This is a genomic window from Citrobacter sp. TBCS-15, from assembly GCF_005280815.1.
GTDB lineage: Bacteria > Pseudomonadota > Gammaproteobacteria > Enterobacterales > Enterobacteriaceae > Citrobacter > Citrobacter werkmanii.
In genome coordinates this window covers 57,672-115,342 of sequence record NZ_SZWK01000102.1, presented here as the reverse complement: position 1 = coordinate 115,342, position 57,671 = coordinate 57,672, and the positions used below count along the sequence as shown (strand labels likewise).

Sequence of the window (57,671 nt, the reverse complement as noted above, 5' to 3'; positions counted from 1 at the left end):
TCTCAATAGGATCGGGCAACGGTCCGGAATTACCTATACAGGTAGTACAGCCATAACCCACGAGGTTAAAGCCCAACTCATCGAGATACGGTGTGAACCCGGCCTGAGCCAGATAGTCAGAAACGACTTTAGAGCCAGGCGCCAGTGAAGCTTTAACCCAGCGTTGACGTTTCAGACCGAGCGTAACCGCTTTCTTCGCCAGCAGCCCCGCCGCCATCAATACGCTTGGGTTAGATGTGTTGGTACAGGAGGTGATCGCCGCAATCACCACCGCACCATCCGGCAACTGGTATTGATGCCCGTTCATTGTATAGTCCACTGGCTGACGATCTTTTAGCGAGCTATTCACTTCAAGCTCGTTACTCGCCGAGAACGCTTTCGGGACATCAGCGAGCGCAACCCGATCCTGCGGACGTTTCGGCCCGGCAAGGCTCGCCTCCACACTCCCCATATCCAGCTCCAGCGAGCTGGTAAATACGGGTTCATCGCCTGGGTTACGCCACATCCCCTGCGCTTTAGCATAAGCGCCGACCAGCTCGACCTGCTCCTCACTGCGTCCGCTCAGGCGCATATATTCAAGAGTGATGTCATCAATCGGGAAGAAACCACAGGTTGCGCCATATTCCGGCGACATGTTCGCAATGGTTGCCCGATCGGCCAGAGGTAAGGTGTCCAGACCATCGCCATAGAATTCAACAAATTTCCCAACCACACCGTGCTTACGCAGCATTTGGGTGACGGTCAGCACCAGATCGGTTGCGGTGATACCTTCCCGCAGTTTACCTACCAGCTTGAAGCCCACCACGTCAGGGATAAGCATTGAGACCGGCTGGCCCAGCATCGCGGCTTCGGCTTCAATGCCCCCGACGCCCCAGCCCAGCACACCGAGACCATTTATCATCGTAGTATGGGAATCGGTACCGACCAGCGTATCCGGATAAGCCACCCATTCACCGTTTTGTAATTCGCTCCAGACGGCTTTACCCAAATATTCAAGGTTAACCTGGTGACAAATCCCCGTTCCCGGCGGCACAACGCTGAAGCGACTGAATGCTTGCTGTCCCCATTTCAGAAACACATAGCGCTCATGGTTACGTTCCATTTCCAGACGGACGTTCTCTTCGAAAGCGTCATCATCACCAAAACGATCCACCGTTACGGAGTGGTCTATCACAAGATCCACTGGCGAAAGCGGATTCACTTTTGCCGTATCCCCGCCCAAACGTTTTACCGCTTCGCGCATAGCGGCCAGATCGACCACTGCGGGTACGCCGGTAAAGTCCTGCATCAAAACGCGAGCGGGTCGATAGGCAATCTCACGATCGGCATGCGCGGTTTCCAGCCAACGCGCCAGGGCATGAATATCGTCTTCGGTAACGGTATTTTCGTCCTGCCAGCGAAGCAGGTTCTCCAGCAAAACTTTTAACGATTTAGGCAGGCGGGTGATATCACCCAGTGTTTGTGCGGCCAGAGGCAAGCTGTAGTAACGGTAGGTTTTATCATTAACCTGCAATGTGTCCTTACTGGCTTCGCGTAGGGTCGACGACATAGCTCCTCCTTAAATGACAGGGTTGGATCCCCTGATTTTCTTCAGGGTTAGTATTAAAGATAACACAAACAAAATGTAACGCTTTGATAACAACTCAAATTGATAAAAGTGGAGAACATAGGAAAAGCGGAGTGTGGCGTAAATTACGAGGAGAAGGTTCGAGAGCGAAGGCTATGAGGCTTAATGTGTAACAGGTATGTATGCAATCGATAATATGCTGATTAGCGGGGACATCGCGATTGCATGTAATAAGTCATACGAAGTATCAGACAGAGGGCGAATAATAATGACAATAAAATTCGTATTAATTACTGTTTCTGTTCATCATCAGTAAACAGATCAATAAACGCGCGTTGTTCCGGGGAAAGCGTCCAGGAGGTGGGGATTTCCGGCCCATTCTCTGCGCCGCTCTTGCTCTCTTGTTCATTTTCATGAGGAGATGGCGTTACGGTGGCGTGTTGTTCCGGTGCGGACATGACCTACCCCCACACTTGCCAGACCACGAGCGCGACGACAATCCAGAACACAGCGGAGCCGAGAAAAACAGCAAACCAGGCTTTACGTTTCATCGCGGGATCCCTGCGTGCAGGCTGGTTTCCTGAAGGCATCGCTAACCTCATACTATCGAAATCACTTATCATTTAGGCACCAAACAATCGGTACAATTAATCATCAGATAGGAGAAATCCTAATAAAAAAGGCGAAAAAAAGCCAGTTAATTTTCTGACTCGTCCTGATAAATAAATCGATTGTTTGATCGGTTATAAATATTTGAAAGGAATTTTTGGCAAGCTGACTAATTTGAAACTACTTTAGAGAACCTTTTCCATAAACTATATATGGTTAATTTATTCACTGTAAATTATCAATTAGTTCAGTGTTTCCCGTCGGTATCGCTTTATGCCGGAGGATACCGACGAGGTAACAGCTGGTATTATTTCTCAGGCAATTTAATATCTTTAAACATGGCTTCGATATCATCATTAGAACGCAGCGCCACCGCAGTATCCACCACATCTCGCGTCAGATGTGGCGCGAAACGTTGAATAAAATCATACATGTAACTGCGTAAAAACGTGCTGCGACGAAAACCAATTTTGGTGGTGCTATGACTGAAGATATCGTGCGCGTCAACACGTACAAGATCAGGGTCGGAGACGGGATCAACCGCCATGCTGGCAATCACCCCCACGCCGAGGCCCAGACGCACATAGGTTTTAATGACATCGGCATCGGTAGCGGTAAAAACTATCCGCGGCTCCAGACCCGCACGATTAAACGCGGTATCCAGTTCCGAACGCCCGGTAAAACCGAAGGTGTAGGTGACCAGCGGATACTGCGCTAACTCTTCAATAGAAACGGACGCTTTTCCCGCCAGCGGATGATCCGGCGTCACGACGATCGAGCGGTTCCAGTGATAGCAAGGCAGCATCACCAAATCGTCATACAGATGCAGGGCTTCTGTCGCAATGGCAAAGTCTGCATTCCCTTTCGAAACGGCTTCGGCGATTTGCGTCGGCGATCCCTGGTGCATGTGCAAAGAGACGCGAGGGTATCGCTCAATAAAACCTTTAATCACGTTTGGCAGTGCGTAACGTGCTTGTGTGTGGGTCGTCGCGATGTATAACGAGCCTTTGTCCGGCCAGGTATGTTCGCCGGCAACGGACTTAATGGCATCCACCTTCGACAGTACCTCACGCGCAATACGGATGACTTCCTGCCCCGCTGGCGTAACCTGCGTCAGGTGCTTACCGCTACGGGCAAAAATCTGGATGCCAAGTTCATCTTCAAGCATACGAACTTGCTTACTGATGCCTGGCTGGGAGGTATAAAGCCCTTCCGCCGTTGAGGAGACATTAAGGTTGTGGTTCACCACCTCAACAATGTAGCGAAGCTGCTGTAATTTCATGTTAAGCCATCCCGATTTATGCCATCAGATCATCGTTTCAAAGCAGGCTCGTTAGCGCTGCTAATACGATTTAATAATAAAAAACGTGTTAACTATAACCACTATATCATTTCTATGTAAGCTGTATAGGCATGACAAAAAATAATACGCCAGAAACAAAAAGGGTCGCATACGCGACCCTTTAAGGAGAAATTCAGGCGGAATGCCGTTATTTCTTCCCTTCAACCCATTTACCGTCAACAAAAAACGCGGACCAGCCGGTCGCCTTACCGTCTTTCTCAGCGGCAACGTATTGCTGCTTGGTTTTACGGCTGAAACGGACCATGGACTTGTTGCCGTCCGGGTCCGTCTGCGGCGCGTCTGCCAGATAACGCAGTTTTTCCGGCAGACGATCGCGGAAGCGGTACAGCTCTTCCACTAACGGCGCGCGGGTCTCACGTGATTTCGGGAACGTATTTGCCGCCAGGAAGATACCTGCAGCGCCATCACGTAACACAAAATACGCGTCAGATTTTTCACACGGCAGTTCCGGCAGCGGAACCGGATCTTCTTTCGGCGGAGCGACTTCACCGTTACGCAGGATCTTACGGGTGTTTTTGCACTCATCGTTGGTACACGCCATGTACTTACCGAAACGCCCCATTTTCAGGTGCATTTCAGAGCCACATTTTTCGCACTCAACGATAGGACCGTCATAACCCTTGATGCGGAATTCACCCTCTTCGATCTCATAGCCGTCGCAGGTAGGGTTATTACCACATACATGCAGCTTACGCTTAGGATCGATAAGATAGCTGTCCATCGCCGTGCCGCACTTCTGGCAGCGACGTTTGGCGCGCAGAGCGTTCGTTTCCGCGTCGTCGCCTTCCAGCACGTTCAGCACTTCGTTTTCCGGCACCAGGTTAATGGTGGTTTTGCAGCGTTCTTTCGGCGACAGCGCATAGCCGGAACAGCCGAGGAAAACGCCGGTGCTGGCGGTACGAATACCCATCTTGCGTCCGCAGGTCGGGCAATCAATGCTGGTCAGCACCATCTGATTCGGACGCATACCGCCCTCCTCAGGATCTTTCTCGGCTTTATCCAGTTGCTGAGTAAAATCGGTGAAGAAGTTGTCGAGTACGCCTTTCCATTCGGCTTCGTGATTTGCCACCTGGTCGAGGCTGTCTTCCATCTGCGCGGTAAAATCGTAGTTCATCAGTTCGCGGAAGTTTTCTTCCAGACGATCGGTGACAATTTCACCCATTTTTTCAGCATAGAAGCGACGGTTCTCAACGCGAACATAGCCGCGATCCTGAATCGTGGAAATAATCGACGCATACGTTGATGGACGACCAATACCACGCTTTTCAAGCTCTTTAACCAGCGAGGCTTCACTGAAACGCGCAGGCGGTTTGGTAAAGTGTTGCGCTGGCGTCAGTTCGACAAGCGTCAAGGTATCGCCTTTATCCACCGCCGGTAAGATACGGTCTTCATCGCCCTTACGCAGCGCAGGCATCACTTTGGTCCAGCCATCGAAACGCAGAATACGACCACGCGCTTTCAGGCGGAAATCACCCGCGCCAACGGTTAAGGTGGTGGAATCGTATTTCGCCGGCGTCATCTGGCAGGCAACAAACTGACGCCAGATCAACTGGTACAGTTTCTGCGCATCAGCTTCCATGTCTTTCAGTGATTCCGCCTGTACGGCGACATCGGAGGGACGGATAGCTTCGTGCGCTTCCTGAGAGTTCTCTTTGCTGGCGTACTGGTTCGCGCTCTCCGGCAGATATTTTTTACCAAAATTATCGCTGATGTAATCGCGAACCATGGTGACGGCGTCCTGACTCAGGTTTGTTGAGTCCGTACGCATATAGGTGATGTAACCCGCTTCGTACAAGCGCTGTGCCATCATCATGGTTTTCTTCACGCCAAAGCCCAGACGCGTGCTCGCAGCCTGCTGTAGCGTGGAGGTAATAAACGGCGCGCCCGGCTTGCTGCTGGTCGGTTTATCTTCACGTTCCAGAACGCTATAGCGCGCTTTTTCCAACAGGCTAACAGCGGCAAGCGTTTGTTCCCGGTTGACCGGGCGGAACGGTTTATCATTCTGATGCGTCACCTCAAGCGGCAAAGCATCGCCACCAGGCGTGGTCGTGTCAGCACCAATTTCCCAGAACTCTTCTGGGACAAATGCTTTGATTTCACGTTCGCGCTCAACCACCAGACGTACGGCAACCGACTGTACGCGGCCTGCAGACAAACCACGCGCAATTTTTTTCCACAGCAGCGGCGACACCATATAGCCCACCACGCGGTCCATAAAGCGGCGCGCCTGTTGCGCGTTAACCCGGTCGATGTTCAGTTCGCCCGGTTTTTCGAACGCCTGACGAATAGCGTTCTTGGTAATTTCGTTAAACACCACGCGGCTGTAGCGGGTGTCATCGCCGCCGATCACTTCCCGCAGGTGCCATGCAATGGCTTCCCCTTCGCGGTCAAGGTCGGTTGCGAGATAGATGTGGTCGGCTTTTTCAGCCAGTTGCTTCAGTTCAGAAACAACTTTCTCTTTACCAGGCAGCACTTCATAGCGCGCATCCCAGTTGTGCCACGGGTCAACACCCATGCGGTTGACGAGAGCGCCACGTTCATCCTTTTTGGGCTTTTTAGCCGTTTTGGTGGAGGTTGAGTCGGCGCTCTTTTTAGTTGCTGAGCCACTGGTCGGCAAATCACGGATATGACCGACGCTGGATTTCACCACGTAGTCATTACCCAGATACTTGTTGATCGTTTTGGCTTTTGCCGGGGACTCAACGATGACAAGAGCTTTACCCATATTCACCTTTACCTAATTTGATTCTTCCAGAATGCGTCGCACGTTGATTCACCTTCCACTGGCGACGAGACATCGATATGGTCTCTGCGTCGGTGGATATCAACCCCTTAAACTGATTCGCGCTTGTAATGTAACTCTCATGTAACTGAGTTGACAGGCTTTTTTGCTCACAAACGCTATAGCACGACGAAGTATTGGTCGAATGTCAAGCAAATCTGTTGCCAGATTGACGAAAGCGTCACACTGTACCTGATAAAATGCGTTACGCAACTTTATTAGCATGCAAAAACAAATCTCGCCAGTTGCAACCCTGACGTAAGACCTTAATTTATGTCAGGGAATATTTGCCCATAAGCCGGGCTCGGCGTAGACTAATGTCCTTGTTTAAGGAGTAAATAATGCATAAAGACACGCAACCTATCGATCGCGAAACGCTGCTGATTGAAGCCAACAAAATCATTCGTGAGCATGAGGACACGCTGGCGGGGATTGTCGCCACCGGCGTTACGCAGCGAAATGGCGTGCTGGTTTTCAGCGGCGATTACTTTTTAGACGAGCAAGGGCTTCCGACGCCCAAAAGTACGGCAGTGTTTAATATGTTTAAGCACCTGGCGCACGTACTTTCTGAAAAGTATCACTTGATCGATTAATACAAGAAATGATTTGCCGGATGGCGGCTCTGCCATATCCGGCCCAGGATGTTGTCATCCTGTGGGCCGGGTAAGATGCTTTAGCATCACCATCCGGCAATGACAATTTTACATTAGCGGTTTCTGTCCCCGCTGCCACCAGCGCAGCAGCAAACGATCGGCGCTCTCGGCCGCACTCCCGGTAAAGCGATCCATCAGTTTTTTGCGCTGCATATAGCGAACGCTCAACACTTCGCGCCCTTCCATTAGCCCGAGGATCACTTCATCACTGGTATTGATTTCATCCACCAGCCCGTTCGCCAGCGCCTGTTGCCCAAACCAGTGTTCGCCGGTGGCAACCTGCTCAATGTCCAGAGTCGGACGCATGCGCTGCACAAAATCCTTAAACAGGTGATGGGTTTCATTCAGATCTTCGCGGAATTTCTGCCGCCCTTCTTCCGTGTTTTCACCCAGCAGCGTCAGCGTACGCTTGTACTGTCCGGCGGTGTGCAGTTCGATATCAATATCCTTCCCTTTCAGAAAGCGGTTAAAGTTCGGGATCTGCGCCACGACGCCAATCGACCCGACGATAGCAAACGGCGCCGAGACAATTTTATCGGCTACGCAGGCCATCATATACCCACCGCTCGCGGCGACTTTATCCACCGTTACGGTCAATGGGATCTGCTTATCGCGCAGACGCTGTAACTGCGATGCAGCCAGGCCATAACCATGAACCACACCGCCCGGGCTTTCCAGGCGAACCACCACTTGATCCTGCGGTTTAACCACTGCCAGCACCGCCGTCACTTCCTCACGTAACGCGCTGACCTCATGGGCGTCCATGCTGCCTTTAAAATCCAGCACCCATACACGTGGTTTATCAGATGACGTACTCTCTCCCAGTTTCGCTTTTGCCTTGGCTGCCTTCGCTTCCAGTTTCTGTTTCTTTTTCTGCGCCTTATGCCAGAATTTTTGCTGATGCCCGTCCAGTAATGCCAGCGACAGATCATCCTTCATCTCTTTATATTGCTCGCTGAGGTTAACAACCCGCAGCTCCCCGCGCTGACGCTTGCGTTGTGTCGCGTTCACAATCAGCATCACAATTACCGCAATAGCCACCACGACAGTGACAATTTTTGCCAAAAACAGCCCATATTCAGACAACAATTCCACGAGACCCACCTTGGTTAAACAACGCTATTCCCGCTCAGTGTACAACAGGCTGCTTAACCCGTCTTGCTTCATCCATCCTGGTGCTGAATCAGCAAAAAGCATGACAAAGCGTTCATTTTGCGGTGTTATTGCCTTTGGCTGATTGAAAAAGAACAGGGTTTAAGGCATAAAGCCCAAAAGTTATTGCGAACGAGATGGCCAGGGCGTCGCCGAGGAGTAGCCGTGCATTACCAACCTAAACAAGACCTTTTACAGGACCGCATTATTCTGGTTACCGGTGCCAGTGATGGTATCGGACGTGAAGCTGCACAGACCTATGTGCGTTACGGCGCGACCGTTATTCTGCTTGGGCGTAACGAAGAAAAACTGCGCCAGGTTGCCCGCACTATTGCCGATGAAAACGGTACGCAGCCACACTGGTTCACGCTGGATCTGCTCACTTGTACGTCTGAAGAATGCCACCAGCTCGCACAGCGCATTGCCGCACATTTTCCACGTCTGGATGGCGTACTACATAATGCCGGATTACTGGGTGATATTTGTCCAATGAGTGAGCAAAATCCGCAGATCTGGCAAGATGTCATGCAGGTAAATGTGAATGCCACCTTTATGCTGACCCAGGCATTGCTGCCGCTATTGCTGAAATCCGATGCCGGATCGCTGGTCTTTACCTCTTCCAGCGTCGGTCGCCAGGGACGCGCCAATTGGGGCGCATATGCTACCTCCAAATTCGCTACCGAAGGCATGATGCAGGTTCTGGCAGATGAATATCAGAACCGTCACCTGCGCGTAAACTGTATCAATCCAGGCGGTACGCGTACCGGAATGCGAGCCAGTGCATTTCCAACTGAAGATCCGCAAAAATTGAAAACCCCCGCCGATATTATGCCGCTCTACCTGTGGCTGATGGGCGATGACAGCCGCCGTAAAACCGGTATGACTTTCGATGCCCAGCCGGGCCGTAAACCAGGAATAGCTCAATGAGTGAAGAACGCTACCAGCAGCGCCAGCAGCGCGTTAAAGAGCGGGTTGATGCCCGCGTTGCCGCTGCAAAGGATGAACGCGGGATCATTATCGTATTCACCGGAAACGGTAAGGGTAAAACCACCGCTGCGTTCGGGACCGCCACGCGCGCGGTGGGCCATGGTAAAAAAGTCGGCGTGGTGCAGTTTATTAAAGGTACCTGGCCAAACGGTGAACGAAACTTACTCGAACCCCATGGCGTAGAGTTTCAGGTTATGGCGACAGGATTTACCTGGGACACGCAAAACCGCGAGTCGGATACCGCAGCCTGTATGGCCGTATGGGAACATGGAAAGCGAATGCTGGCTGATGCTGAACTGGATATGGTTATCCTGGACGAACTGACCTATATGGTTGCGTACGACTATCTGCCGCTTGAAGAGGTTATCAATGCCTTAAATACGCGTCCTGCCCATCAGACGGTGATTATCACCGGTCGGGGATGTCATCGCGATATTCTGGAGTTAGCAGATACGGTGAGCGAACTGCGCCCGGTTAAGCACGCGTTTGAAGCAGGCGTGAAGGCTCAGATGGGAATTGATTACTGACACCAGGCCGGATAAGGCGCTTTTGCCGCATCCGGCTCCACGCTAACGCCTGATGGCGCTTTGCTTATCAGGCCTGGTCATGATTAACCGTTGTTGCTGCGACCACCCGGACGACGGCTGCTGCCGACCTGTGAGTGGCGCTTCACCGCACGACGGATCTGGTTCGCCTTCATACGACGACGATCTTTCTCGACGGCAACTTTAGAGGTCGTTTCCGGCTTCAGCTCCACCAGTTCACGTAAATAGTTGGTCTGCGCAAGATCAAGCTCCGTCCAGCCGCCACGCGGCAGGCCTTTCGGCAGCGGGATATCGCCGTAACGGACACGGATAAGACGACTTACCTGCACGCCTACAGCTTCCCACAGGCGACGTACTTCACGGTTACGTCCTTCAGTCAGCGTGACGTTGTACCACTGGTTGATCCCTTCACCACCGCTGAACTTGATTGTTTTAAACGCCGCCGGACCATCTTCCAGCTGTACGCCACGACTCAGATCACGCAGTTTCGCGTCATCAACCTGACCAAACACACGCACCGCATATTCACGCTCAACTTCACGGCTTGGATGCATCAGACGGTTTGCCAGTTCACCGTCGGTAGTGAACAACAATAAACCGCAGGTATTCACATCCAGACGTCCCACGGCAATCCAGCGCGCATCGCGCAGTTTTGGCAGACGATCAAATACGGTCGGACGACCTTCCGGGTCGTTACGGGTACACAGTTCACCCTCTGGTTTGTAATAGGCCAGAACGCGACAGATTTGTTCCGCAGACTCTTTAACTGAAATCAGATGACCGTCGATACGGATTTTCAGACCCGGCGTCACTTCAACGCGATCGCCGAGCGTGGCAATTTTGCCATCAACGCTCACACGGCCCGCGGCAATAATGGTTTCAATTTCACGGCGAGAACCGTGGCCGGCGCGCGCCAGCACTTTTTGTAACTTTTCGCTCATAGAGCTTCCTTTAGATGTCGCCTTCACAGGCGTCGAACAGGAGAATCAACGGCGCCAGTCAGCGCCATTTTAAGGCCGCGTAGTATAGCGGTTCGCGCCCTTATAAGAAAGGTTTAACGTCGCCGACGCCTTCACGCAAGACCACCGGGGAATCGTCAGTTAAATCGATGACCGTGGTCGGCTGCTGGCCGAGATAGCCGCCGTGGATAATCAGCTCCACCTGCTTCTCCAGACGATCCTTAATCTCTTCCGGGTCAGACTCGGTAAATTCACTGCCCGGCAGCATCAGCGATGTAGAGAGCATCGGCTCGCCCAGCGCTTCCAGCAACGCCAGCGCAATGGGATTCGACGGCACACGCAGGCCGATGGTCTTACGTTTTTCCTGCAACAAACGGCGCGGCACTTCTTTCGTCCCTTTCAGGATGAAGGTGTAGTTGCCCGGCGTGTTGTTTTTAATTAAACGAAAGGCCACGTTGTCGACAAACGAATAGGTCGACAGTTCGGACAGGTCACGACACATCAGCGTAAAGTTGTGCCCATCCGGCAGGTGACGAATGCGACAAATGCGCTCCATCGCGCCTTTATCTTCAATTTTGCAGCCCAACGCATAGCCGGAATCGGTTGGATAGACGATCACCCCGCCCTTACGCACGATTTCAACGGCCTGATTGATCAGCCGCGGCTGCGGGTTTTCGGGATGAATATAAAAAAACTGGCTCATACTTTCCTCTCTGTAATCTCAGGCTGTTCCCAAAGTTGCCAGACGCCTTCTACGCCCGCGGGCAACCAGAGTTTACGACCCAGTTCAATCCACGGGCAGGGCTGATGAAAATCAGATCCCTGCGATGCCCACAATTGATGCTGGCGCGCAAGCGTCGCCAGATGGGTGCGTTCATTGGGAGACTGTTGGCACTGTGCCACTTCCATCCCGTCACCATGATGTTCGGCGAAGTGTGCAACCAGTCTTTTCAGCCACTTAGCGCTAAGATCGTACCGCCCAGGATGAGCCAGAACTGCCTTACCGCCAGAATGATGAATGACATCAATAGCTTGTTCTATTGTACACCACTGCGGCGGAACGTAACCGGTTTTCCCACGGGCAAGGTATTTTTTAAAAACATCCGCGATTGTCGTGGCTTTTCCGCACTCCACCAGAAAACGCGCAAAATGACCCCGAGTGACCGCCCCGCCATCAGCCAGACGCAACGCGCCTTCCCATGCGCCGGGAATATGCGCTTTATCGAGTCGTTCAGCAATCAGGCGCGCGCGCTGCTGACGACGTTCCGTTTGTTGCGCCAAAAACTCGCACATCAGTGGATGAGAAATATCAATATTCAGACCCACAATATGGATCTCATGATTTTCCCACACCGTAGAAATCTCAACACCTGAGATCAGATTTAACGCTAAACCCGAACGTGAAATTTCTTCTCTTGCCGCCGCAATACCAGCCGTGGTGTCATGATCGGTGATCGCCAGTGTACCGACTCGCATCTCTACCGCACGGTGTACTAAGGCTTCAGGGGTTAATCGCCCATCAGAGGCTGTAGTATGACTGTGCAGGTCATAAATCACTGCGTAATTCGTGTCGCTCAAGGCGGCTCCCGTTTAAATAAATGTCGTAACGCGCCCATCATAGCGGTTTCGACAAATTTACTGAAATCAGGTGTTGACTTTACTCCATCGAACTAGTTAACTAGTACGCAAGTTCACATGAAGAAGGTATCTGAGATGAAAGCAACATTTGTCCTGCACGGTTGGTGGCGCACTTCCTGATTTCGGGCAGTGTCTTACGTCTGCAATATGCAACCAGATACCCGGCCCGCCAACTGAGCGGGCTTTTTTTTGAACAAAATTAATGAGAACAACGATGCAAACACAAAAACCGACACTCGAACTGCTTACCTGCGATGCCGCCTACCGTGAGAATCCAACAGCGCTGTTTCATCAGGTGTGTGGCGCGCGTCCAGCGACGCTGCTGCTTGAATCCGCAGATATTAATAGCAAAGATGATCTGAAGAGCTTGTTGCTGGTCGACAGCGCGTTGCGCATCACCGCTCTGGGTGACACTGTCACTATCAAGGCCCTATCCGCGAACGGCGCATCGCTGCTACCCCTGCTGGATGCTGCGCTGCCTGCTGGCGTTGAAAACGAACAACAGCCGAACATTCGCCATTTGAAATTTCCCAATGTAAGCCCGTTGCTGGATGAGGACGCCCGCTTATGTTCCCTTTCCGTATTTGACGCTTTTCGTTTATTACAGGAACTGATCAATGTCCCTGCGCAAGAACGTGAAGCGATGTTCTTCGGCGGTCTGTTTTCCTATGACCTGGTTGCCGGTTTTGAGGATTTACCTCAGCTTGAGGCGGGCAATCGTTGCCCGGACTACTGCTTTTATCTGGCAGAGACGCTGATGGTCATCGACCACCAGAAGAAAAGTACCCGCATTCAGGCCAGCGTGTTTACCCCCAGCGATGGCGAAAAACAGCGTCTGAACGCTCGTCTGGCGCAACTGAGTCAGCAGCTTACCGAGCCTGCACCGCCGCTGCCCGTGACAGAAATTCCGCAGATGCGCTGCGAATGTAACCAGAGCGATGAAGAATTTGGCGCTGTGGTGCGCGGGATGCAAAAAGCCATTCGCGCAGGCGAGATTTTCCAGGTAGTTCCGTCCCGCCGTTTCTCATTGCCCTGCCCGTCACCGCTGGCGGCCTACTATGTGCTGAAGAAAAGTAATCCCAGCCCGTATATGTTTTTCATGCAGGACAACGATTTCACGCTGTTCGGCGCCTCTCCGGAAAGCTCGCTGAAATATGATGCCACCAGCCGGCAGATTGAGATCTACCCGATTGCCGGAACGCGTCCGCGCGGTCGCCGGGCGGATGGCTCGCTGGACCGCGATCTCGACAGCCGTATCGAGCTGGAGATGCGTACCGATCATAAAGAACTTTCCGAGCACCTGATGCTGGTTGACCTTGCGCGTAACGACCTGGCGCGCATCTGCACGCCGGGTAGCCGCTACGTTGCAGACCTCACCAAAGTGGATCGGTACTCCTTCGTGATGCACCTGGTTTCCCGCGTAGTCGGCGAACTGCGTAGCGATCTGGATGTGCTGCATGCGTACCGCGCCTGTATGAATATGGGCACGCTAAGCGGTGCGCCGAAAGTTCGCGCCATGCAGCTTATCGCCGAGGCCGAAGGTCGTCGCCGTGGCAGCTATGGCGGCGCGGTAGGCTACTTTACCGCCCATGGCGATCTGGATACCTGTATTGTGATTCGTTCCGCCCTCGTGGAAGACGGTATTGCCACCGTACAAGCCGGTGCCGGGATTGTTCTGGATTCTGTTCCGCAGTCTGAAGCCGATGAAACCCGTAATAAAGCGCGTGCGGTTTTGCGTGCTATCGCCACCGCGCACCACGCACAGGAGACTTTCTAATGGCTGACATTCTGCTGCTCGATAACATCGACTCATTTACCTATAACCTGGCGGATCAGCTGCGTACTAACGGTCATAACGTGGTGATTTACCGCAACCATATTCCGGCCCAGACGTTAATTGACCGCTTAGCAACCATGAAAAACCCGGTGCTGATGCTCTCGCCGGGGCCCGGTGCGCCAAGCGAAGCGGGCTGCATGCCGGAGCTGTTAACCCGCCTGCGCGGCAAGCTGCCGATTATCGGTATTTGTCTGGGGCATCAGGCGATTGTTGAAGCCTACGGCGGCTATGTCGGTCAGGCAGGCGAGATCCTGCACGGTAAAGCGTCCAGCATTGAACACGACGGTCAGGCAATGTTCAGCGGTCTGGCGAATCCATTGCCGGTAGCGCGTTACCACTCGCTTGTAGGCAGCAACGTTCCGGCCGGATTGACCATCAACGCCCACTTTAACGGCATGGTGATGGCGGTACGTCACGATACCGATCGCGTGTGTGGCTTCCAGTTCCATCCGGAATCGATCCTCACCACCCAGGGCGCGCTTCTGCTGGAGCAAACGCTGGCCTGGGCGCAACAGAAACTCGAGCAGACCAATACGCTGCAACCTATTCTGGAGAAACTGTATCAGGCTCAGACGCTATCCCAGCAGGAAAGCCACCAGCTGTTCTCTGCCGTAGTACGCGGTGAACTGAAGCCGGAACAACTCGCTGCGGCACTGGTGAGCATGAAAATTCGTGGCGAACACCCGCATGAAATTGCCGGTGCGGCAACCGCGCTGCTGGAAAATGCCGCCCCGTTCCCGCGCCCTGATTATCTGTTTGCCGATATTGTCGGTACCGGCGGTGACGGTAGTAACAGTATCAATATCTCCACGGCCAGCGCCTTTGTTGCGGCGGCCTGTGGACTGAAAGTGGCCAAACACGGCAACCGCAGCGTCTCCAGTAAATCTGGATCTTCGGATCTGTTGGCGGCGTTTGGCATTAATCTGGACATGAACGCCGATAAATCCCGTCAGGCGCTTGACGATCTTGGTGTGTGCTTCTTGTTTGCACCGAAATACCACACCGGTTTTCGCCACGCCATGCCGGTACGCCAACAGTTGAAAACCCGCACGCTGTTTAACGTACTCGGTCCGTTGATTAACCCGGCGCATCCACCGCTGGCGCTGATCGGCGTTTACAGCCCGGAACTGGTGCTACCGATTGCCGAAACGCTGCGCGTATTGGGATATCAGCGTGCCGCGGTCGTACATAGCGGCGGCATGGATGAGGTTTCGCTGCATGCGCCGACTATTGTGGCAGAGTTGCATGATGGCGAAATCAAGAGCTATCAACTGACGGCGGAAGACTTTGGCCTGACGCCGTACCATCAGGAACAGCTGGCGGGCGGCACGCCGGAAGAAAACCGTGACATTCTTAGTCGCTTGTTACAAGGTAAAGGTGAAGCCGCTCATGAAGCAGCCGTTGCCGCGAATGTCGCCATGTTAATGCGCCTGCACGGTGAAGAAGATTTAAAAACCAATGCGCAAACCGTGATTAATGTGCTGCGTAGCGGCGCGGCCTATGACCGTGTCACTGCGCTGGCAGCAAGAGGGTAAATGATGCAAACCGTTTTAGCGAAAATTGTCGCTGACAAGGCGATTTGGGTAGAAGCCCGGAAACAACAACAACCGCTGGCCAGCTTTCAAAATGACGTACAACCCAGCGCTCGTGATTTCTACGATGCGCTGCAAGGCGCGCGTACCGCCTTTATTCTGGAGTGCAAAAAAGCCTCACCATCGAAAGGCGTGATTCGTGATGACTTCGACCCGGCACTGATTGCGGACGTGTATAAACATTACGCATCTGCGATTTCCGTGCTGACCGATGAAAAATATTTCCAGGGCAGCTTTGATTTCCTGCCCATCGTCAGCCGTATCGCGTCGCAGCCCATCCTGTGTAAGGACTTTATTATCGATCCTTACCAGATTTACCTGGCGCGTTTCTACCAGGCGGACGCCTGCCTGCTAATGCTGTCAGTGCTGGACGATGAGCAATATCGTCAACTCGCCGCCGTGGCCCATAGTCTGAAGATGGGTGTTCTGACCGAAGTCAGTAACGAAGAAGAGCTGGAGCGTGCTATCGCTCTGGGCGCCAAAGTCGTTGGTATCAATAACCGTGATTTACGCGATCTGTCGATTGACCTGAACCGCACCCGCCAACTGGCGCCGCGACTGGGTCATGGCGTAACCGTCATCAGCGAGTCCGGTATTAATACCTACGGCCAGGTACGCGAACTTAGCCACTTCGCCAACGGTTTTCTGATTGGCTCTGCGCTGATGTCGCATGGTGACCTGCACGCCGCCGTGCGTCGGGTTCTGCTTGGTGAGAACAAAGTCTGCGGTTTGACCCGGGCTCAGGATGCAAACGCGGCATATGAAGCGGGTGCCATATATGGCGGGTTGATTTTCGTGCCCTCATCTCCGCGCGCGGTTAGCGTTGAGCAGGCGCGAGAAGTGATAAGCGGTGCGCCATTGCAGTATGTCGGCGTGTTCCGTAACACCGAGATTACCGAGGTGTGCGACAAAGCGTTGGCCCTGGGACTGAGTGCAGTGCAATTGCATGGCAGCGAAGATCAGACCTATGTTGACGCCCTGCGCGATGCGCTGCCCAAACAGGTGCAAATCTGGAAAGCGCTGAGCGTGAGCGAAACGTTGCCAGCCAGGGATTATCAGCATGTCGATAAGTACGTGTTCGACAACGGCCAGGGCGGTAGCGGTCAACGATTCGACTGGTCGCTTTTAGGCGGGCAATCGCTGGATAACGTTTTACTGGCTGGCGGACTTGGTGCTGATAACTGTGTCAACGCGGCAAAAACCGGCTGTGCCGGGCTCGATTTTAATTCTGGCGTAGAGTCACAGCCGGGCATCAAAGATGCACGACTCCTGGCTTCGGTCTTTCAGACGCTGCGCGCATATTAAGGAAAAGGACATGACAACATTACTCAATCCGTACTTTGGTGAATTTGGCGGTATGTATGTGCCACAAATTCTGATGCCTGCCCTGCGTCAACTGGAAGAAGCTTTCGTCAGCGCGCAAAAAGATCCTGAGTTTCAGGCGCAGTTTACCGATCTGCTGAAAAACTATGCTGGTCGTCCAACCGCGCTGACCAAATGCCAGAACATTACTAACGGGACCAACACCACGCTGTATCTTAAGCGTGAAGATTTACTGCACGGCGGTGCGCACAAAACTAACCAGGTGTTGGGTCAGGCGTTACTGGCGAAGCGTATGGGGAAAACGGAAATCATCGCCGAAACCGGCGCGGGTCAGCACGGCGTTGCATCGGCGCTGGCCAGTGCATTGCTGGGTCTGAAATGCCGTATTTATATGGGTGCGAAAGACGTTGAGCGTCAGTCGCCTAACGTTTTCCGTATGCGTCTGATGGGAGCAGAAGTCATTCCTGTTCATAGCGGTTCTGCAACGCTGAAAGACGCCTGTAACGAAGCCCTGCGCGACTGGTCTGGCAGCTACGATACCGCGCACTATATGCTCGGGACAGCGGCGGGACCGCATCCCTTCCCGACCATTGTACGTGAGTTCCAGCGCATGATCGGCGAAGAAACAAAAGCGCAGATTCTGGAAAAAGAAGGTCGTTTGCCGGACGCTGTTATCGCCTGCGTGGGCGGTGGTTCTAACGCCATCGGCATGTTTGCCGATTTTATTAATGAAACCAGCGTCGGTCTGATTGGCGTAGAGCCAGGCGGTCACGGGATCGAATCCGGTGAACACGGCGCACCGCTGAAACATGGTCGTGTCGGGATTTACTTTGGCATGAAATCCCCGATGATGCAGACTGAAGAAGGACAAATTGAAGAGTCTTACTCTGTTTCCGCAGGTCTGGATTTCCCGTCTGTCGGGCCGCAGCATGCCTACCTGAACAGCATCGGTCGCGCCGATTATGTTTCAATCACTGACGATGAAGCGCTGGAAGCCTTTAAAACGCTGTGTCTGCACGAGGGGATCATCCCGGCGCTGGAATCCTCCCATGCCCTGGCACACGCCCTGAAAATGATGCGTGAAAATCCGGAAAAAGAGCAGTTACTGGTGGTTAATCTCTCCGGTCGCGGCGACAAAGACATTTTCACCGTACACGATATTCTGAAAGCGCGAGGGGAAATCTGATGGAACGTTACGAAAATCTTTTTGCACAGCTGAAGGACCGCAAAGAAGGTGCTTTTGTCCCCTTCGTAACCCTGGGCGATCCGTCGGTCGAACAGTCACTGAAAATCATTGATACGCTGATTGAAGCTGGCGCTGATGCGCTTGAACTCGGCATTCCGTTCTCCGATCCGCTGGCGGACGGTCCGACCATACAGGAAGCTACACTGCGGGCATTTGCCGCGGGCGTGACACCGTCACAATGCTTTGAGATGCTGGCATTGATTCGTCAGAAACACCCCACCATTCCAATTGGTCTGCTGATGTATGCCAACCTGGTGTTCAGCAAGGGTATTGACGAATTCTACGCTCAGTGCGAGAAAGTCGGCGTGGATTCTGTTTTGGTGGCAGATGTGCCTGTTGAGGAGTCTGCGCCATTCAGAGCTGCGGCGCTCCGCCACAACATTGCGCCTATTTTTATCTGCCCGCCGAACGCTGATGAAGAACTGCTGCGCCAGATTGCTTCTTACGGTCGCGGCTATACCTATCTGCTTTCGCGTGCCGGCGTGACTGGCGCTGAAAATCGTGCGGCGTTACCGCTGCATCATCTGGTCCAAAAGCTGAAAGAATATGGTGCTCCTCCGTCATTACAGGGCTTTGGTATCTCTGCACCTGACCAGGTGACCGGCGCGATTGAAGCCGGTGCTGCCGGGGCAATTTCCGGTTCAGCGATTGTGAAAATCATTGAGAAGAATGTTGCTGCGCCTGAGCAGATGCTGGCGGAGCTGAAAGCCTTTGTCAGCGCGATGAAAGCGGCCACGCCTTACTAAGCTAAATCAACCGCCAGAGACTCCTGGCGGTTTTACCCTTCTTTCTTGTGCTTCATTTTATACATGGCGTTATCCGCATTCTGAATTGCCACATCCAACTCGCCGTTCACTTCCGCAATCCCCCACGATACTGACAATGGCACAGTATGACCGTCCACCACAAACACATGACTGGTCACCTGCCCGCTAATGCGTTGCGCAATTGCCGTAGCGTCACTTGCCTGCGAGCGAAACAACAGGATCATAAACTCATCCCCGCCGGTACGAATCACGATATCGTGACTGGTTCGAGTGTTAGACAGCATTCTGTTAGCGATAATTTGCAGCGCCCGATCGCCTGCCGCATGACCCCAGGTATCATTTACAGTCTTGAACTTATTGCAATCCAGTAGCACCACCGAGCAGTGCGATAAATCACGACGTTTGATGATATCGAGAATTCGGCGGTTAAAGCAGCCGGTCAGCGTGTCTATATAAACCTTGAGGTCGCTTTCATTCAGCCAGGATTTTAGTGAGAAACTGATCATGATGAAAAAGAACGGCGCCAGCAGAATCACGATCCCAGCCTGTGTGTCACGTGCCATAAAGCGGCCTAATGACAGCGAATAGTGCAATGCATATTTATCTGATAGCTTACGCACCATCAGGCGCGTTTTATCCACGCATTTACCGGATAAACAGAGGCTTTCATTATTGGTTAAATTCACCAGCGCCACATTCAGACTCTGTGGCATTTGATAGTCAAATGCATTAGCCAGCGCCTCCTGCAACTCAGGCTTTGAATGGTCATAGACCAGATAGGCCACGATTTGATCTGATATTTCTTTGCCAGACAGATCGTAGATATAGCTCACCACGCTGTAAGCTTTTTCGCCGGTAATTTTATCGGTATAGAAGTTCGTGGAACTAAGGGCTTTGTTTTTGACGTTTTTTTGCAACAGTCGGGTATAGAAATCGACGGGCGGATAGAAAAAGTTGGTGATATCCCGCGCCATGTCAGAACTGGAGAAGCTGAAATGGCGCGAGTCAGACGCCATGAACCAGTAAAAATAATCCGAGTTTTTAGCAATGATGTAACGATGCGCATCAAAACTGCCCGGGTTTAACTCATTCACCATGCCACGTATAAACTCCGCCGCCGCATACATACACAAAGCGCCACGGCTGGTTTGCTGGGTAATGATTGTCCCAGTTGCCGAATGCACCCGCTTTGGGTCGGCGTTAATTCCCCATTCATCTTTATTCCTGGGGGTGAATTGCGATATATCGCCACATTGATCGTCGTTTTTGATGTGATGATAACGTTCACCAATCGCATCAGCGATCAGTTCATTGTCATTGAAAATATCCAGCATCCGAGCTTGCAGGCGGTTAATGCCTTCACTGGTGGTGGCTATACGCTGTTCGTAGATGATAAACAGAAACAGCGAGGTAAATACCAGAGTAATCAGCCCCGATACCAGCAGTGCCTGCCTGTTTCTGAGCTTATCCTGCACAATCTTCACGAGCCCACCCTGATAGTTAACAGTATTGCCAAACCGGTTATCCGATTATGTTGCTGCATAACGATGCTGTATGTTGATAGAGAATGTTAACCTTCCTGAGACTAATGATGATTTGAAATAGCGTCGCTCTTGGGCGTGAATTAAAGTTACAACCTTATACAATAAAAGCACATTTTTGTTAACATAAATGCAAACTAATCCTCCCCTTCAATGGGATACCCTGCCCGACGAATAGCCTCTCTACAGTCGTTCACACCGGCGGCATACCCTGCTTCGATCTCACAAACTGGACTGGCGCTGCAATAGGGCAGTTTAACCGGAGTGGCAATACGTTTCTCTATAATCTCAATTTTATTCATGCAATTCAGCAACTCACGCGCCACTGTCAGGGCAAACTCAGCCGTATCATCGCCGGTGAATGATTCCAGAAGTGTGATTTTTTGCTGGAGCTGATGGCGGGTTAACATCGTCAATACTCTCAAAGCCAGTTTGCTTAAAGAATAGCATTACATCGAAAAGGAGAAGCACGCACTGACGATTCTGGCGGCAAATCTTGACCACAGCCACAGTTATGGCTGTGACCGAGCGCGGTTTCCTCGTGCTTTTAAGGTCCATATCCGCAGGTAGCGAATGACTCTGGCCCAACCCACATTTGATCTCAGATGTGGTCGTTGTTTTTAATGTGTAAGAGATGAGCATAGAAACGCTGACGCAGCAATATCATAAAGTTTTGGTGATGATTTGCAGGTAAACCATATTAAATATGAATATTGCATTGGCTCATCAAGGCTAAAATCATTATAGTGTCAGAGTTATGCAGTTATTTTTTACAAGGCCATCATAATTTCAGTTAGGTCATGTTACCAAATCGTAACCTAATTGTTATGCAAACATAAAGCGTAGCAAACGCTATTTTTACTTAACTCAAATCTACTCCGTACAATTTTCAATAGCCAAAGGAATCAAACCACAGGACAACGACTAAATAGCATTGAATAAAGCGACATAAAGGCGATCACACCCTGGACAGGTCTGTGAGGTTGCCACATGTAACTTATTTACCCTCAATAATTACATGAATAAACAATAAAAGCGCATAAGAAGGAAATTCTTATGCTTAAAAGTATTTTCTTTGCCAGGATATTTGGGTCCGTAAATTAAAAATCATGTCTATCCAACTTAACCTTCAAATGGTCAGAAGTGGTTTGCGCCCACTTAAAATTACCCCGCTAATTATTTCTGTTTTAATTATTGCAGGCGTTAATGTTTTGAATGCAAAATATAATGCTGTAATTAATCGGACGCTTGTGTTTTTCATGATCATGCTTTCATTGCGATGCATACAGTATGTCTTTTTCAGAAATATTCTGGCCGCTTTAATTTTAATACCCGTCGCAGGTGATATTACTCTTCAACTGCATGCCTGGAATAATTACAGTTCAGAATTTAGTTATGGATTTGCGTTAAGTATTTTGAATACAACGCCCAGCGAAGCAGTGGCGATGCTGAGATTATATTGGCGTGACTGTGTTACGTTCTTTACACTTGTAATGTTTTTTATTTACTCTATAAACACTGGCGCGAGACCTGTACCCTATCGATTTCGCCACTACCCAATGGTTATTTTGGGCTTAATAATTTTTCTTTTATTTTCGCAAGCTTATCTCCACCAGATAAGGAAAAGTAATGTTGAAAGTCTGGTACAACGAGTGATCCGCTCCACTCCAGTAAGTACCGGAAAAGAGTTTATGCAGGCGATGCAAGATAACGCCATAATTTCTGATATTGGTACAAATATTCCAAATTATAAGATAACAGTAACTGATACAGGAATCGAAAACTATATATTGATAATCGGGGAATCTGCGCGTACGTTAAACATGGGGATTTATGGATACGCAAGGGATACCACACCTGAACTTATCAAACAAAAGCAGCAACTTTTACTGTTTCAGAACGCGATTGCGCCTGCACCGGTAACAATCATGGCCGTCCCCCTGGCACTTACTGCTGACTCAGTGCAAACCCGTAACCCTCGTAACTACAGCGATAATATTATTAATATCACAAACCAGGCTGGCTATGATACATACTGGTACAGTCGCCAGGGAAATGGAGGTGCGCATAACAATATAATTACCGGGATTGCCATGAATGCACATCAACATGAATGGGTAGAATATGGCTATGATGAGGCCTTGCTACCGTTATTGCATCAGGCATTACAGAAACCAGGTAAGAAACTTATTGTCCTGCATTTATATGGCAGTCATGAGCCTTCCTGTCAACGTTTTCCAGAAAGTGATACTGTCTTATTTGGTCAAAGCAAAGCCGATGACTGTTATGACAATTCAATTCGCTATACCGATAAACTTATGGGTAATATATTCAATGAACTGGAAAACACTCGCTCATCAGTAATGTATTTTTCCGATCATGCGCTGATCCGTGATCCTGCACGCTCTGTGGTTTATTCCCACGGTGGTGTCAGACCGCCTAAAGAGGCATTACAAATCCCCATGTATATTTGGTACAGCCAGTTAGTTGATGAAAAAACAAAGTTCACCGGAGATTATAATACTCCGTGGTCTTCCGATGATCTTAATTCGCTTGCAGAATTGTGGCTTGGCATCCATCGTCAGGGTAATGCGAAAAAGTCTATGAAATCCTGGTTAATAAACTACAAAAAGGAGATTTTCGTCATGGATACCACAGGAAAAAAATACAACTGGAATGATGTTCGTTAATGCTGAAGAGTTAGCAAAACTGGTCGTAAAACGACCAGTTTTGCAGAATGGCTTTACAGAAAAATTTAAAAACGATAACCCGCAGAGAACATAAACACCCACGGATCGAGGCGTACGCTGTCTCGCTGCTGGACGCCACCCAGTTTGTAACTTGCTGTGGTATCGATATCCATGTACCAGACCGACATGTTAATCAGCCAGTCGCGGTTAATCAGATAGTCCATACCGACTTGCCCTGCCGCACCCCAGGAATCTTTCAGACTCAGGTCCGATAAGCCGGTTTTTTTGCCGTTATCATTAAAGCCCTCATCGAAGAAGGTGGTGTAGTTCACACCGACGCCAACGTAAGGACGCAGTTTGCTGCTGGAGTCGCCGAAGTACCATTGTGCCATTAACGTCGGCGGTAAGTGGTGCACAGTGGCAATATCGCCCGTCGTGGCAGTCCCAATTTTATGACGGAACGGCGTCGCAGCCAGTAATTCAACACCGATATTGTCGGTTGCCATGTAAGTGAATGTTAGCCCCAACTGGGTGTTATTACTGACATCAAAGCCGCCTAAACTTCCCAGCGTTCCCCCCGCACCTTCCGTCGGCCTGACGGTGGCAGAACCCGCACGAATGAAGAATTCTCCAGCCTCATGCGCGAATGCGTTACCAGAGAGAAGAGTTGTTAAAGCCAATGCTGCAACTGTTAATTTTTTCATGTCCGCTCCATCGTTATGGTTATAAAAGCGGAACAAATATACCCACATTGGAGTAATAAGTGATCTTACCTGGATCACATTGACTTTGATAATTTAACATTTATTGATCCAGATTAAGTTAGAACTTGCATTCAAAATCCTGGTTAAATTAATTCAGATCAATTTTGATATATTTTCGCCATGCAAGTGTCCGACACCCGCTGATGATAAGCGTTGCTTATTTGCTCATGATGGGCAGAGAACAACCAGCGTTCTTGCATAACGCTGAAGTCATAGCCAAAAATTACCGGAGCTTTACAAAGATATGCCTTTCCATACATCGCGCGATGCTGCCACTGTAGAGTTATCCAGGGTACAATTGCCCGCAAATGAACACCTGCAAAACTCAAGGAGAGTGCATGTCTATCACGGCGAAATCCGTTTACCGTGACACGGGAAACTTTTTCCGTAATCAATTCATTACCATCTTGCTGGTATCGTTGTTGTGCGCGTTTATCACAGTGGTGTTAGGGCATGCCTTTTCTCCCACCGACGCCCAAATTGCGCAACTCAGTGAAGGGGATCAGTTAACCAGTAGCGTGGGTCTGTTTGATCTGGTACAAAATATGACCCCGGAGCAACAGCAAATTCTGCTACGCGCTTCCGCGGCGTCGACATTTTCAGGCCTGATTGGTAATGCCATCCTCGCGGGAGGTATCATCCTGATGATTCAGCTGATTTCAGCAGGTCATCGGGTCAGCGCGTTACGCGCCATCGGCGCCAGTGCGCCAGTACTGCCTAAGCTGTTTATTCTGATTTTTCTGACTACTCTGCTGGTACAAATCGGTATTATGCTGGTGGTTGTGCCCGGTATTCTGCTGGCCATCCTGTTAGCACTCGCACCGGTGATGTTGGTACAGGATAAAATGGGTGTCTTTGCCGCTATGCGCAACAGTGTGCGTCTGGCATGGTCTAATATGCGACTGGTAGCGCCGGCAGTGATCGGTTGGCTGCTGGCAAAAACGCTGCTGTTGCTTTTTGCGCCAAGTTTTGCGGTACTTACGCCGAACGTAGGCGCGGTATTGGCGAATACTCTGAGCAATATGATCTCCGCCGTGTTGCTGATCTATTTGTTCCGCCTGTACATGCTGATTCGCCAATAAACCCTGAACGCATACCAGGCGCATGCCTGGTGCTTTTGATGACGGAATCGATGAATGAAGCAGTTTCTTGATTTTTTACCGCTGGTTGTCTTTTTTGCTTTTTATAAGCTTTACGACATCTACGCGGCGACCTCGGCACTGATTGTTGCGACGGCTGTGGTTCTGATTTACAGCTGGGTTCGCTATCGCAAGGTCGAGAAGATGGCGTTAATCACCTTTGTTCTGGTGGCCGTATTCGGCGGCCTGACCATCTTCTTCCACAACGATGAATTCATTAAGTGGAAAGTTACGGTGATTTACGGACTGTTTGCCGGTGCGCTGCTGGTTAGCCAGTGGGTGATGAAAAAGCCGCTGATTCAGCGGATGTTAGGCAAAGAGCTTACCCTGCCGCAGCCAGTGTGGTCGAAGCTTAATGTAGCCTGGGCCATCTTTTTCATTCTGTGTGGTCTGGCGAATATCTATATCGCTTTTTGGCTGCCGCAGAATATTTGGGTCAACTTTAAAGTATTCGGCCTGACAGCCCTGACCTTATTGTTCACGCTGCTGAGCGGTGTCTATATTTACCGCCATCTGCCGCAGGAAGATAAATCGTAATACTTGCTCGCCAGATCAACCGATCTGGCGAATTTTTATCCCCTCACGTTCCTCATTGCCATTAACCCGGCTAACTTCCGCTCCACACGCCGCATCCCTCTGTTCTCAACGCGCAAATTCTAGTAGCATCGCGCCTGTAATCTTTCTCTATAGTCGGTTCAACAATGACAACAACGAATAATACTCCCCAGGGTGAACTGGTTTTACGCACTCTGGCTATGCCTGCCGATACCAACGCGAACGGTGATATTTTTGGCGGCTGGCTGATGTCACAAATGGATATAGGTGGCGCTATTCAGGCCAAAGAGATCGCGCATGGTCGTGTGGTAACAGTGCGCGTTGAAGGAATGAGCTTTTTACGCCCGGTTGCCGTAGGTGATGTGGTTTGTTGCTATGCGCGCTGCGTGAAGCGCGGGACGACTTCGATCAGCATTAATATTGAAGTCTGGGTGAAGAAAGTTGCTTCAGAACCTATCGGCCAGCGCTATAAAGCCACCGAAGCCCTGTTTATCTATGTTGCCGTTGATAAAGACGGTAAGCCTCGCCCAATCCCTACCCTGGGCTGATAAGTCACGATAGCATCGCCATCCGGCAATCACACAATTCATTGCTTATTGCCGGATGGCGGCGAACCGCCAAATCCGGCTTGCGCCTTATTCGATCTGCGTTGCGCCGTTCAGACGGAACACGATATTCACTACCAGTCCGGAACCTGGTTTACCGGCTTCATAGCGCCATCTGCGCATCGCATTTTTTACTTCACGCTCAAACATATTCGCCGGCTGCGCGGACAGTATTTCCACATTTTCAACACGCCCGTCTGGTGTAACGTCAAATTTGACTTTGACGCGCCCCTCTATGCGCAACGCCTGTGCTCGCGCCGGATACTGTGGCTGATTTCGGCTTAAAGCGCGTGGGCCTGCTGGCGCACTTACCGCCAGTTTACTGGTTGCCGGCGCGCTACTGGTCGTTGGACGCGCTGGCGCCGTGTTTTCAAACGGGGACGCCGGACGCGGCTCTGCTGGTTTAGCATCACGTTTGGGCTGCTCTACCACTTTTTTTACCGGTTTTGGCTTCGGTTTAGGCTTGGGCTTCGGTTTTTCAATCACTACCGGCGCCTCTTTTGGCGGCTCCGGGATCGGCTCTGGTTCCGGTTCAGGCTCGACGACGGGTTCCGGCGGCGGCTGAACGGCCTGAGGTGGTTCGAGATCGGCAGGCGCGACCATCGTAACGGAGATCGGCTGCGCTGGCGCAGGCAGTTCAATAACCTGATGTACCGAGGTATACAATAGACCCGCCACTACAGCACTATGGATACCGACGGAGAGTAACGTTGGCCAGGGAAAGCGACGAGGTAAATCAAGGGTCATTGAAGTCATAATCGTTTCAGTTAAAAAACCAGGCACTGATTTTAAATGCAAATAGCAATCATATTCAATAAGGTCTGGACGGTAAGCTGCATTTAAGACACGATTTTATGTAAAAAAACCTTCATGAGAATGTGGTCTTAACAAATCCGTTATCTTTACGTTGCAGTTGACATGCCTTTCCAATAACGTAATTAACGACTTTTACCGATTAAGGAGCTCTACCCGTGCTGTACGTTATTTATGCTCAAGATATCGCAGACTCTCTCGACAAACGCCTTTCCGTGCGCCCTGCTCATCTGGCCCGTCTGCAACTCCTGCATGACGAAGGACGACTGCTCACGGCAGGACCGATGCCAGCCGTTGACAGTAACGATCCTGGTGTCGCGGGTTTTACCGGCTCGACGGTGATTGCAGAATTTGATTCTATCGAGGCCGCGCAGGCGTGGGCAGAAGCCGACCCCTATGTGGCTGCTGGCGTGTACGCGCAGGTTTCTGTGAAACCCTATAAGAAGGTTTTTTAACCTCCCGGCTTACCGAAATATTAATAAGCTGGGTGACTATCCCTCCGCTTATCATTTTCCATGGGTGCATTCGAATATATCATAATCAATGCACCTTTATTATTTGCGTAGTCAACACTACATCCCATGTAATACCAAATGATTACACCTGCAGATTATCAGGCATAACATTGTGCGGCGAAGCATTTTATGTATAATGCCAGAGTTTTAGCATAGATAAATGATGACTGGAAACAGATAAGATTATTTTAGCAGGGTCTTTTTCGCCATCGTTTTCTCACGGATTTCACACTCTACAAGGATATTCGATGCGTTATTTAAGCCTCATCCTCGCCCCCTTATTAAGTGCTTGCAGCTTTAGTTTTATGCAATTTGATAATAACCCAATTGTTCAGGCCACGTACGCGTCAGATACCACACCAGAGAAAATCATTGCAGCAGGCGGGAACCCGGACAGCGAAATGCATGTTGCTGAAATCAATGGGAAATGCATGAATTACACGCTAAAACAAGGAGATGCAACAACACCTTTTTATGTTGCGTTTGATGGCAACGGGCAGCGCAAGCATTATGGCTATATCACCTGTCAGGAGGCGAAAGCCCGGGGAATATTTAACTCATAATTATTCTCTGCCGTGTCAAGCACCACGTCTGAGATTCTTTCAGACGTGGTATTGTCGGGTTTACCTCTTAATAACCTGCAGCTTTATTGGCTGCATTTATTCGCTTGGTCCTGGCATCTTTTTGATTTTTATCTGTGGCCTGCATTATTCCACCAGCCGCATTAATCCAGTCGCCGGCTGTGCACCCAGACAGAGCGAAACTCAGCATGAGCGCCACTATATATTTCATCTTAACTCCATTTTTGAATTACAACGAGAAAATACAAATAATAATTTATAATTTTTAGACACTTCCTGAGTATTGTTACAAACATTCTCAGTACGAGCAATCAATAAATCAGGAAGCATTATGGCAGGGACGCTGTGACATAGCATGAATATAAGAAGAACGAAAAAAAGGATGGTGTTTGCTCAAGTACTCATTGGGCACCACCAGCGGTGCCCTTTTGAGATCAGATACTGTGGATTGCAAACAGCAACGAGTTACGTTGATGATTCAGAATACACTTTCTGATGGTGTGGATACGCATGTTACGACGCGATTGTCCTTCAAGCCAACGTGCTTTACGGCGGCTAGCCTGACGCTGCATCCGCCAGCGTCCCACTTCCGTTCTACTACGCTTCATGTTAACTACTCTTCCAGTCACTGAGCGGCCATTATAACGCCACACCGAATGCAGACCAGAGGTTTTCCCGTGTTTTTATTTGCCAGATTTATCCTGATGCGTAAACTCTTAACAATACGCTTTCAAAAGGATTTTTAAATTTATGACAACCTTCTACACCGTGGTGAGTTGGCTGGTCATTCTGGGTTACTGGGTACTCATTGCTGGCGTCACATTACGCATTCTAATGAAGCGACGCGCAGTGCCCTCCGCAATGGCATGGCTGTTGATCATCTATATACTGCCATTGGTAGGGATCATAGCTTATCTGTCCTTCGGTGAACTCCATCTGGGTAAACGCCGCGCCGAACGCGCCCGGGCAATGTGGCCTTCCACGGCCAAATGGCTGAACGACCTCAAAGCCTGTGAACATATTTTTGCGCAGGAAAACAGCAGCGTTGCTTCTTCATTATTTAAGCTGTGCGAGCGTCGTCAGGGAATCGCCGGCGTTAAGGGGAATCAACTGCAACTGCTCACCAGTTCCGATGACGTGATGCAGGCGTTGATCCGTGATATTCAACTGGCGCGTCATAACATCGAGATGGTGTTCTACATCTGGCAACCGGGTGGTATGGCCGATCAGGTTGCCGAATCGTTAATGGCGGCCGCCAGAAGAGGCGTTCACTGCCGCCTGATGCTGGACTCTGCCGGCAGCGTGGCATTCTTCCGTAGCCCGTGGGCGGCGATGATGCGTAATGCGGGTATTGAAGTTGTCGAAGCCCTCAAGGTTAACCTGATGCGTGTATTTTTGCGCCGAATGGACCTGCGCCAGCACCGTAAGATGGTGATGATCGACAACTATATTGCTTATACCGGCAGCATGAACATGGTCGACCCGCGCTTCTTTAAGCAGGATGCGGGCGTGGGGCAATGGGTCGATTTGATGGCGAGAATGGAAGGACCTGTTGCCACCGCGATGGGCATTGTCTACTCCTGCGACTGGGAAATTGAAACCGGAAAACGCATTTTACCCCCGCCGCCGGACGTCAATATCATGCCGTTTGAGCAGGCCAGCGGTCACACCATTCACACTATCGCCTCAGGTCCTGGTTTCCCTGAAGATTTGATCCATCAGGCGCTATTAACTGCTACTTATTCGGCGCGTGAATATTTAATTATGACCACGCCCTATTTCGTCCCCAGCGATGATTTACTGCATGCGATCTGTACAGCAGCACAGCGTGGGGTCGACGTCAGTATCATTCTTCCGCGGAAGAATGATTCCCTGCTGGTTGGCTGGGCAAGCCGGGCCTTTTTCACCGAACTGCTGGCCGCGGGCGTCAAAATCTATCAGTTTGAAGGCGGCTTGCTGCACACCAAGAGCGTACTGGTTGATGGAGAACTGAGCCTGGTCGGGACCGTTAACCTGGATATGCGCAGTTTGTGGCTGAATTTTGAAATCACGCTGGTTATAGATGATGCCGGGTTCGGAGGCGACCTCGCCGCAGTGCAGGATGATTATATTTCTCGTTCCCGCCTGCTTGATGCCCGTTTGTGGGTAAAACGACCACTCTGGCAGCGGATCGCCGAGCGACTGTTTTACTTCTTTAGCCCGTTGCTGTAAAACGTGCCAATCAGACAGTAAACAGGTAGTCATTATGGATATGGATTTGAACAACCGCCTGACCGAAGACGAAACGCTTGAGCAGGCTTACGATATTTTTCTCGAACTGGCTGCGGACAACCTCGATCCGGCAGATATCATTCTGTTCAATTTGCAGTTTGAAGAGCGCGGCGGTGCAGAATTATTTGACCCGGCAGAGGACTGGCAGGAACACGTCGATTTTGACCTGAATCCTGACTTCTTTGCCGAAGTGGTGATTGGTCTGGCAGATACCGAAGACGGCGAGATTAACGATATTTTTGCCCGCGTTCTGTTGTGTCGCGAAAAAGACCACAAGCTCTGCCACATTCTCTGGCGCGAATAATTAAAAAAAGCTGCTCTCGCAGCTTTTTTACTTTTATCCCGGTAATTTGCTTCCGCACCGGTTACAAAACTGCGCGCTGTGCTCATGCTGACTTTGCTGACACTGCGGACATTTACGCTGATTCTGCCGATGCTGGAACGCACTGCTCATATGCGTCGTTATCAAACCTGTCGGGATCGCAATCACGGAATAACCGATCAAAATCAGCACTGACGCTACCATGCGCCCGAGCGGCGTGTGGGGCGTGATATCGCCATAGCCGACGGTGGTTACCGTGACGATGGCCCAATACACTGATGCATTCAGCGTACTAAAACCATATTTGGGTCCTTCAATCAGATACATTAGCGCGCCGAATACAATCATCAGAATGGCAATAAATGAATAGAACAAGATTAGCTGATGCCGGGCGCTTTTTATTGCGCTCCAGAATATACGCAGGGAAGGCATAAAGCGCAGCAGTTTGAGAATTCGCAGGACACGCAGAACACGCATCGCCCGCCAGGCGAAAACATAACTCAGACTGATTTCCGGCCATAACCACATCACATACAGTGGCAGAATGGTGGCAAGATCAATAATCCCCCAGAAGCTAAAGACATATTTAGCGGGATTAGCCCAGCAGCATAATCGCAACAGATATTCGAGAGTAAAGACCAGAGTGATAAAGACTTCCAGCCAGACGAATACGCGCCACTCCTCAAAGGTCAAATGGTATTGCGTCCCGACCCCGGACTCAACGAAGATAACAATCACGCTGAGCAGCGCGAACAGTGCGCACATACCTTCAAAACGGCGCCCCGAGCGTGTGTCTAAATCAAATAATGTACGATAAAGCGTACGGCGAACAGAAGAAACTAAGCCAGACACAAATACCTCACCAAAAAGAAGGGCTGACCTTTGTCAGCCCTCACGATTATAGCGGGTCTACTTTCAGGCAGGAAACGGCGTGTCGAAAACTGCCTTCGAGAACCGGGCGTGTTTTTGCACACTCTGGTCCGGCAATCGGGCAGCGCGTACGGAACACACAGCCCGAAGGAGGATTAATCGGCGACGGCAACTCGCCTTCCAGCAACTGGATAACTTTGTTCCTTTCCATATCCGGATCGGGGATCGGCACAGCAGACATTAGCGCTTTGGTATAAGGGTGCAGCGGATTATGGTACACCTCGTCATAGGTGCCTAATTCCACGGCGTGTCCGAGATACATCACCAGTACGCGATCGGAGATATGCTTAACCACCGCCAGGTCGTGGGCAATGAAAATTAATGACAGCCCCATTTCACGCTGTAGCTGCTGCAGGAGGTTGACGACCTGGGCCTGAATGGATACGTCCAGCGCAGAAACCGGTTCATCACAGATAATCAGTTTCGGTTCAAGAATCAGTGCGCGGGCAATACCGATACGCTGACATTGGCCGCCGGAAAACTCATGCGGGTAACGGTTAATCAGGTTTGGCAGCAACCCAACCTTCATCATCATTGCCTTCACGCGGTCACGGACTTCCTGCCCCGGCAGTTTCGGATGATAAGTCCGCAGCGGCTCGGCAATAATTTCACCAATGGTCATACGCGGGTTTAATGATGCCAGCGGATCCTGGAAAATCATCTGGATATCACTGCGCACCTCGCGCCATTCATCGGGTTTCATCCCCAGCAAATCTTTACCCAACCAGGCGACCTTTCCATCAGTGGCTTTCACCAGACCGATAATCGCCCGAGCAAAGGTCGATTTTCCGCAGCCGGACTCCCCCACCACGCCTAAGGTTTCACCTTCATACAATCGCAGGGTCACGCCATCAACCGCTTTGAGGGATTTAGACGGTTGCCAAAACCACTGCTTGCCGTCTTTAATGTCGAAATGGACCTTTAAATCGGCAATTTCAAGGAGTACTTTTCGTTGTTCGATGACCGTATTCATACCAGTTCCTCCACGGGTTTAAAGCAGGCGCGCAGGCGGCCCGGGCTAAACTCTTCCAGTGGCGGAGCACTGCTACAGATTTCCATCGCATGCGGGCAGCGGGGCTGGAATGGACAGCCTTTTGGCAGACGAAGCAGGTTCGGTGGGTTGCCCGGGATAGTCAACATCTCTTCCCCTTCAGCATCCAGACGAGGTACGGCATTCAGCAGACCAATTGAATACGGATGAACGGGCTTATAAAAGACATCCCGTGCGCTGCCATATTCCATGGTTCGTCCAGCGTACATCACCAGCACTTTGTCACAAATACCGGCGACAACCCCCAGATCGTGGGTGATCATGATAATTGCGGTGTTAAATTCACTTTTCAGTTCATTCAGCAGCGTCATAATTTGCGCCTGTACCGTAACATCGAGCGCGGTAGTCGGCTCATCGGCGATCAATAATTTTGGTCTGCACAGCAGCGCCATGGCGATCATTACGCGCTGACGCATTCCGCCAGAGAATTCATGCGGATACATCTTCATGCGCTTGCGCGCTTCCGGCATTTTCACCGCATCCAGCATTTTTACTGACTCTTCAAACGCTTCTGCTTTACTCATGCCTTTATGCAGCATGAGAACTTCCATCAGTTGCTCTCCGACCCGCATGTACGGATTCAGAGAGGTCATCGGATCCTGAAAAATCATTGAGATTTGCTCGGCGCGCAGTTTGTTCAGCTCGTGCTCCGGTAAATTCAATATTTCACGCCCGTTAAACGTAGCGGAACCTCCGATACGGCCATTCGCCGCCAGCAGCCCCATCAGGGCAAACGCGGTTTGCGATTTGCCCGAACCGGACTCACCCACAATACCCAACGTTTCTCCGGCTCGCAGGGAAAAGTTTAAATCGTTTACTGCAGTAACATCGCCATCGGGGGTGGCAAACGTCACTCGCAGATCCTTAACGTTCAGCAGTGCGTTAGCCTGTTGTTGCGCGAGCGGCGCGGTTGCGGTCTCAATTACGCTCATGGCGGCGCTCCTTAACGGTCTTTCGGGTCGAGGGCATCACGCAAGCCATCGCCAATAAAGTTAAAACAGAACAAAGTAACCACCAGGAAACCGGCCGGGAACAGCAACAGCCATGGCGATACTTCCATTGAGTTGGCACCATCACTCAGCAGTGCGCCCCAGCTACTTAACGGCTCCTGCGTCCCTAGCCCCAGAAAACTCAGGAAGGATTCAAACAGAATCATGCTGGGCACCAGCAACGAAGCATATACCACCACTACGCCCAGCACGTTTGGCACAATATGGCGGATAACGATGCGCACGGTAGACACCCCGCCGACTTGCGCCGCTTCAATAAACTCTTTGCGCTTCAGGCTCAGCGTTTGTCCACGCACGATACGTGCCATATCCAGCCAGGAAACCATCCCGATAGCGACAAAAATCAGCAGAATGTTTTGCCCAAAGAAGGTCACCAGCAGAATCACGAAGAACATGAACGGGAAGGAGTTGAGGATTTCCAGCAGGCGCATCATCACCGAGTCGATTTTACCGCCGAGATAACCTGACAATGAACCATATAGCGTGCCAACCAAGACCGCCACCAACGCGGCGGCAATACCGACCATCAGCGAGATGCGCCCGCCAATCGCCACACGCACCAGCAGGTCGCGACCCGATGAGTCGGTGCCAAAATAGTGCCCGGACTCCATATCCGGCGCGCTGGACATCATTCCCCAGTCGGTATCAAAGTAGGTAAACTGCGACAGCATTGGCGCCAGCGTCACAAATAGCGCAATAATCACCAGCACTACCAGGCTTGCCACCGCCGCGCGGTTATGCATAAAACGTCGACGCGCGTCCTGCCACAGGCTGCGACCTTCAACCTCCAGCTTCTCACTGAAATTTTCCAGCGCCTCGCTGTTTTTCTTACTTAACATCATAGCGAGCTCCAGTATCAGTAACGAATCTTCGGATCGATAACGGCATACAGCACATCGACAATCGCATTAAACACAATAGTCAGCGTACCGACCAGAATGGTCAGACTCAGCACCAGCGAATAGTCGCGGTTTAAAGCGCCATTCACGAACAGTTGCCCAATGCCCGGCAAACCATAGATTGTTTCAATAACCATTGAGCCGGTAATAATGCCGACAAACGCAGGCCCCATATAAGACAGCACGGGAAGTAACGCAGGCTTTAACGCATGGCGGAAAATAATCCGCCGCATCGGCAGTCCTTTAGCTCGCGCGGTACGAATAAAGTTTGAGTGCAGCACTTCAATCATCGAGCCGCGAGTAATACGGGCGATACTGGCGATATAGGCGAGCGATAACGCCACCATCGGCAGGATCATAAATTTCAACGCCCCGCCGTTCCAGCCGCCGCCGGGCAGCCATTTCAACGTTATGGCAAATATCATGACCAATAAGGGAGCAACGACGAAACTGGGAATAACCACCCCGGTCATCGCGATCCCCATAACCGTGTAGTCCCAGCGCGTATTTTGCTTCAGTGCGGCGATCACCCCAGCGCTAACGCCGACGAGCACCGCCAGAATAAATGCCGCAGCGCCAAGCTTCGCTGACACCGGAAAACTTGAAGCGACAAGGTCGTTAACCGTGTAATCTTTGTATTTAAAGGATGGTCCAAAATCACCATGCGCCAGCTGTTTCAGGTAGCTGAAATACTGTGTGGAGATGGGATCGTTGAGATGATATTTCGCTTCAATATTAGCCAGCACTTCTGGCGGCAATGCGCGTTCACCGGTGAATGGACTACCCGGCGCAAGGCGCATCATAAAGAATGAAATCGTAATAAGAATAAACAGCGTCGGAATCGCTTCCAGACAGCGACGTAATATGAATTTTAACATTGCCCGTACCTTCTGGCGTGTGCCTTTACACCTCTTCTACCCAGATCTTCAGGTAAAGAGGTGTTAATAGTTCGAAGAAAAAGACACTGTGGGGCAAAATGATTGCCCCACGTCTTGCCATTAATGCTTGATAATATACAAGTCTTTTACATGGATATTATCCATCGGGTCTTTACCGGAGTATCCGCCAACCCATGGTTTCACCAGGCGGGCGTTAACATAGTAATAAACCGGTACAATCGCAGAATCTTTATCCAGTTGCTGCTCCGCTTTCGAATACAGCTCACTACGCTGCGCTTCATCTGTCACTTTCAGGGTGTCTGCAATCAGCTTGTCAAATGCAGGGCTCTTATAGTGAACCGTGTTGTTGGAGCTGTCGGACAGCACCATATTCAGGAAGGAAGTCGGCTCGTTGTAATCCGCGCACCAGCCCGCACGTGAAACATCATAGTTGCCCTGATGGCGCGTATCGAGGAATGTTTTCCACTCCTGGTTTTCCAGCTTGACGTTAGCGCCCAGATTTTTCTTCCAGATAGATGCCGCGGCGATAGCCAGTTTCTTGTGCAGGTCTGAGGTGTTATACAGCAGGTCAAAGGTCAACGGTTTTTCAGCGGTATAACCGGCTTCAGCCAGCAGTTTCTTCGCTTCTTCATTACGTTTTTCCTGTGACCATTTGAACCACTCTGGCTCGACCAGTTTCGCGCCATCGGTGTAAGGAGGGGTAAAGCTATAGGCAGGCAGGTCGCCCTGATTTTTCACTTTGTTGACGATGATGTCACGATCCATCGCTAGCTTCAGAGCGGTACGAACACGAACATCGTTGAACGGTGCTTTCTGGTTGTTGATTTCGTAGTAATAGGTGCACAGATACGGGTCAACGTGAACTTCGTTCGGGATCTCTTTTTTCAGTTTCTGGAATAACTCGATCGGCATGTTGTTATAGGTCATGTCGATTTCACCGCTGCGATAGCGGTTAACGTCAGTCACTTCAGAAGAAATTGGCAGGTAGGTTACCTGGTTAATAATGGTTTTGGCGTTGTCCCAGTAGTTGGTATTACGCTCAAGCACAATGCGCTCGTTAACCACCCAGTCCTTCAGTTTATACGCGCCGTTAGTGACAATGTTCGCGGGCTGGGTCCACTTATCACCGTATTTTTCTACGGCGGCTTTAGGAACCGGTGAAACGGAAGAGTGCACGAGCAGTTTGTAGAAATAAGGAACAGGTTCGCTCAGGGTGACTTCAAAAGTATGATCGTCAATCGCTTTCACACCGAGATCGGTGACCGGCTTTTTACCGGCGATGATGTCATCAATATTGACGATATGACCGTACTGCAAATAACTGGCGTACGGTGAGGCAGTATTTGGGTTCGCCAAACGTTGCCAGCTATACACAAAATCTTGCGCGGTAACAGGCGTACCATCAGACCATTTAGCATCTTTACGCAGATGGAATGTCCAGACTTTAAAATCTTTATTATCCCATTTTTCAGCCACGCCCGGCGATGGTTTGCCATCGACATCACTGATTAATAAACCTTCAAACAGGTCCCGGCTAATGTTGGATTCCGGTACACCTTCGATTTTATGTGGATCGAGAGACTGAACTTCCGAACCGTTATTACGCACCAGAGTCTGCTTTTCAGCAAGCTGCACACCCGCTGGCACAACTGCCGCCGTGGCCACATTTCCAGCGATTAGCGCAGTGAGGATCCCCGCAGCGACTAAACTTTTTTTAGTGATGATCGTCATTGTGTTTGTACTCCCTCATTATTATGGCTGGTTTTTTAACCAGACTGTTAATCCTGTCAGGATCCCTGTACGGCACCGGAGATTTTCTGCCGTCAGGTGGTTTATTGTTTTACTGCTTGCTATCACCGACTTTATTTATTCTGGCGATTCGTACGACCGCCTTGCGTCGATTATCTACGTGTCTCCCCTGCCGGAAACACGCTATTACCCTGTTGAGAGAAGGCAACTGAAAATCATTCTCATCAACGTCAATTCTTCTGCCAAATACCTGGCCGGAAAGTACCAAATGCGTTTCTTCACCGCCAATACATTTTACAAATTTGTTAACTAATTCTCTTTTATTAGAAATAAATGTCACTGGCAAAGGCTTGCGAATGAAAACCCATAACAATAAAACATTAATAATCAACGAATTAGCTGATTATCATGGTTGACTCCCCTGTCCGGTCTCAACCCCACGCCAAAATGCACATAAATTTAACAATTGGTTGTTAATTAGCACATTCATCTAAAAAAAACGCTGAAATAACTAATAACATTTCGATAATCCCACAGCAAGCCCCAGAGTATGATGTTAATAAAATAACAGCAATATCGTGCTCCCTCTGACGCAGCGCTGAGTGTTATATCCATAAAATCAATGAATAACTAAATCGTTAACCATCAGCATTTTTCATTGTTGTTATGCTGATTATCAACTTTAGTGAGAAGTTTTACTGATAATGAAAGGAAGCGGAGCCTGCAGCGGCTCCGCTTGTACTCAAGAAGGAATATCAGGCAAGCAAACCGGGGAAAATGGATTTGATACCAGTAACAATAAATTCAATCCCTAAGGCCATGAGTAACAGCCCCATAATACGCGTAATGACGTTGATACCCGTTTGGCCCAGCAAGCGCACTAGCCACGGTGCCATGCGAAACAGCCCCCAGCAACACAAGGCAAACAACGCAATCGCGATAAAAAAGCCAAACAGGTTAATTGCACTGTGGTATCGCGTCCCCCAAACGATAGTCGAGCTAATTGCCCCCGGCCCCGCCATCAACGGCAATGCCAACGGCACCACGCCAATGCTTTCACGAATGGCCGTTTCTGATTTTTCCTGTTTGTTCTGCTTATCTTCACCAAGTTTTCCGCTAATCATCGACATCGCAATGGTCACAACCAGAATACCGCCAGCAATCCTGAACGAATCTATAGAGATACCGAAAAGTTGCAGAATACCGTCTCCCAGGAACAGCGAAGTCCACAGGATGATAGCGACCGACAGGTTTGCCGTGAGATTGGTTTTATTTCGCGCAGCCGCAGTTTGATAGCTGGTCATACTGATAAAGACAGGGATGATCCCTACCGGGTTGACCAGGGCAAATAACCCAACAAAAAATTTAAAATAAACAGGAAAATCAAATAGCGTTTGGATCACGGTTAGCTCCGAAGCGTTAGCCGGATAAAATGAGTCATAAAAAGTGATAAAATCCGCGCTGAAGATACGCCTTTTGTCAGCATACTTCACCTCCTATCTGCGTATATCTACGTAAATACGCTACTAATACTTAGTGTTATTAATATGTATTAAATATGCTAATGTGATTAGCATTCACCACACCAATTTTTTAACACTTACCGATAAACGCTAAAAGGGCCTGCTGAAAGGTGTCAGCTTTGCGAAATTTTGATCCAGATCACGCAATTACTACTCAGAAGTGAGTAACCTTGCTTACGTCCCCTGGAGGTAAAGCGTGAGAGTTAACTGGCGCTTGCGTATAAGCTCTTTTAGTAAATCAAGGTAAAGTGGGCGTTAATTAACCGTTTGATTTTCAAACCGTTACACAAATTTTCGTCGGTCTGTCTATACTCTCGTATCGAGCAGATGATTTACTAAAAAAGTTTAACATTATCAGGAGAGCATTATGGCTGTTACTAATGTCGCTGAACTTAACGCACTTGTAGAGCGCGTAAAAAAAGCCCAGCGTGAATATGCCAGTTTCACTCAAGAACAGGTTGACAAAATCTTCCGCGCCGCCGCTCTGGCTGCCGCAGACGCTCGAATCCCTCTCGCGAAAATGGCCGTTGCCGAATCTGGCATGGGCATCGTCGAAGATAAAGTGATTAAAAACCACTTTGCTTCTGAATACATTTACAACGCTTACAAAGATGAAAAAACCTGTGGTGTGCTGTCTGAAGACGACACTTTCGGTACCATTACTATTGCTGAACCGATTGGTATCATCTGCGGTATCGTTCCAACCACTAACCCGACTTCTACTGCTATCTTCAAATCGCTGATCAGCCTGAAGACCCGTAACGCCATCATCTTCTCTCCGCATCCGCGTGCTAAAGATGCCACTAACAAAGCTGCTGACATCGTTCTGCAAGCGGCAATCGCTGCTGGCGCACCGAAAGACTTGATCGGCTGGATCGATCAACCTTCCGTAGAACTGTCTAACGCACTGATGCACCACCCGGACATCAACCTGATCCTTGCGACCGGTGGTCCAGGCATGGTTAAAGCGGCATACAGCTCTGGTAAACCAGCAATCGGCGTAGGCGCAGGTAACACCCCTGTTGTTATCGACGAAACCGCTGATATCAAACGCGCTGTTGCATCTGTTCTGATGTCTAAAACCTTCGACAACGGTGTGATCTGTGCTTCTGAACAGTCTGTTGTCGTGGTTGACTCTGTATATGACGCAGTACGTGAGCGCTTCGCCACACACGGCGGCTACCTGCTGCAGGGCAAAGAGCTGAAAGCTGTTCAGGACGTTATCCTGAAAAATGGCGCGCTGAACGCCGCTATCGTTGGTCAGCCGGCCTACAAAATTGCTGAGCTGGCAGGCTTCTCCGTACCAGAAACCACTAAGATTCTGATCGGTGAAGTTAAGGTTGTTGACGAAAGCGAGCCTTTTGCTCACGAAAAACTGTCTCCGACACTGGCTATGTATCGTGCGAAAGACTTCGAAGACGCAGTGGACAAAGCTGAGAAACTGGTTGCGATGGGCGGTATCGGTCATACCTCTTGCCTGTACACCGACCAGGATAACCAGCCAGAACGCGTTGCTTACTTCGGTCAGATGATGAAAACCGCGCGTATCCTGATCAACACCCCTGCTTCTCAGGGTGGTATCGGTGACCTGTACAACTTCAAACTCGCACCTTCCCTGACTCTGGGTTGTGGTTCCTGGGGTGGTAACTCCATCTCTGAAAACGTTGGTCCTAAGCACCTGATCAACAAGAAAACCGTTGCTAAGCGAGCTGAAAACATGTTGTGGCACAAACTTCCGAAATCTATCTACTTCCGTCGTGGCTCTCTGCCAATCGCGCTGGATGAAGTGATTACTGATGGTCACAAACGTGCGCTGATCGTGACCGACCGCTTCCTGTTCAACAATGGTTATGCTGACCAGATCACCTCTGTGCTGAAAGCGGCTGGCGTTGAAACCGAAGTGTTCTTCGAAGTTGAAGCTGACCCGACTCTGAGCGTTGTGCGCAAAGGCGCTGAGCTGGCTAACTCCTTCAAACCAGATGTGATTATCGCGCTGGGTGGTGGTTCCCCGATGGACGCCGCGAAAATTATGTGGGTTATGTACGAACATCCGGAAACCCACTTCGAAGAACTGGCGCTGCGCTTTATGGACATCCGTAAACGTATCTACAAGTTCCCGAAAATGGGCGTGAAAGCGAAAATGATCGCCGTCACCACCACTTCCGGTACCGGTTCTGAAGTAACACCGTTTGCGGTAGTAACCGACGACGCAACCGGCCAGAAATACCCGCTGGCTGACTACGCGCTGACCCCGGATATGGCGATTGTCGATGCCAACCTGGTGATGGATATGCCGAAGTCCCTGTGTGCGTTCGGTGGTCTGGATGCCGTCACTCACGCTCTGGAAGCTTACGTTTCCGTACTGGCCTCTGAGTTCTCTGACGGTCAGGCTCTGCAGGCGCTGAAACTGCTGAAAGAAAACCTGCCGGCGTCCTACCACGAAGGTTCCAAGAACCCGGTAGCCCGTGAGCGTGTACACAGTGCAGCGACCATCGCCGGTATCGCGTTTGCGAACGCCTTCCTGGGTGTATGTCACTCTATGGCGCACAAGCTGGGTTCTCAGTTCCACATTCCTCACGGTCTGGCGAACGCCCTGCTGATTAGCAACGTTATTCGTTACAACGCGAACGACAACCCGACTAAACAGACAGCATTCAGCCAGTACGACCGTCCTCAGGCACGTCGTCGCTACGCTGAAATTGCTGACCACCTGGGTCTGAGCGCACCGGGCGACCGTACTGCCGCGAAAATCCAGAAACTGCTGGGCTGGCTGGACGAAATCAAAGCTGAACTGGGTATTCCTAAGTCTATCCGTGAAGCTGGCGTGCAGGAAGCTGACTTCCTGGCACACGTTGACAAACTGTCTGAAGATGCGTTTGACGACCAGTGTACTGGTGCTAACCCGCGTTATCCGCTGATTGCTGAGCTGAAGCAGATTCTGCTGGATACCTACTACGGCCGTGAGTACACCGAAGGTGAAACCACTGCTAAGCCTGAAGTAGCAGCTGCACCGAAAGCTGAGAAAAAAGCGAAGAAATCCGCTTAATTCGTTCAGATAAGTTTTAGTCTGACTCTAAACGGTCCCTTTTCGGGACCGTTTTTTTTGTGCCTTACGCTATAAAAATGAGGTAATACCTGACTCGGCCACTTGCGAGATATGGCCTGATGAAGATTACATGCAGGGAAGAAGCCAGAATAGCGTCAGAAGAGCGTGTGACAGGGTAGAGAACTCGTATGAATAGTTGTGCCTACCCTGTACTTATAAGCGCCCAGAAGCGCATAGGGTTAATCGTGGCTGTGTCGTTCTTGTATTGCCGTCAGAGAGCCTTCAGACTGCGCCTGCTTATAATGCTTACGGCATACCGACACATAGCGCTCGTTTCCGCCTATAACCACCTGCTCGCCCTCGTTAAACGGTCTTCCTGCCTGATCAAGACGTAACACCATGCTGGCCTTACGGCCACAGAAGCAAATAGTTTTTAATTCAACCAGCTTATCTGACCATGCAAGCAGGTATTCACTGCCGCCGAATAGCTCACCACGAAAATCGGTGCGTAAGCCGTAACACAACACGGGAATATCCAGCCGATCGACAACTTCAGATAATTCATAAACCTGTTGTCGCGTCAGAAACTGAGACTCATCAACCAGTACGCAGTGAATTCTTTGCTGCTCATTGTCGGCGCGAATCTCTTCGAACAATGATGAATTTTGGTTAAACAATTTTGCAGGTGACGACAGACCTATACGTGAACTTACTTTTCCAGTGCCAAAACGGTCATCAATTTCCGCTGTATATACAACAGCGCGCATTCCACGCTCTTGATAATTGTACGAAGATTGCAGCAATGCAGTCGACTTACCGGCATTCATTGCAGAATAGTAAAAATATAGCTGTGCCATTGACCGTAGACCCTCATCTGGGGAAATAAATATGGGCTGGATTGTATCATATTTCACGAACATGTCGGTGCAGCGTTGTCCCGAAAGACGTATAAAGGCGCGTACTGACTCGCTCAGTGCCGCCTTAATAACCAGAAAATGCAGGTGCCCTTTATGGGTGGGAGTATGATAGCGCGGCGTCTTAGCCCAAACAGCCGGAGCCGTACCGTATATACACATTCTTTCACAAATAGTGCTCATGAAATTTATCAGTCTCGCTTATCAAGCGTCGACAATTAAGAAACCGTTCCCTTATTGTTATTGAATCTCTCCACTGCCGCCATCTAATAGCGAATTCACGTAAGCAAAACTAATACAAAAGGTTGAAATCACTGCAAAGTGATACTATTTGCACACGATAAAATGTGACCTGAATCTTGAATTTTTACTCTCAGCCGTTGAGAAGCCCCCCCACCAATAAGCCTTTTTTATGCCCAACATCGCTGAGAATTTAAGACAGAGGAATTAATTCTGATACTAAATAAAGCGCAATTTTGAATTCCTTACATTCCTGGCTATTGCACAACTGAAATTATCGCTCTATTATTAGCTCAACAAACCACCCCCAATATAAGTTTGAGATTACTACAATGAGCGAAGCACTTAAAATTCTGAACAACATCCGTACTCTTCGTGCGCAGGCAAGAGAATGTACTCTGGAAACGCTTGAAGAAATGCTGGAAAAATTAGAAGTTGTAGTTAGCGAGCGTCGTGAAGAAGAAAGCGCTGCCGCTGCTGAAGTTGAAGAACGTACTCGTAAACTGCAACAATATCGTGAAATGCTGATTGCTGACGGCATTGATCCGAACGAACTGTTGAATAGCATGGCTGCTGTTAAATCTGGCACCAAAGCTAAACGCGCTGCGCGTCCGGCTAAATATAGCTATGTTGACGAAAACGGTGAAACTAAAACCTGGACTGGCCAGGGTCGTACACCGGCTGTGATCAAAAAAGCGATGGAAGAACAAGGTAAGCAACTGGACGATTTCCTGATCAAGGAATAATTCAGAAATAGTTTGCTTAAAATCCCGCCGCTGGCGGGATTTTTTTTACCTGTACTTCGCATAGCCCCTACCCGGATTAGGTATAAAAAAACGGCGCTGGATTAACAGCACCGTTCTGACCTGATAATTACTGGTGGTTACTTCTTAATACCCATCTCTTCTTCCAGCCAGGCCTTAAATTCAGCGCCGAGGGTATTATGGCGAATACCATATTCAACGAACGCCTGCATATAGCCCAGCTTATTACCGCAGTCATGGCTTTTGCCCTTCATGTGATAGGCTTCAACCGTTTCTTTTTCAATCAGCATATCGATAGCGTCAGTCAGCTGAATTTCGTCGCCCGCTCCCGGAGGCGTTTTTGCCAGCAGAGGCCAGATATCCGCACTGAGAACATAACGACCCACAACCGCCAAATTAGACGGCGCTACATTAGCTTTCGGCTTTTCAACAACGCCAACCATCGGCACGCTTTCGCCCGGCGCTAATTCAACGCCTTTACAATCCACTACGCCATAAGCGGTAACATCTTCTACGGGTTCAACCATAATCTGGCTGCTGCCAGTTTCATCAAAACGATGAATCATTTCGGCCAGGTTTTCGCGGGATAAATCTGATTCGTATTCATCCAGAATTACGTCTGGCAGGATAACCGCAACCGGTTCATCGCCAACAACCGGGTGCGCGCACAATACTGCGTGTCCCAGACCTTTAGCCAGTCCCTGACGTACCTGCATAATAGTGACATGCGGTGGACAAATAGATTGCACTTCTTCCAGAAGCTGACGTTTTACACGTTTTTCCAGCATAGCTTCTAGCTCAAAGCTGGTATCAAAGTGGTTTTCAATGGAATTTTTAGACGAGTGAGTTACAAGTACAATTTCAGTGATACCCGCAGCAATACATTCGTTTACCACGTACTGAATTAATGGCTTATCAACCAACGGTAGCATCTCTTTCGGGATTGCCTTCGTAGCCGGTAACATCCTGGTTCCTAATCCCGCAACCGGGATAACGGCCTTTTTGACTTTTGAATTAATAGCAGCCATTTAAAACTCTCCTGGACTGTTCATGTATTGAACGTGTTCATCAATCTGTATCGCATCCAAGTATATCAGTACAGCGGTAAGCCTCTGGTCTGAAAAGGACGCACGTCGGTATAATTAAGACAAATACGAATAAATCTGGCGCTGATAGTAGCACTCGCAGCATGAGGGAAGTGAAGCAATTTCATTCCTCCCCCGCTCAATTGTTCATTCCGCAGACAACATCAGGCGCAGGCGACCACCCGCCCCCCAAATTTGGCACTGCCATGACTCGCAGCGCTGGCTCAACTGATTAAGATAGGTATTGCCGAGCGTTCCCAGCGGTACGCCATTGCTGATTTGTACCTGATGGGAACCCGTATTTAATGTCGCATTCAGTCCTGCTGATACCAGAATCAGGTTTTTTAACCCGCTGTGGTAATACCCTACCAGCAAAGGAAACTGGCCGGGTAAATTAGCCTGACGCAGCAAATGGTTCACCTGTTTCAATAACGCACCTAACTCTGGCAACCGCTGATTTTGTTGCGTCAGCTGCTCCTGCAGCAAGCCGTTAAATAAGGCTCGCAGTAATAATGCGGCCAGCACGCCATTATCCCCTGCCCGCGTGACATCCAGACAATAAAAAGCAAGGTCGTGATCCGACAGCGGCGCAATATCCAGCACCAGTCCCGGTTGATCGGCGGCAACCAATTGCCGATAGTTTACGCGACATTGTGAAATCACTTGCGATACAGGAGGCTGTAACTCCTGCAGCAGCTTAGCTGCAGCAGCAGGATCGTCCACCATGGCATCCCAGTCGCGAAACAGCCGCTCTTCTTCTTCAACCCGTGAATTGAACATATTAGGATACAGGCACGCAAAAACCGTTTCTCGCAGGCGATTAAGATCCTTCACCGGTTTCAGAAGAACGTCGTCGACACCGAGTCGCAGCGCTTTGGCTATATCAGACATGTTTTCCGTCGCTGAAATCACCAGTATCGGCGTTTGATCGCCCCGATTGCGTAAATACTCAACCAGTTTAAGACCGTTCATTCGCGGCATAGCCAGATCGCAGATCATTAAGTCAGGCGTAAAGTGACCTAGTAAGTCCAGTGCTTCAAGCCCATCGCCGGCCACCGCTGTTGTCGCTCCCAAAGAGGAAAACCATGAGTCCATGAGTGAGCGGAATACCGGCTCATCCTCAACGATAAGAATCTGTTTTCCGACCAATGGCTGCGTCATATTCTCCCCCCTGACTGGCTTTAATAAATAGTGGCATGCTATTGCTACTCACGCCTGTCAGATTTAACTTAAGTATTGATAAAAAGTGCCTAGACGTTGGTCTTCACCAGAGGTAGAAGCTCATCCATTTTCTTCTCAACCGCCAACTGCCCGGCAGCAATTGCTGCACTGGCGCGGTGGAAATCCAGCGTGGATATTTGCGGACAAAACGGCTGAATCAGGATATCAGGCGGGTCGCCAGCCATACGGTTACGTTTCAGACGGTTTTCCAGAACCTGAATAGAGGTCGTCATGATCTCCATCGCCGTCGGCGCGGTCACTGTCCGCCTCGCCGTAATGTTGCTCAGACGCTCTTTCAGACGGCCATGCCATGAGAGTTCGTCAGCGCCATCACCTGATTCAGCATCGCTACTGACGTTGAAGGAGAGTAAATCTTGCTGCATCAGGTGCGCATCGTGTTGCAGATCGACCGCAATAACGATATCGGCGCCCAGCGCACGCGTCAGGGAAACGGGCACGGGATTCACCACCGCGCCATCGACCAACCAGTAGCCATTATGCGCTACGGGGGACATCAGACCAGGAATACTGCAGGATGCCCGGACAGCCAAGTGCAAATCACCTTCGGTGAACCAGAGTTCCCGGCCCGTACTTAAATTGGTTGCAACAGTTGCAAAGCGGCGTGTGCATTGTTCAATCGATTCTACCGGCATGACATTACGGTACTGGTTGAACACCCGTTCTCCGCGCAATAGTCCTCCCCTGCGCCACGAGAGATCCATCAGGCGTAAGACGTCCCAATAACTGAATGAACAAACCCACTGTTCGAGTGCAGGCAATTTATTGCAGGCGTAGGCCGCGCCAACCAGCGAACCAATGGAGCACCCTGCCACAATATCTACATCAATCCCCATATGCTTAAGGGCTTTAATTACGCCAATATGCGACCAGCCGCGCGCAGCGCCGGAACCTAGCGCCAGCCCAATTTTAATTTTTCTCATTGTACGTACAAACTTCCCCTGGCTTGCAGACGTAGCAACATCGCTACCGCTCAGTTAACATAGTGCCACCGTGGCGTTTTTACGCCGTTTTTTTATTCCAGGGAGTACTTTGTGTCTCAGCTTTGTCCCTGTGGTAGCGCTGTCGAGTATAGCCTATGTTGCTACCGTTATGTGTCCGGCGCGCAAGTAGCACCTACGCCGTCACACCTCATGCGTTCTCGTTACTGCGCTTTTGTGATGAAAGACGCAGATTACCTTATCAAGACCTGGCATGCGGACTGCCATGCCGCTGCGTTTCGTGACGACATTATCGCAGGATTTACGCATACCGAATGGCTGGGACTGACCGTTTTTGAGCAACAGACGGTAGATTCAGAAAATATCGGCTACGTCAGTTTTGTCGCGCGGTTTTCTGAACAGGGAAAAACTGGCGCCATTATTGAACGCTCTCGTTTTTTAAAAGAAAACGGTCAGTGGTACTATATAGACGGTACACGCCCTCAAATTGGACGAAACGACACCTGCCCTTGTGGCTCGGGTAAAAAATTTAAGAAGTGCTGCGGCTAATCAACGCCCGACAGTATCAATTTTGCAAACATTCTCAACAGGATCACCGCTGCAAATGCATTCATTACAACGAAAAGTGCTGCGTACTATTTGCCCGGACCAAAAAGGTCTGATCGCACGCATTACAAATATCTGTTACAAGCATGAACTGAATATCGTGCAGAACAATGAGTTCGTGGACCACCGTACCGGGCGCTTTTTTATGCGTACCGAACTGGAGGGCATTTTTAACGACGTCACGCTGCTTGCCGATCTGGATAGTGCCCTACCCGAAGGATCTATTCGTGAATTAACGCCAGCAGGACGCCGCCGTATCGTCATTTTGGTCACCAAGGAAGCACATTGCCTGGGCGATCTGTTAATGAAAGCGAATTATGGCGGACTGGATGTTGAAATCGCTGCGGTGATCGGCAACCACGAGACGCTGCGTCCTTTGGTTGAGCGCTTTGATATTCCGTTTGAGCTGGTTAGCCACGAGGGTTTAACCCGCGATGAACATGATCAGAAAATGGCCGATGCTATCGACGCACACCAACCGGACTATGTTGTGCTGGCAAAATATATGCGCGTTCTGACGCCGACCTTTGTTTCACGCTTCCCGAATAAGATTATCAATATTCACCATTCATTCCTGCCGGCGTTTATTGGCGCTCGCCCATACCACCAGGCTTACGAGCGCGGGGTGAAGATCATTGGCGCAACGGCCCACTATGTGAATGATAACCTGGATGAAGGCCCTATCATTATGCAGGACGTAATTCACGTTGATCACACCTACACCGCAGAAGACATGATGCGTGCCGGCCGTGACGTTGAAAAAAATGTATTAAGCCGCGCGCTGTATCAGGTTCTGGCTCAACGCGTTTTTGTTTACGGTAACCGAACGATCATTCTGTAATCGATTGATAATATAATTGGTTACCTTTACATCTTAACGCGTAAAAATCAGGCAACCAGTTCTTTTTTATCAACGGAATACTTTACAGGGGCGCATCATCTGATATGATGCGCCCCGCTTCCAAAGGAAGCAGGCCAGTAATTAGCATTACCCCGTGGTGGGGTTCCCGAGCGATCATAAGGGAGCTGACTGCAAATCTGCCGTCATCGACTTCAAGGTTCGACTCGAGCGATAGTGAGAGAACGTTGCCGCAGGCAACGGCCCGAAGGGTGAGGAGCTTTAGCTCCGAATAATCCTTACCGCTATAGAATGCAAGCAGCATAATGAATTTACCCTGTGGTGGGGTTCCCGAGCGGCCAAAGGGAGCAGACTGTAAATCTGCCGTCATCGACTTCGAAGGTTCGAATCCTTCCCCCACCACCATTCATTCCTGTAGATTCATAAAATTAGTATACCCGTGGTGGGGTTCCCGAGCGGCCAAAGGGAGCAGACTGTAAATCTGCCGTCATCGACTTCGAAGGTTCGAATCCTTCCCCCACCACCATCATTTCCCTGTCGCACTTCAGCAAAATCAAACCTTACTGCACTATATTCTGCCTATGCGGGAAGGATGAGAAGCTTCGATTAAGGTTCGATTCGAGCGTCAGCGAGAAAGCGTTGCCGCAGGCAACGACCCGAAGGGCGAAGCGCGCAGCGCTGAGTCATCCTTCCCCCACCACCATCACTTCATAAAGCATCAACCCCCAATTTAACTGTAATGCCCTATATTCTGCCCATGCTGGAAGGATGAGAATCTTCGACTAAGGTTCGATTCGAGCGTCAGCGAGAAAGCGTTGCCGCAGGCAACGACCCGAAGGGCGAAGCGCACAGCGCTGAGTCATCCTTCCCCCACCACCATTACTTCATAAAGCATCAACACCCAATCCAACTGCAATGCCCTATATTCTGCCCTTGATACGTGCCCGCAATAGGCCTGATGCGCTGCGCTTATCAGGCATACAGAGAGCTGACGCCTGCGTAGGCCGGATAAGGCGGTTACGCCGCCATCCGGCAAACAGGCATAAAAAAACCCCGCCGGAGCAGGGTCTTATCTTACACAGATAACCGCTTAGTGACGCGCACGAACGATCTGGTATTTGCGGGTCAGGTATTCAACTGGAACGCTCCAGATGTGCACCAGACGCGAGAACGGGAACAGCAGGAACAGCGTCATACCCAGCACCAGGTGCATACGGAAGATAAACGCCACGCCATCCAGATATTCAGATGCGCCGCCGTGGAAGGTCACTACGGTTTGTGCCCAGTTCACCAGTTTCATCATCTCGCTACCGTCCATATGCTGAGCGGAGAACGGAATGGTCAGCAGGCCAAGGGCACACTGGATAACCAGAATGGACAGCACCAGAATATCCGCACCGGTAGTGGTGGCCCGAACGCGTGGGCTGAACAAACGACGTTTCAGCAGCAGCACGCCGCCGACCAGACACATCACGCCTGAGGCGCCGCCCGCGAACATGGCCATCTTTTGTTTCACTTCAAGCGGTAGCCACGCCTCATACATCCAGTGCGGCGTCAGCATGCCCAGAAAGTGTCCGGCAAAAATTCCCAGGATCCCGATATGGAACAGGTTCGACGCCAGGTTCATCCCTTTGCGATCCAGCATCTGGCTGGACGCCGCGCGCCAGGTATATTGCCCGTAGTCATAACGCAGCCAACTGCCGATCAGAAAGACCGAACCCGCGATGTACGGATAGATGTCAAAGAAGAACGTATTCAGGAAGTGCATTATTGCTGTCCTCCGGTGGTGATATTCAGATACTGCGGCGCAACGGCCCCGGCAAAACGACGCTGGTGAGCGGTGATTTCCGACTCGCCGCACCCCTGATCGGCGAAGAATTTCACTTGCTCTTCTTCCCAGACCGCATCCAGTGCCTGTGGGGTGTCATCACGCGCTTCATCCGCAATTTTTTCAGCCACTTTGTCGCTGTCGATAACGGTATTCGCCAGTTTTAACAGCAGGTCGAACAACATCGCGTAACGGCTTTCACGCTGTTGCAAACGAGCGCTGAGCAAAGCCAGAATCGGCGCAATATCCTGTAAACCACCTAACGCTTCGCTTTTCGGCAACTGCGCAAGGTATTCCAGATACAGCGGCAGATGATCGGGAAGTTCGCGGCTGTCGAGCTGCAAACCGTGCTGCTCATACTGTGCCATCAGGTCAACCATCGCCTGACCACGATCGCGGGATTCACCGTGTACATGTTCAAACAGCAGCAGCGATGTGGCACGGCCACGGTCAAACAGTTCGCTATAAGCGGCCTGTACATCCAGCATGTCCTGCGCGGTTAAATCGCGCAGGAAAACGCCCAGGGTCTGGGCATCCTCTTTCTCCAGGTTCTCAGATGACGCGAGTGCATCGAAAAGTTCCTGCTGATGCTGCCATAAGGCAACATCCGGGTACTCGAGCAGACGCGAAACAATGACGAGTTCAATCATTGGTGCGGCTCCGTTTTGCTGGTCACATCAACAGCGTCGATGCGGCGGCTGTTGAACAGATTGAATTTGGTATCAGAACCGTGGCAACCATCGCCGAAGGTAAAGCCACAACCGCTTTTCTCCGGGAATGCGTCACGCGCCAGTTCACGATGGCTGCTTGGTACCACGAAACGATCTTCGTAATTAGCAATCGCCAGGTAACGATACATTTCCTGTGCCTGCGCTTCGCTCAAGCCCACCTCTTCCAGCGCACGGGTATCAACTTTACCGTCAACAGTTTCCGCACGTTTGTAGTGACGCATTGCCAGCATACGTTTCAGCGCCAACAGTACCGGCTGAGTGTCGCCAGCGGTCAACAGGTTCGCCAGGTACTGAACCGGGATACGCAGACTGTCTACATCCGGCAGAATACCGTTGCTGCCAAGCTCGCCCGCGTCGGCGGCAGACTGAATCGGTGACAAAGGCGGCACGTACCAAACCATCGGTAGCGTGCGGTATTCCGGATGCAGCGGCAGCGCCAGCTTCCAGTCCATCGCCATTTTGTAAACCGGAGATTGTTGTGCAGCATCGATGACGCTCAGTGGAATACCATCTTTTAGCGCCTGTTCAATGACTGCCGGATCGTTCGGATCGAGGAACACGTCCAGTTGGCGCTGGTACAGATCTTTTTCGTGCTCGGTGCTGGCCGCGCTTTCGATCGCATCGGCATCATACAGCAGTACGCCGAGATAACGGATACGGCCAACACAGGTTTCGGAGCAAACGGTCGGTTGACCCGCTTCGATACGCGGGTAGCAGAAGATGCACTTCTCGGACTTCCCGCTCTTCCAGTTGAAGTAAATCTTCTTGTACGGGCAGCCGGTGATGCACATACGCCAGCCGCGGCACTTGTCCTGGTCGATCAGCACGATGCCATCTTCTTCACGCTTGTAGATAGCACCGCTTGGGCAGGTCGCCACACACGCCGGGTTAAGGCAATGCTCACACAGGCGCGGCAGGTACATCATGAAGGTGTTTTCGAACTGGCCGTACATCGCCTTCTGCATGTTTTCGAAGTTCTGGTCTTTGGCGCGTTTTTCGAATTCGCCGCCCAGAATTTCCTCCCAGTTCGGACCGCTGGTAATTTTGTCCATCCGCTGACCGGTAATCAACGAGCGCGGACGGGCAATCGGCTGCGCTTTGCTGCCTTCCGGCGCGGTGTGCAGATTCTGATAGTCGAAATCAAACGGCTCGTAGTAGTCATCCATACCCGGTAGATGCGGGTTAGCAAAGATTTTTCCCAGCAGCAGCGCACGGTTACCCATGCGCGGTTGCAGTTTACCGTTGATTTTACGGATCCAGCCGCCCTTCCATTTTTCCTGATTTTCCCAGTCATTCGGGAAACCGACGCCAGGCTTACTTTCCACGTTATTGAACCAGGCGTATTCCATACCTTCACGGCTGGTCCAGACGTTTTTACAGGTCACTGAACAGGTGTGGCAGCCGATGCACTTATCGAGATTCAGCACCATGCCGACTTGTGAACGAATTTTCATTTTACGCTCTCCTGTACCTGGTCATTGCCTTCGCCATCCAACCAGTTAATGTTCTTCATCTTACGTACAACCACGAACTCATCACGGTTTGAACCGACGGTACCGTAGTAGTTAAAGCCGTAGGCCAGCTGCGCATAGCCGCCGATCATATGGGTCGGTTTCGGCGTAATACGGGTCACCGAGTTGTGGATCCCGCCGCGCTGCTGGGTAATTTCTGAACCCGGCAGGTTAACGATACGTTCCTGCGCGTGGTACATCATGGTCATCCCGGCCGGTACACGCTGGCTGACAACTGCACGCGCCGTCAGCGCGCCGTTGCTGTTGAAGACTTCGATCCAGTCGTTATCTTCGATTCCCAGGTCTTTCGCATCGACTTCGCTCATCCACACAATCGGACCACCACGTGACAGCGTCAGCATCAGCAAGTTGTCGCTGTAGGTGGAGTGGATACCCCATTTCTGGTGCGGTGTCAGGAAGTTGAGCGCTTTTTCCGGGTTACCGTTAGACTTCTCGCCGATCACCGCTTTCACTGAACGGGTATCGATTGGCGGACGGTAAACCAGCAGGCTTTCACCGAAATCACGCATCCACTGGTGATCCTGATACAACTGCTGGCGACCAGACAGCGTACGCCATGGGATCAGCTCATGAACGTTGGTATAACCGGCGTTATAAGACACATGTTCATCTTCCAGGCCTGACCATGTCGGGCTGGAGATAATTTTGCGCGGCTGCGCCTGTATATCGCGGAAACGAATTTTTTCGTCTTCTTTATTCAGCGCCAGATGCGTATGGTCACGACCGGTAAATTCACTCAGCGCTGCCCAGGCTTTAACGGCTACCTGACCGTTAGTTTCCGGCGCCAGGGTGAGGATCATCTCGGCGGCATCAATTGCGGTATTAAGCCAGGGCTGGCCTTTCGCCGGACCTTCAGCCTTGGTGTAGTTGAGCTTACGCAGCAGATCCATTTCGCTCTGGGTATTCCAGGCAATCCCTTTCCCGCCGTTACCGATTTTTTCCATCAGCGGGCCGATGGAGGTAAAGCGTTCATAGGTTGCCGGATAATCACGCTCTACGGTCATGATGTGCGGCGCGGTAACGCCAGGAATCAGGTCGCACTCACCTTTTTTCCAGTCCTTCACGTCCAGCGGCTGCGCCAGCTCAGCGGCGGAATCGTGCTGAATCGGCAGCGTAACAACGTCAGTTTCTTTACCGAGGTGGCCCACGCACACTTCAGAGAATTTCTTCGCGATGGCTTTATAGATTTCCCAGTCGCTCTTCGATTCCCAGGCCGGGTCAACGGCGGCAGACAACGGATGAATAAACGGATGCATATCCGAGGTATTCATGTCGTCTTTTTCATACCAGGTTGCGGTCGGCAGCACGATATCGGAATACAGACAGGTACTCGACAGACGGAAGTCCAGCGTCACCACCAGATCCAGCTTGCCGTCCAGTCCGTTGTCCTGCCATTCCACTTCTTCTGGCTTCACGCCGCTCTGCTGGCCGAGATCTTTCCCCTGAATACCGTGTTCAGTACCCAGCAGGTACTTCAGCATGTACTCGTGGCCCTTACCGGAAGATCCGAGCAGGTTGGAACGCCAGATAAACAGGTTACGCGGATGGTTTTTGCCGTTTTCCGGCTGTTCCGCCGCAAAGCGAAGAGAACCGTCTTTCAGAGATTTCACGGTGTAGTCCACCGGCGTCATGCCGGCTTTCTGCGCTTCTTCAGCGATACGCAACGGGTTAGTCCCTAACTGCGGTGCAGACGGTAACCACCCCATACGTTCAGAGCGAACGTTAAAGTCAATCAAATGACCGCTGTAACGGGATTTGTCTGCCATCGGGGACAGCAATTCCTGTGCGGTAACCGTCTCATAGCGCCATTGGCTGGAGTGGTTATAGAAGTAAGAGGTGCTGTTCATATGACGAGGCGGACGCTGCCAGTCCAGCGCAAACGCCAGCGGCTGCCAGCCGGTTTGCGGGCGCAGTTTTTCCTGCCCGACATAGTGGGCCCAACCGCCACCGCTCTGGCCGATACAGCCGCAGAACACCAGCATATTGATCAGGCCGCGATAGTTCATATCGAGGTGGTACCAGTGGTTCAGACCCGCACCGACGATAATCATCGAACGGCCGTGCGTTTTATCGGCGTTATCCGCAAATTCGCGGGCGATGCGCACGATTTGAGCGCGCGATACACCGGTAATTTTTTCTGCCCATGCCGGCGTATACGCTTTCAGGTCATCGTAGCTGGTTGCACAGTTTTCATCGTTCAGACCACGTTCCAGACCGTAGTTGGCCATGGTCAGATCGTAAACGGTCGTCACCAGCGCGGTAGAACCGTCGGCAAGTTGCAGACGTTTAACCGGCAATTTGTGCAGCAGAATGTTTTCCAGTTCAACTTTATTGAAATGTTCGGTACCTTCGCCACCAAAATACGGGAAGCCGACTTCCGCGATGTCATCCTGGCTACCCAGCAGACTGAGCTGTAGTTCGGTTTCATCACCCGACAAGCCGTCGCGCTGCTCGAGGTTCCATTTGCCTTTTTCACCCCAACGGAAACCAATTGAACCGTTTGGCGCAACCATTTCACCATTGCTGTTGATAGCGACGGTTTTCCATTCCGGGTTATTTTCCTGGCCCAGAGAGTCAACCAGATCCGCTGCACGCAGCATACGACCAGCAGCATAATAGCCGTCGCGCTCTTCGAGCATCACCAGCATTGGCATATCGGTATAACGACGAACGTAGTCGGTGAAGTACTGGCTCGGATTATCGAGGTGGAACTCACGCAGCATGACGTGGCCCATCGCCATTGCCATCGCCGCATCGGTCCCTTGCTTTGGCGCCAGCCACAGGTCGCACAGTTTGGCGATTTCCGCGTAGTCCGGAGTAATCGCTACCGTTTTGGTTCCTTTATAGCGAACTTCAGTAAAGAAGTGCGCATCCGGAGTACGGGTCTGCGGTACGTTAGAGCCCCATGCAAGAATGTAGCTGGAGTTATACCAGTCGGCAGATTCCGGTACGTCGGTTTGCTCGCCCCAGGTTTGCGGGGAAGCCGGCGGCAGGTCACAGTACCAGTCGTAGAAGCTCAGGCAGGTACCACCAATCAGCGACATATAGCGTGCGCCGGAAGCATAAGAAACCATCGACATCGCCGGAATCGGAGAGAAGCCTGCAACGCGGTCAGGGCCATAGGTTTTGATAGTGTAAACGTTAGATGCAGCAATCAGTTCATTCACTTCCTGCCAGGAAGAACGAACAAATCCACCACGACCACGCGCTTGTTTGAAGCTTTTTGCTTTGTCGGCGTCTTCGATGATGGATGCCCATGCATCTACCGGATCGCTGTGCAGTCTTTTTGCTTCTCGCCACATCTTCATCAGACGTTTGCGCATCAGCGGGTATTTCAGACGGTTAGCGCTGTAGAGATACCAGGAATAGCTCGCACCACGCGGGCAGCCGCGAGGCTCGTGGTTTGGCATATCTGGACGGGTGCGTGGGTAGTCAGTTTGCTGGGTTTCCCAGGTCACCAGACCATTTTTCACATAGATTTTCCAGCTGCATGAACCGGTGCAGTTTACACCATGGGTTGAACGCACGACTTTGTCATGCTGCCAACGCTGGCGATATCCATCCTCCCAGTCCCTGTTGGTATTGAGAAGCTGGCCGTGCCCATCGGCAAAGGTTTCGCCCTTCTGCTTGAAGTAGCGAAACCGGTCCAGGAATTTACTCATCGGTTTTCTCCTGTAGGAGCCTGACGGCTCTCTGATAAATCGACATTGCTTGATTGAGAGCGAAGGTAACGCTCTGAAAGGGCGTGAGAATTGATAACGATCAAGGCAGGCAGGGATGAAAAATGAGGGTAAATTTTCACATACCCCCTAAGTGGGATATCAGAAAACAAATTAACATCATGAATTTAAATAACTTTTTCAAATTCACTTTTCATACAAATGTTAAATTCTTTATAAGTGGGTATTAAGGGGTATCCCCCCTGCCAGGCATATTATCAGCACCGTTTTCACAGACTTTCGTCGTGAGTTTATATATAAGTATGTTGTAACTAATTCAGAGCAAAAAAAAGCGCGGTCTAACGCCGCGCAATGGATAATCAACCTACACTTCATCCTTCAAACTGCTTCTGCGTTGGCTGCGCTCGTTCTCCCCAGTCACTTACTTCAGTAAGCTCCTGGGGATTTCTCACTTGCCGCCTTGATGCAATTCGAATGATTTTGTGTATACCACTTTTTTACTTTTTAGAATGACGTCCGTACACCGCCCAGGTGATAACCACGCAGGCGACATAGAAGATCACAAAGACTTTCATCGCATCAACAGGTGATCCCGTTAACGCCAGGGAAGTACCAAATGCTTTGGGGATAAAGAAGCCGCCAATCGCGCCAATGGCTGAGATAAAACCGAGCGCTGCCGCAGTGTCGGTTGCCGCTTCACGCATCGCCTTCTCTTCTGACCCGCCTTCCGCTTTCACTCTGTCCATCGTCAGCTTGCGGAAGATAACGGAGATCATCTGGAAGGTTGAACCACTGCCCAGACCGGCCGTCAGGAACAACGCCAGGAACACCGCGAAGAAAGCGGTAAAGTTGCCCCCTACGCCATTAGTTGGCAGCGTCAGGAACAGCAAGGCACTAAAGAGAGCCATCAGCACAAAGTTCACCAGCGTCACGCGAGTTCCGCCCAGACGGTCAGAAATTGCACCGCCAGCGGAACGCGCCAGCGCGCCAATCAGCGGGCCAAAAAAGGCGTAATGCAGGATCTGTACCTCAGGAAACTGCGTTTTTGACAGCATCGCGAAACCGGCTGAGAAGCCGATAAATGAACCGAAGGTTGCCAGATACAGCAGGCTCATGATCCACAGGTGCCCGCGTTTAAGCACCGGCAATTGCGCTTTCAGTGACGCTTTTGAGGTTGCCAGTTCGTTCATACCAAACCATGCAGCCAGCGTCAGCACAGCCAGGAACGGAACCCAAATCCATGCGGCGTTCGCCAGATACAATTGCGTACCATCCGGTTGTTCAACCCCGTGGCTACCAAATGCAGCAAAGATTGACAGTGAGACCACC

The 57,671-nt window shown here is 50.7% G+C and carries 52 protein-coding genes, 2 tRNA genes, 3 other RNA genes, 1 pseudogene and 1 other annotated feature (2 of these 59 cut by a window edge); of the genes and pseudogenes, 27 read left to right on the top strand and 31 right to left on the bottom strand.

Annotated features, from left to right (window positions below; translation table 11 throughout):
- From acnA to topA, 5 genes are all read right to left on the bottom strand, one after another.
- Positions 1-1,549: the 5' portion of an aconitate hydratase AcnA gene (gene acnA, locus FDW96_RS07255; protein WP_137365429.1), read on the bottom strand. Its footprint begins 1,127 nt before the window's first position; only the first 1,549 of its 2,676 coding nucleotides appear in the window; its start codon is at positions 1,547-1,549; its stop codon lies off the left edge, out of view.
- A 308-nt stretch (positions 1,550-1,857) separates the two neighbouring features.
- The gene (locus FDW96_RS25030; RefSeq protein ID WP_167371244.1) at positions 1,858-2,025 is read right to left on the bottom strand and encodes a hypothetical protein; all 168 of its coding nucleotides are present in this window, start codon (positions 2,023-2,025) and stop codon (positions 1,858-1,860) included.
- Positions 2,026-2,028: 3 nt separating this feature from the next.
- Entirely contained in the window at positions 2,029-2,169 is a 141-nt protein-coding gene (locus tag FDW96_RS07250) for a YmiA family putative membrane protein (protein WP_213083790.1), read from the bottom strand.
- A gap of 314 nt (positions 2,170-2,483) precedes the next feature.
- Positions 2,484-3,458, bottom strand: a complete 975-nt coding sequence (gene cysB, locus FDW96_RS07245; protein ID WP_042308079.1) for an HTH-type transcriptional regulator CysB — start codon at positions 3,456-3,458, stop codon at positions 2,484-2,486.
- A 208-nt stretch (positions 3,459-3,666) separates the two neighbouring features.
- Complete coding sequence (gene topA, locus FDW96_RS07240) at positions 3,667-6,264, bottom strand: type I DNA topoisomerase (RefSeq protein WP_137350289.1); 2,598 nt, start codon at positions 6,262-6,264, stop codon at positions 3,667-3,669.
- Positions 6,265-6,662: 398 nt separating this feature from the next.
- Between topA and FDW96_RS07235 the strand changes: the two genes are divergently transcribed.
- Entirely contained in the window at positions 6,663-6,914 is a 252-nt protein-coding gene (locus FDW96_RS07235; RefSeq protein WP_003020616.1) for a YciN family protein, read from the top strand.
- A gap of 108 nt (positions 6,915-7,022) precedes the next feature.
- Here the strand turns inward: FDW96_RS07235 and sohB are convergent, their stop codons facing one another.
- Complete coding sequence (sohB, locus tag FDW96_RS07230) at positions 7,023-8,069, bottom strand: protease SohB (RefSeq protein WP_061381240.1); 1,047 nt, start codon at positions 8,067-8,069, stop codon at positions 7,023-7,025.
- 222 nt (positions 8,070-8,291) lie between these two features.
- Between sohB and FDW96_RS07225 the strand changes: the two genes are divergently transcribed.
- Positions 8,292-9,053 (top strand): YciK family oxidoreductase, encoded by a 762-nt coding sequence (locus FDW96_RS07225; RefSeq protein WP_079223959.1) that lies wholly within the window; start codon positions 8,292-8,294, stop codon positions 9,051-9,053.
- Positions 9,050-9,640 carry a cob(I)yrinic acid a,c-diamide adenosyltransferase gene (cobO, locus tag FDW96_RS07220; RefSeq protein ID WP_042308071.1) on the top strand — a complete coding sequence of 197 codons (591 nt, stop codon included), beginning with the start codon at positions 9,050-9,052 and terminating at the stop codon, positions 9,638-9,640. The genes FDW96_RS07225 and cobO overlap by 4 nt, the downstream gene beginning before the upstream one ends.
- Positions 9,641-9,723: 83 nt before the next feature.
- Here cobO and rluB read toward each other — a convergent pair whose 3' ends face one another.
- From rluB to rnm, 3 genes are all read right to left on the bottom strand, one after another.
- Positions 9,724-10,599: a 23S rRNA pseudouridine(2605) synthase RluB gene (gene rluB, locus FDW96_RS07215; protein ID WP_038640972.1), complete on the bottom strand. Its 876-nt coding sequence runs from the start codon at positions 10,597-10,599 to the stop codon at positions 9,724-9,726.
- A gap of 100 nt (positions 10,600-10,699) precedes the next feature.
- Complete coding sequence (locus FDW96_RS07210) at positions 10,700-11,320, bottom strand: L-threonylcarbamoyladenylate synthase (RefSeq protein ID WP_137365428.1); 621 nt, start codon at positions 11,318-11,320, stop codon at positions 10,700-10,702.
- Positions 11,317-12,195, bottom strand: coding sequence for an RNase AM (gene rnm / locus FDW96_RS07205; RefSeq protein ID WP_137365427.1), 879 nt, complete (start codon positions 12,193-12,195; stop codon positions 11,317-11,319). Before rnm ends, FDW96_RS07210 begins: the two co-directional genes overlap by 4 nt.
- A gap of 135 nt (positions 12,196-12,330) precedes the next feature.
- Between rnm and trpL the strand changes: the two genes are divergently transcribed.
- The 6 genes from trpL to trpA all read left to right on the top strand — a co-directional run bounded on the left by trpL (position 12,331) and on the right by trpA (position 18,999).
- The gene (trpL, locus tag FDW96_RS07200) at positions 12,331-12,375 is read left to right on the top strand and encodes a trp operon leader peptide (RefSeq protein ID WP_012905981.1); all 45 of its coding nucleotides are present in this window, start codon (positions 12,331-12,333) and stop codon (positions 12,373-12,375) included.
- Positions 12,352-12,446: a sequence feature (Trp leader region), on the top strand. (Overlaps the previous gene by 24 nt.)
- 23 nt (positions 12,447-12,469) lie before the next feature.
- Positions 12,470-14,032: an anthranilate synthase component 1 gene (locus FDW96_RS07195; RefSeq protein ID WP_137350292.1), complete on the top strand. Its 1,563-nt coding sequence runs from the start codon at positions 12,470-12,472 to the stop codon at positions 14,030-14,032.
- The gene (trpD, locus tag FDW96_RS07190) at positions 14,032-15,627 is read left to right on the top strand and encodes a bifunctional anthranilate synthase glutamate amidotransferase component TrpG/anthranilate phosphoribosyltransferase TrpD (RefSeq protein ID WP_038640980.1); all 1,596 of its coding nucleotides are present in this window, start codon (positions 14,032-14,034) and stop codon (positions 15,625-15,627) included. The genes FDW96_RS07195 and trpD overlap by 1 nt, the downstream gene beginning before the upstream one ends.
- Before the next feature lie 3 nt (positions 15,628-15,630).
- Complete coding sequence (gene trpCF / locus FDW96_RS07185; RefSeq protein WP_137365678.1) at positions 15,631-16,989, top strand: bifunctional indole-3-glycerol-phosphate synthase TrpC/phosphoribosylanthranilate isomerase TrpF; 1,359 nt, start codon at positions 15,631-15,633, stop codon at positions 16,987-16,989.
- Between the two features lie 10 nt (positions 16,990-16,999).
- Positions 17,000-18,193, top strand: a complete 1,194-nt coding sequence (gene trpB, locus FDW96_RS07180) for a tryptophan synthase subunit beta (RefSeq protein ID WP_042308063.1) — start codon at positions 17,000-17,002, stop codon at positions 18,191-18,193.
- Positions 18,193-18,999, top strand: coding sequence for a tryptophan synthase subunit alpha (gene trpA, locus FDW96_RS07175; protein WP_042308062.1), 807 nt, complete (start codon positions 18,193-18,195; stop codon positions 18,997-18,999). Before trpB ends, trpA begins: the two co-directional genes overlap by 1 nt.
- Before the next feature lie 32 nt (positions 19,000-19,031).
- Here the strand turns inward: trpA and FDW96_RS07170 are convergent, their stop codons facing one another.
- The gene (locus FDW96_RS07170; protein ID WP_137365426.1) at positions 19,032-20,504 is read right to left on the bottom strand and encodes a GGDEF domain-containing protein; all 1,473 of its coding nucleotides are present in this window, start codon (positions 20,502-20,504) and stop codon (positions 19,032-19,034) included.
- Between the two features lie 194 nt (positions 20,505-20,698).
- Complete coding sequence (locus tag FDW96_RS07165; RefSeq protein WP_042308060.1) at positions 20,699-20,971, bottom strand: hypothetical protein; 273 nt, start codon at positions 20,969-20,971, stop codon at positions 20,699-20,701.
- A 699-nt stretch (positions 20,972-21,670) separates the two neighbouring features.
- Between FDW96_RS07165 and FDW96_RS07160 the strand changes: the two genes are divergently transcribed.
- Positions 21,671-23,251, top strand: coding sequence for a phosphoethanolamine transferase (locus FDW96_RS07160; RefSeq protein ID WP_137365425.1), 1,581 nt, complete (start codon positions 21,671-21,673; stop codon positions 23,249-23,251).
- Positions 23,252-23,316: 65 nt separating this feature from the next.
- Here FDW96_RS07160 and ompW read toward each other — a convergent pair whose 3' ends face one another.
- Positions 23,317-23,955, bottom strand: coding sequence for an outer membrane protein OmpW (gene ompW / locus FDW96_RS07155; protein ID WP_042308058.1), 639 nt, complete (start codon positions 23,953-23,955; stop codon positions 23,317-23,319).
- A 283-nt stretch (positions 23,956-24,238) separates the two neighbouring features.
- Between ompW and FDW96_RS25390 the strand changes: the two are divergent.
- The 4 genes and pseudogenes from FDW96_RS25390 to yciA form a co-directional block, all read left to right on the top strand.
- Positions 24,239-24,325, top strand: a pseudogene (locus FDW96_RS25390) (YkgJ family cysteine cluster protein); the annotation flags it as partial.
- Positions 24,326-24,353: 28 nt separating this feature from the next.
- The gene (locus FDW96_RS07150) at positions 24,354-25,097 is read left to right on the top strand and encodes a YciC family protein (protein ID WP_042308057.1); all 744 of its coding nucleotides are present in this window, start codon (positions 24,354-24,356) and stop codon (positions 25,095-25,097) included.
- A gap of 54 nt (positions 25,098-25,151) precedes the next feature.
- Positions 25,152-25,691, top strand: coding sequence for a septation protein A (locus FDW96_RS07145; RefSeq protein WP_042308056.1), 540 nt, complete (start codon positions 25,152-25,154; stop codon positions 25,689-25,691).
- 164 nt (positions 25,692-25,855) lie between these two features.
- Positions 25,856-26,257 (top strand): acyl-CoA thioester hydrolase YciA, encoded by a 402-nt coding sequence (gene yciA, locus FDW96_RS07140; RefSeq protein WP_038640996.1) that lies wholly within the window; start codon positions 25,856-25,858, stop codon positions 26,255-26,257.
- A gap of 87 nt (positions 26,258-26,344) precedes the next feature.
- Here yciA and tonB read toward each other — a convergent pair whose 3' ends face one another.
- Positions 26,345-27,061 (bottom strand): TonB system transport protein TonB, encoded by a 717-nt coding sequence (tonB, locus tag FDW96_RS07135; RefSeq protein ID WP_137365677.1) that lies wholly within the window; start codon positions 27,059-27,061, stop codon positions 26,345-26,347.
- Positions 27,062-27,285: 224 nt separating this feature from the next.
- On the opposite strand from tonB, the gene FDW96_RS07130 reads away from it, so the two are divergent.
- Both FDW96_RS07130 and FDW96_RS07125 read left to right on the top strand, forming a co-directional pair.
- Positions 27,286-27,582 (top strand): YciI family protein, encoded by a 297-nt coding sequence (locus FDW96_RS07130; RefSeq protein WP_137365424.1) that lies wholly within the window; start codon positions 27,286-27,288, stop codon positions 27,580-27,582.
- Between the two features lie 308 nt (positions 27,583-27,890).
- Positions 27,891-28,205: a hypothetical protein gene (locus FDW96_RS07125; protein WP_137365423.1), complete on the top strand. Its 315-nt coding sequence runs from the start codon at positions 27,891-27,893 to the stop codon at positions 28,203-28,205.
- Between the two features lie 67 nt (positions 28,206-28,272).
- Here FDW96_RS07125 and FDW96_RS25025 read toward each other — a convergent pair whose 3' ends face one another.
- Positions 28,273-28,434 (bottom strand): hypothetical protein, encoded by a 162-nt coding sequence (locus tag FDW96_RS25025; RefSeq protein WP_169742009.1) that lies wholly within the window; start codon positions 28,432-28,434, stop codon positions 28,273-28,275.
- A 223-nt stretch (positions 28,435-28,657) separates the two neighbouring features.
- Positions 28,658-28,831, bottom strand: coding sequence for a YciY family protein (locus tag FDW96_RS07120; protein WP_094301000.1), 174 nt, complete (start codon positions 28,829-28,831; stop codon positions 28,658-28,660).
- A 142-nt stretch (positions 28,832-28,973) separates the two neighbouring features.
- Between FDW96_RS07120 and cls the strand changes: the two genes are divergently transcribed.
- The gene (gene cls / locus FDW96_RS07115) at positions 28,974-30,434 is read left to right on the top strand and encodes a cardiolipin synthase (protein WP_137365422.1); all 1,461 of its coding nucleotides are present in this window, start codon (positions 28,974-28,976) and stop codon (positions 30,432-30,434) included.
- Between the two features lie 34 nt (positions 30,435-30,468).
- Positions 30,469-30,798 (top strand): HI1450 family dsDNA-mimic protein, encoded by a 330-nt coding sequence (locus FDW96_RS07110; RefSeq protein WP_003020691.1) that lies wholly within the window; start codon positions 30,469-30,471, stop codon positions 30,796-30,798.
- A 33-nt stretch (positions 30,799-30,831) separates the two neighbouring features.
- Here the strand turns inward: FDW96_RS07110 and FDW96_RS07105 are convergent, their stop codons facing one another.
- The 7 genes from FDW96_RS07105 to ychE form a co-directional block, all read right to left on the bottom strand.
- Positions 30,832-31,668, bottom strand: coding sequence for an ion transporter (locus tag FDW96_RS07105; RefSeq protein WP_038641095.1), 837 nt, complete (start codon positions 31,666-31,668; stop codon positions 30,832-30,834).
- Positions 31,669-31,714: 46 nt separating this feature from the next.
- Complete coding sequence (gene oppF, locus FDW96_RS07100; protein WP_061381235.1) at positions 31,715-32,719, bottom strand: murein tripeptide/oligopeptide ABC transporter ATP-binding protein OppF; 1,005 nt, start codon at positions 32,717-32,719, stop codon at positions 31,715-31,717.
- Positions 32,716-33,729, bottom strand: coding sequence for a murein tripeptide/oligopeptide ABC transporter ATP-binding protein OppD (gene oppD, locus FDW96_RS07095; protein ID WP_038641097.1), 1,014 nt, complete (start codon positions 33,727-33,729; stop codon positions 32,716-32,718). Before oppD ends, oppF begins: the two co-directional genes overlap by 4 nt.
- Before the next feature lie 11 nt (positions 33,730-33,740).
- Positions 33,741-34,649: an oligopeptide ABC transporter permease OppC gene (gene oppC, locus FDW96_RS07090; protein WP_137365421.1), complete on the bottom strand. Its 909-nt coding sequence runs from the start codon at positions 34,647-34,649 to the stop codon at positions 33,741-33,743.
- A 14-nt stretch (positions 34,650-34,663) separates the two neighbouring features.
- Positions 34,664-35,584, bottom strand: coding sequence for an oligopeptide ABC transporter permease OppB (gene oppB, locus FDW96_RS07085; protein WP_061381234.1), 921 nt, complete (start codon positions 35,582-35,584; stop codon positions 34,664-34,666).
- A gap of 120 nt (positions 35,585-35,704) precedes the next feature.
- Positions 35,705-37,336: an oligopeptide ABC transporter substrate-binding protein OppA gene (gene oppA / locus FDW96_RS07080; RefSeq protein ID WP_061381233.1), complete on the bottom strand. Its 1,632-nt coding sequence runs from the start codon at positions 37,334-37,336 to the stop codon at positions 35,705-35,707.
- 773 nt (positions 37,337-38,109) lie between these two features.
- Positions 38,110-38,757 (bottom strand): NAAT family transporter YchE, encoded by a 648-nt coding sequence (gene ychE / locus FDW96_RS07075; RefSeq protein WP_042308505.1) that lies wholly within the window; start codon positions 38,755-38,757, stop codon positions 38,110-38,112.
- Between the two features lie 487 nt (positions 38,758-39,244).
- Between ychE and adhE the strand changes: the two genes are divergently transcribed.
- Positions 39,245-41,923, top strand: coding sequence for a bifunctional acetaldehyde-CoA/alcohol dehydrogenase (gene adhE, locus FDW96_RS07070; RefSeq protein ID WP_061381232.1), 2,679 nt, complete (start codon positions 39,245-39,247; stop codon positions 41,921-41,923).
- 239 nt (positions 41,924-42,162) lie between these two features.
- Here adhE and tdk read toward each other — a convergent pair whose 3' ends face one another.
- Positions 42,163-42,780, bottom strand: coding sequence for a thymidine kinase (tdk, locus tag FDW96_RS07065; protein WP_042308040.1), 618 nt, complete (start codon positions 42,778-42,780; stop codon positions 42,163-42,165).
- Between the two features lie 629 nt (positions 42,781-43,409).
- On the opposite strand from tdk, the gene hns reads away from it, so the two are divergent.
- Positions 43,410-43,823 (top strand): histone-like nucleoid-structuring protein H-NS, encoded by a 414-nt coding sequence (gene hns, locus FDW96_RS07060; RefSeq protein ID WP_003020723.1) that lies wholly within the window; start codon positions 43,410-43,412, stop codon positions 43,821-43,823.
- A 137-nt stretch (positions 43,824-43,960) separates the two neighbouring features.
- Here hns and galU read toward each other — a convergent pair whose 3' ends face one another.
- From galU to rssA, 3 genes are all read right to left on the bottom strand, one after another.
- Positions 43,961-44,869 carry a UTP--glucose-1-phosphate uridylyltransferase GalU gene (galU, locus tag FDW96_RS07055; protein WP_038641107.1) on the bottom strand — a complete coding sequence of 303 codons (909 nt, stop codon included), beginning with the start codon at positions 44,867-44,869 and terminating at the stop codon, positions 43,961-43,963.
- Between the two features lie 204 nt (positions 44,870-45,073).
- Complete coding sequence (gene rssB, locus FDW96_RS07050; protein WP_137365420.1) at positions 45,074-46,087, bottom strand: two-component system response regulator RssB; 1,014 nt, start codon at positions 46,085-46,087, stop codon at positions 45,074-45,076.
- Positions 46,088-46,176: 89 nt separating this feature from the next.
- Positions 46,177-47,088: a patatin-like phospholipase RssA gene (rssA, locus tag FDW96_RS07045; RefSeq protein ID WP_061381231.1), complete on the bottom strand. Its 912-nt coding sequence runs from the start codon at positions 47,086-47,088 to the stop codon at positions 46,177-46,179.
- Positions 47,089-47,199: 111 nt separating this feature from the next.
- Here rssA and FDW96_RS07040 point away from each other — a divergent pair, with 111 nt between their 5' ends.
- From FDW96_RS07040 to FDW96_RS07010, 7 genes are all read left to right on the top strand, one after another.
- Complete coding sequence (locus tag FDW96_RS07040) at positions 47,200-47,655, top strand: YchJ family protein (RefSeq protein ID WP_042308037.1); 456 nt, start codon at positions 47,200-47,202, stop codon at positions 47,653-47,655.
- A 55-nt stretch (positions 47,656-47,710) separates the two neighbouring features.
- Positions 47,711-48,553, top strand: a complete 843-nt coding sequence (gene purU / locus FDW96_RS07035; protein WP_003020737.1) for a formyltetrahydrofolate deformylase — start codon at positions 47,711-47,713, stop codon at positions 48,551-48,553.
- Positions 48,554-48,720: 167 nt separating this feature from the next.
- Positions 48,721-48,858: non-coding RNA, RtT sRNA (locus tag FDW96_RS07030), on the top strand.
- 33 nt (positions 48,859-48,891) lie between these two features.
- Positions 48,892-48,976: transfer RNA gene (locus tag FDW96_RS07025), tRNA-Tyr, on the top strand.
- 36 nt (positions 48,977-49,012) lie between these two features.
- Positions 49,013-49,097: transfer RNA gene (locus FDW96_RS07020), tRNA-Tyr, on the top strand.
- Positions 49,098-49,142: 45 nt separating this feature from the next.
- A non-coding RNA gene (locus tag FDW96_RS07015) (RtT sRNA) lies at positions 49,143-49,274 on the top strand.
- 45 nt (positions 49,275-49,319) lie between these two features.
- A non-coding RNA gene (locus FDW96_RS07010) (RtT sRNA) lies at positions 49,320-49,450 on the top strand.
- A 211-nt stretch (positions 49,451-49,661) separates the two neighbouring features.
- Here FDW96_RS07010 and narI read toward each other — a convergent pair.
- The 5 genes from narI to FDW96_RS06985 form a co-directional block, all read right to left on the bottom strand.
- Positions 49,662-50,339, bottom strand: coding sequence for a respiratory nitrate reductase subunit gamma (narI, locus tag FDW96_RS07005; protein WP_038641116.1), 678 nt, complete (start codon positions 50,337-50,339; stop codon positions 49,662-49,664).
- Positions 50,339-51,049, bottom strand: coding sequence for a nitrate reductase molybdenum cofactor assembly chaperone (narJ, locus tag FDW96_RS07000; RefSeq protein WP_137365419.1), 711 nt, complete (start codon positions 51,047-51,049; stop codon positions 50,339-50,341). Before narJ ends, narI begins: the two co-directional genes overlap by 1 nt.
- Positions 51,046-52,584, bottom strand: a complete 1,539-nt coding sequence (gene narH, locus FDW96_RS06995) for a nitrate reductase subunit beta (protein WP_061381228.1) — start codon at positions 52,582-52,584, stop codon at positions 51,046-51,048. Before narH ends, narJ begins: the two co-directional genes overlap by 4 nt.
- The gene (locus FDW96_RS06990; protein ID WP_137365418.1) at positions 52,581-56,324 is read right to left on the bottom strand and encodes a nitrate reductase subunit alpha; all 3,744 of its coding nucleotides are present in this window, start codon (positions 56,322-56,324) and stop codon (positions 52,581-52,583) included. The genes narH and FDW96_RS06990 overlap by 4 nt, the downstream gene beginning before the upstream one ends.
- Positions 56,325-56,839: 515 nt before the next feature.
- Positions 56,840-57,671: the 3' portion of a NarK family nitrate/nitrite MFS transporter gene (locus FDW96_RS06985; RefSeq protein ID WP_042307965.1), read on the bottom strand. The gene runs 560 nt beyond the window's last position; 832 of the gene's 1,392 nt are visible here — the last part of the coding sequence; the start codon falls outside the window, past its right edge; the stop codon is at positions 56,840-56,842.

What these genes read in the sequence shown, in the direction of transcription:
- FDW96_RS25030 (WP_167371244.1), bottom strand. Translation starts at nt 2,025, where the DNA reads ATGTCCGCACCGGAACAACACGCCACCGTAACGCCATCTCCTCATGAA.
- FDW96_RS07250 (WP_213083790.1), bottom strand. Translation starts at nt 2,169, where the DNA reads ATGAGGTTAGCGATGCCTTCAGGAAACCAGCCTGCACGCAGGGATCCC.
- cysB (WP_042308079.1), bottom strand. Translation starts at nt 3,458, where the DNA reads ATGAAATTACAGCAGCTTCGCTACATTGTTGAGGTGGTGAACCACAAC.
- topA (WP_137350289.1), bottom strand. Translation starts at nt 6,264, where the DNA reads ATGGGTAAAGCTCTTGTCATCGTTGAGTCCCCGGCAAAAGCCAAAACG.
- FDW96_RS07235 (WP_003020616.1), top strand. Translation starts at nt 6,663, where the DNA reads ATGCATAAAGACACGCAACCTATCGATCGCGAAACGCTGCTGATTGAA.
- cobO (WP_042308071.1), top strand. Translation starts at nt 9,050, where the DNA reads ATGAGTGAAGAACGCTACCAGCAGCGCCAGCAGCGCGTTAAAGAGCGG.
- rluB (WP_038640972.1), bottom strand. Translation starts at nt 10,599, where the DNA reads ATGAGCGAAAAGTTACAAAAAGTGCTGGCGCGCGCCGGCCACGGTTCT.
- FDW96_RS07210 (WP_137365428.1), bottom strand. Translation starts at nt 11,320, where the DNA reads ATGAGCCAGTTTTTTTATATTCATCCCGAAAACCCGCAGCCGCGGCTG.
- FDW96_RS07195 (WP_137350292.1), top strand. Translation starts at nt 12,470, where the DNA reads ATGCAAACACAAAAACCGACACTCGAACTGCTTACCTGCGATGCCGCC.
- trpD (WP_038640980.1), top strand. Translation starts at nt 14,032, where the DNA reads ATGGCTGACATTCTGCTGCTCGATAACATCGACTCATTTACCTATAAC.
- trpCF (WP_137365678.1), top strand. Translation starts at nt 15,631, where the DNA reads ATGCAAACCGTTTTAGCGAAAATTGTCGCTGACAAGGCGATTTGGGTA.
- trpB (WP_042308063.1), top strand. Translation starts at nt 17,000, where the DNA reads ATGACAACATTACTCAATCCGTACTTTGGTGAATTTGGCGGTATGTAT.
- trpA (WP_042308062.1), top strand. Translation starts at nt 18,193, where the DNA reads ATGGAACGTTACGAAAATCTTTTTGCACAGCTGAAGGACCGCAAAGAA.
- FDW96_RS07165 (WP_042308060.1), bottom strand. Translation starts at nt 20,971, where the DNA reads ATGTTAACCCGCCATCAGCTCCAGCAAAAAATCACACTTCTGGAATCA.
- FDW96_RS07160 (WP_137365425.1), top strand. Translation starts at nt 21,671, where the DNA reads ATGTCTATCCAACTTAACCTTCAAATGGTCAGAAGTGGTTTGCGCCCA.
- ompW (WP_042308058.1), bottom strand. Translation starts at nt 23,955, where the DNA reads ATGAAAAAATTAACAGTTGCAGCATTGGCTTTAACAACTCTTCTCTCT.
- FDW96_RS07150 (WP_042308057.1), top strand. Translation starts at nt 24,354, where the DNA reads ATGTCTATCACGGCGAAATCCGTTTACCGTGACACGGGAAACTTTTTC.
- FDW96_RS07145 (WP_042308056.1), top strand. Translation starts at nt 25,152, where the DNA reads ATGAAGCAGTTTCTTGATTTTTTACCGCTGGTTGTCTTTTTTGCTTTT.
- yciA (WP_038640996.1), top strand. Translation starts at nt 25,856, where the DNA reads ATGACAACAACGAATAATACTCCCCAGGGTGAACTGGTTTTACGCACT.
- tonB (WP_137365677.1), bottom strand. Translation starts at nt 27,061, where the DNA reads ATGACCCTTGATTTACCTCGTCGCTTTCCCTGGCCAACGTTACTCTCC.
- FDW96_RS07125 (WP_137365423.1), top strand. Translation starts at nt 27,891, where the DNA reads ATGCGTTATTTAAGCCTCATCCTCGCCCCCTTATTAAGTGCTTGCAGC.
- FDW96_RS25025 (WP_169742009.1), bottom strand. Translation starts at nt 28,434, where the DNA reads ATGAAATATATAGTGGCGCTCATGCTGAGTTTCGCTCTGTCTGGGTGC.
- FDW96_RS07120 (WP_094301000.1), bottom strand. Translation starts at nt 28,831, where the DNA reads ATGAAGCGTAGTAGAACGGAAGTGGGACGCTGGCGGATGCAGCGTCAG.
- cls (WP_137365422.1), top strand. Translation starts at nt 28,974, where the DNA reads ATGACAACCTTCTACACCGTGGTGAGTTGGCTGGTCATTCTGGGTTAC.
- FDW96_RS07110 (WP_003020691.1), top strand. Translation starts at nt 30,469, where the DNA reads ATGGATATGGATTTGAACAACCGCCTGACCGAAGACGAAACGCTTGAG.
- oppF (WP_061381235.1), bottom strand. Translation starts at nt 32,719, where the DNA reads ATGAATACGGTCATCGAACAACGAAAAGTACTCCTTGAAATTGCCGAT.
- oppD (WP_038641097.1), bottom strand. Translation starts at nt 33,729, where the DNA reads ATGAGCGTAATTGAGACCGCAACCGCGCCGCTCGCGCAACAACAGGCT.
- oppC (WP_137365421.1), bottom strand. Translation starts at nt 34,649, where the DNA reads ATGATGTTAAGTAAGAAAAACAGCGAGGCGCTGGAAAATTTCAGTGAG.
- oppB (WP_061381234.1), bottom strand. Translation starts at nt 35,584, where the DNA reads ATGTTAAAATTCATATTACGTCGCTGTCTGGAAGCGATTCCGACGCTG.
- oppA (WP_061381233.1), bottom strand. Translation starts at nt 37,336, where the DNA reads ATGACGATCATCACTAAAAAAAGTTTAGTCGCTGCGGGGATCCTCACT.
- adhE (WP_061381232.1), top strand. Translation starts at nt 39,245, where the DNA reads ATGGCTGTTACTAATGTCGCTGAACTTAACGCACTTGTAGAGCGCGTA.
- tdk (WP_042308040.1), bottom strand. Translation starts at nt 42,780, where the DNA reads ATGGCACAGCTATATTTTTACTATTCTGCAATGAATGCCGGTAAGTCG.
- hns (WP_003020723.1), top strand. Translation starts at nt 43,410, where the DNA reads ATGAGCGAAGCACTTAAAATTCTGAACAACATCCGTACTCTTCGTGCG.
- galU (WP_038641107.1), bottom strand. Translation starts at nt 44,869, where the DNA reads ATGGCTGCTATTAATTCAAAAGTCAAAAAGGCCGTTATCCCGGTTGCG.
- rssB (WP_137365420.1), bottom strand. Translation starts at nt 46,087, where the DNA reads ATGACGCAGCCATTGGTCGGAAAACAGATTCTTATCGTTGAGGATGAG.
- rssA (WP_061381231.1), bottom strand. Translation starts at nt 47,088, where the DNA reads ATGAGAAAAATTAAAATTGGGCTGGCGCTAGGTTCCGGCGCTGCGCGC.
- purU (WP_003020737.1), top strand. Translation starts at nt 47,711, where the DNA reads ATGCATTCATTACAACGAAAAGTGCTGCGTACTATTTGCCCGGACCAA.
- narI (WP_038641116.1), bottom strand. Translation starts at nt 50,339, where the DNA reads ATGCACTTCCTGAATACGTTCTTCTTTGACATCTATCCGTACATCGCG.
- narJ (WP_137365419.1), bottom strand. Translation starts at nt 51,049, where the DNA reads ATGATTGAACTCGTCATTGTTTCGCGTCTGCTCGAGTACCCGGATGTT.
- narH (WP_061381228.1), bottom strand. Translation starts at nt 52,584, where the DNA reads ATGAAAATTCGTTCACAAGTCGGCATGGTGCTGAATCTCGATAAGTGC.
- FDW96_RS06990 (WP_137365418.1), bottom strand. Translation starts at nt 56,324, where the DNA reads ATGAGTAAATTCCTGGACCGGTTTCGCTACTTCAAGCAGAAGGGCGAA.